This is a genomic window from Caulobacter sp. (genome assembly GCF_039596335.1).
Lineage (GTDB): Bacteria > Pseudomonadota > Alphaproteobacteria > Caulobacterales > Caulobacteraceae > Caulobacter.
The window spans coordinates 446,374-493,932 of sequence record NZ_JBCNJZ010000003.1; the positions used below are offsets into that span (position 1 = coordinate 446,374).

47 protein-coding genes and 1 pseudogene (1 of these 48 only partly in view) are annotated in these 47,559 nt (G+C 67.3%); 29 read left to right on the top strand and 19 right to left on the bottom strand.

Going from position 1 to position 47,559, the window contains the following annotated elements; translation table 11 throughout:
* The 6 genes from ABDW31_RS08765 to ABDW31_RS08790 all read left to right on the top strand — a co-directional run.
* Positions 1 to 68, top strand: the 3' portion of a protein-coding gene (locus ABDW31_RS08765) for an enoyl-CoA hydratase-related protein (RefSeq protein ID WP_184718348.1). 772 nt of this gene lie to the left of the window's left edge; 68 of the gene's 840 nt are visible here — the last part of the coding sequence; the start codon falls outside the window, past its left edge; its stop codon occupies positions 66 to 68.
* Positions 69 to 100: 32 nt separating this feature from the next.
* Entirely contained in the window at positions 101 to 1,426 is a 1,326-nt protein-coding gene (locus ABDW31_RS08770) for a DUF3667 domain-containing protein (protein ID WP_184718350.1), read from the top strand.
* Between the two features lie 9 nt (positions 1,427 to 1,435).
* Positions 1,436 to 3,397: an acetyl/propionyl/methylcrotonyl-CoA carboxylase subunit alpha gene (locus ABDW31_RS08775; RefSeq protein WP_343698474.1), complete on the top strand. Its 1,962-nt coding sequence runs from the start codon at positions 1,436 to 1,438 to the stop codon at positions 3,395 to 3,397.
* 548 nt (positions 3,398 to 3,945) lie between these two features.
* Positions 3,946 to 4,329 (top strand): hypothetical protein, encoded by a 384-nt coding sequence (locus tag ABDW31_RS08780; protein ID WP_184718354.1) that lies wholly within the window; start codon positions 3,946 to 3,948, stop codon positions 4,327 to 4,329.
* 164 nt (positions 4,330 to 4,493) lie between these two features.
* The gene (locus ABDW31_RS08785; RefSeq protein WP_184718356.1) at positions 4,494 to 5,792 is read left to right on the top strand and encodes a hypothetical protein; all 1,299 of its coding nucleotides are present in this window, start codon (positions 4,494 to 4,496) and stop codon (positions 5,790 to 5,792) included.
* A 293-nt stretch (positions 5,793 to 6,085) separates the two neighbouring features.
* Entirely contained in the window at positions 6,086 to 6,487 is a 402-nt protein-coding gene (locus ABDW31_RS08790) for a DUF1489 family protein (RefSeq protein WP_172269583.1), read from the top strand.
* 171 nt (positions 6,488 to 6,658) lie between these two features.
* Here ABDW31_RS08790 and panC read toward each other — a convergent pair whose 3' ends face one another.
* Positions 6,659 to 7,510: a pantoate--beta-alanine ligase gene (gene panC / locus ABDW31_RS08795; protein ID WP_184718358.1), complete on the bottom strand. Its 852-nt coding sequence runs from the start codon at positions 7,508 to 7,510 to the stop codon at positions 6,659 to 6,661.
* A 222-nt stretch (positions 7,511 to 7,732) separates the two neighbouring features.
* Here panC and ABDW31_RS08800 point away from each other — a divergent pair, with 222 nt between their 5' ends.
* The 3 genes from ABDW31_RS08800 (at position 7,733) to ABDW31_RS08810 (ending at position 10,445) form a co-directional block, all read left to right on the top strand.
* The gene (locus tag ABDW31_RS08800) at positions 7,733 to 8,569 is read left to right on the top strand and encodes a division plane positioning ATPase MipZ (RefSeq protein WP_184718360.1); all 837 of its coding nucleotides are present in this window, start codon (positions 7,733 to 7,735) and stop codon (positions 8,567 to 8,569) included.
* A gap of 73 nt (positions 8,570 to 8,642) precedes the next feature.
* Complete coding sequence (locus tag ABDW31_RS08805) at positions 8,643 to 9,077, top strand: molecular chaperone DnaJ (RefSeq protein WP_184718362.1); 435 nt, start codon at positions 8,643 to 8,645, stop codon at positions 9,075 to 9,077.
* Between the two features lie 150 nt (positions 9,078 to 9,227).
* Positions 9,228 to 10,445, top strand: a complete 1,218-nt coding sequence (locus ABDW31_RS08810; RefSeq protein WP_184718364.1) for a PLP-dependent aminotransferase family protein — start codon at positions 9,228 to 9,230, stop codon at positions 10,443 to 10,445.
* A gap of 136 nt (positions 10,446 to 10,581) precedes the next feature.
* Here the strand turns inward: ABDW31_RS08810 and ABDW31_RS08815 are convergent, their stop codons facing one another.
* Positions 10,582 to 11,880, bottom strand: coding sequence for a serine hydrolase (locus ABDW31_RS08815; RefSeq protein WP_184718365.1), 1,299 nt, complete (start codon positions 11,878 to 11,880; stop codon positions 10,582 to 10,584).
* A 303-nt stretch (positions 11,881 to 12,183) separates the two neighbouring features.
* On the opposite strand from ABDW31_RS08815, the gene phaP reads away from it, so the two are divergent.
* The 4 genes from phaP (at position 12,184) to ABDW31_RS08835 (ending at position 15,118) form a co-directional block, all read left to right on the top strand.
* Positions 12,184 to 12,618, top strand: coding sequence for a TIGR01841 family phasin (phaP, locus tag ABDW31_RS08820; RefSeq protein ID WP_184718367.1), 435 nt, complete (start codon positions 12,184 to 12,186; stop codon positions 12,616 to 12,618).
* Between the two features lie 105 nt (positions 12,619 to 12,723).
* The gene (locus ABDW31_RS08825; RefSeq protein ID WP_184718369.1) at positions 12,724 to 13,191 is read left to right on the top strand and encodes a RidA family protein; all 468 of its coding nucleotides are present in this window, start codon (positions 12,724 to 12,726) and stop codon (positions 13,189 to 13,191) included.
* A complete protein-coding gene (locus ABDW31_RS08830; protein WP_184718371.1) occupies positions 13,191 to 13,964 on the top strand; it encodes a glycerophosphodiester phosphodiesterase in 774 nt (257 codons plus the stop codon). Before ABDW31_RS08825 ends, ABDW31_RS08830 begins: the two co-directional genes overlap by 1 nt.
* A complete protein-coding gene (locus ABDW31_RS08835) occupies positions 13,961 to 15,118 on the top strand; it encodes a GNAT family N-acetyltransferase (RefSeq protein WP_184718373.1) in 1,158 nt (385 codons plus the stop codon). The genes ABDW31_RS08830 and ABDW31_RS08835 overlap by 4 nt, the downstream gene beginning before the upstream one ends.
* A gap of 140 nt (positions 15,119 to 15,258) precedes the next feature.
* On the opposite strand, the gene ABDW31_RS08840 is transcribed toward ABDW31_RS08835, so the two are convergent.
* A complete protein-coding gene (locus ABDW31_RS08840; protein ID WP_184718375.1) occupies positions 15,259 to 15,747 on the bottom strand; it encodes a pyridoxamine 5'-phosphate oxidase family protein in 489 nt (162 codons plus the stop codon).
* Positions 15,748 to 15,839: 92 nt separating this feature from the next.
* Here ABDW31_RS08840 and ABDW31_RS08845 point away from each other — a divergent pair, with 92 nt between their 5' ends.
* Positions 15,840 to 16,178 carry a YciI family protein gene (locus ABDW31_RS08845; protein ID WP_184718377.1) on the top strand — a complete coding sequence of 113 codons (339 nt, stop codon included), beginning with the start codon at positions 15,840 to 15,842 and terminating at the stop codon, positions 16,176 to 16,178.
* On the opposite strand, the gene ABDW31_RS08850 is transcribed toward ABDW31_RS08845, so the two are convergent.
* Positions 16,175 to 16,759 (bottom strand): DUF4287 domain-containing protein, encoded by a 585-nt coding sequence (locus ABDW31_RS08850; protein WP_184718379.1) that lies wholly within the window; start codon positions 16,757 to 16,759, stop codon positions 16,175 to 16,177. The genes ABDW31_RS08845 and ABDW31_RS08850 overlap by 4 nt on opposite strands.
* A gap of 54 nt (positions 16,760 to 16,813) precedes the next feature.
* Between ABDW31_RS08850 and ABDW31_RS08855 the strand changes: the two genes are divergently transcribed.
* Together ABDW31_RS08855 and ABDW31_RS08860 are read left to right on the top strand one after the other, a co-directional pair.
* Positions 16,814 to 17,248: an HIT family protein gene (locus ABDW31_RS08855; RefSeq protein ID WP_184718381.1), complete on the top strand. Its 435-nt coding sequence runs from the start codon at positions 16,814 to 16,816 to the stop codon at positions 17,246 to 17,248.
* Between the two features lie 59 nt (positions 17,249 to 17,307).
* A complete protein-coding gene (locus tag ABDW31_RS08860; protein WP_184718383.1) occupies positions 17,308 to 17,751 on the top strand; it encodes a BLUF domain-containing protein in 444 nt (147 codons plus the stop codon).
* Between the two features lie 3 nt (positions 17,752 to 17,754).
* Here ABDW31_RS08860 and ABDW31_RS08865 read toward each other — a convergent pair whose 3' ends face one another.
* From ABDW31_RS08865 to ABDW31_RS08895, 7 genes are all read right to left on the bottom strand, one after another.
* Entirely contained in the window at positions 17,755 to 18,066 is a 312-nt protein-coding gene (locus ABDW31_RS08865; protein ID WP_184718385.1) for a hypothetical protein, read from the bottom strand.
* Between the two features lie 163 nt (positions 18,067 to 18,229).
* Positions 18,230 to 20,563, bottom strand: coding sequence for an ATP-dependent Clp protease ATP-binding subunit ClpA (clpA, locus tag ABDW31_RS08870; protein WP_184718387.1), 2,334 nt, complete (start codon positions 20,561 to 20,563; stop codon positions 18,230 to 18,232).
* A 13-nt stretch (positions 20,564 to 20,576) separates the two neighbouring features.
* Positions 20,577 to 20,906: an ATP-dependent Clp protease adapter ClpS gene (gene clpS / locus ABDW31_RS08875; protein WP_099576690.1), complete on the bottom strand. Its 330-nt coding sequence runs from the start codon at positions 20,904 to 20,906 to the stop codon at positions 20,577 to 20,579.
* A 26-nt stretch (positions 20,907 to 20,932) separates the two neighbouring features.
* Complete coding sequence (locus ABDW31_RS08880) at positions 20,933 to 21,088, bottom strand: hypothetical protein (RefSeq protein ID WP_184718389.1); 156 nt, start codon at positions 21,086 to 21,088, stop codon at positions 20,933 to 20,935.
* A 35-nt stretch (positions 21,089 to 21,123) separates the two neighbouring features.
* Complete coding sequence (locus ABDW31_RS08885) at positions 21,124 to 22,380, bottom strand: DNA polymerase IV (RefSeq protein ID WP_184718391.1); 1,257 nt, start codon at positions 22,378 to 22,380, stop codon at positions 21,124 to 21,126.
* Positions 22,381 to 22,390: 10 nt separating this feature from the next.
* Positions 22,391 to 23,281 carry an ROK family protein gene (locus ABDW31_RS08890; protein ID WP_184718393.1) on the bottom strand — a complete coding sequence of 297 codons (891 nt, stop codon included), beginning with the start codon at positions 23,279 to 23,281 and terminating at the stop codon, positions 22,391 to 22,393.
* A complete protein-coding gene (locus ABDW31_RS08895; RefSeq protein ID WP_184718395.1) occupies positions 23,278 to 23,925 on the bottom strand; it encodes a hypothetical protein in 648 nt (215 codons plus the stop codon). The genes ABDW31_RS08890 and ABDW31_RS08895 overlap by 4 nt, the downstream gene beginning before the upstream one ends.
* Before the next feature lie 122 nt (positions 23,926 to 24,047).
* Between ABDW31_RS08895 and divK the strand changes: the two genes are divergently transcribed.
* Positions 24,048 to 24,425: a cell-cycle response regulator DivK gene (divK, locus tag ABDW31_RS08900; RefSeq protein WP_184718397.1), complete on the top strand. Its 378-nt coding sequence runs from the start codon at positions 24,048 to 24,050 to the stop codon at positions 24,423 to 24,425.
* On the top strand, positions 24,422 to 25,786 hold the full coding sequence (locus ABDW31_RS08905; RefSeq protein ID WP_184718399.1) for a PleD family two-component system response regulator: 1,365 nt from the start codon (positions 24,422 to 24,424) through the stop codon (positions 25,784 to 25,786). The genes divK and ABDW31_RS08905 overlap by 4 nt, the downstream gene beginning before the upstream one ends.
* Here ABDW31_RS08905 and ABDW31_RS08910 read toward each other — a convergent pair.
* A complete protein-coding gene (locus ABDW31_RS08910; RefSeq protein WP_184718401.1) occupies positions 25,783 to 26,673 on the bottom strand; it encodes a LysR substrate-binding domain-containing protein in 891 nt (296 codons plus the stop codon). The two genes, ABDW31_RS08905 and ABDW31_RS08910, sit on opposite strands and share 4 nt — an antisense overlap.
* Before the next feature lie 95 nt (positions 26,674 to 26,768).
* On the opposite strand from ABDW31_RS08910, the gene ABDW31_RS08915 reads away from it, so the two are divergent.
* The 8 genes from ABDW31_RS08915 to ABDW31_RS08950 all read left to right on the top strand — a co-directional run bounded on the left by ABDW31_RS08915 (position 26,769) and on the right by ABDW31_RS08950 (position 36,915).
* Positions 26,769 to 28,130, top strand: coding sequence for an aspartate aminotransferase family protein (locus ABDW31_RS08915; protein WP_221444657.1), 1,362 nt, complete (start codon positions 26,769 to 26,771; stop codon positions 28,128 to 28,130).
* A 42-nt stretch (positions 28,131 to 28,172) separates the two neighbouring features.
* Positions 28,173 to 30,110: a CocE/NonD family hydrolase gene (locus ABDW31_RS08920; protein ID WP_184718403.1), complete on the top strand. Its 1,938-nt coding sequence runs from the start codon at positions 28,173 to 28,175 to the stop codon at positions 30,108 to 30,110.
* A 128-nt stretch (positions 30,111 to 30,238) separates the two neighbouring features.
* The gene (locus tag ABDW31_RS08925) at positions 30,239 to 31,624 is read left to right on the top strand and encodes a glycosyl hydrolase family 28 protein (protein ID WP_184718405.1); all 1,386 of its coding nucleotides are present in this window, start codon (positions 30,239 to 30,241) and stop codon (positions 31,622 to 31,624) included.
* A gap of 144 nt (positions 31,625 to 31,768) precedes the next feature.
* A complete protein-coding gene (locus ABDW31_RS08930) occupies positions 31,769 to 33,415 on the top strand; it encodes an alkaline phosphatase family protein (RefSeq protein WP_184723792.1) in 1,647 nt (548 codons plus the stop codon).
* Between the two features lie 59 nt (positions 33,416 to 33,474).
* The gene (locus tag ABDW31_RS08935) at positions 33,475 to 34,614 is read left to right on the top strand and encodes a sugar-transfer associated ATP-grasp domain-containing protein (RefSeq protein ID WP_184718407.1); all 1,140 of its coding nucleotides are present in this window, start codon (positions 33,475 to 33,477) and stop codon (positions 34,612 to 34,614) included.
* 100 nt (positions 34,615 to 34,714) lie between these two features.
* Positions 34,715 to 35,773: a phosphoribosylglycinamide synthetase gene (locus tag ABDW31_RS08940; protein ID WP_184718409.1), complete on the top strand. Its 1,059-nt coding sequence runs from the start codon at positions 34,715 to 34,717 to the stop codon at positions 35,771 to 35,773.
* Entirely contained in the window at positions 35,757 to 36,563 is an 807-nt protein-coding gene (locus ABDW31_RS08945; RefSeq protein ID WP_184718411.1) for an NTP transferase domain-containing protein, read from the top strand. The genes ABDW31_RS08940 and ABDW31_RS08945 overlap by 17 nt, the downstream gene beginning before the upstream one ends.
* Positions 36,564 to 36,669: 106 nt before the next feature.
* Positions 36,670 to 36,915 (top strand): hypothetical protein, encoded by a 246-nt coding sequence (locus ABDW31_RS08950; RefSeq protein WP_343698475.1) that lies wholly within the window; start codon positions 36,670 to 36,672, stop codon positions 36,913 to 36,915.
* 188 nt (positions 36,916 to 37,103) lie between these two features.
* Here ABDW31_RS08950 and rpmG read toward each other — a convergent pair whose 3' ends face one another.
* From rpmG to ABDW31_RS08965, 3 genes are all read right to left on the bottom strand, one after another.
* Positions 37,104 to 37,271: a 50S ribosomal protein L33 gene (gene rpmG, locus ABDW31_RS08955; RefSeq protein ID WP_010920317.1), complete on the bottom strand. Its 168-nt coding sequence runs from the start codon at positions 37,269 to 37,271 to the stop codon at positions 37,104 to 37,106.
* Between the two features lie 80 nt (positions 37,272 to 37,351).
* Positions 37,352 to 37,813, bottom strand: coding sequence for a DUF6265 family protein (locus ABDW31_RS08960; RefSeq protein ID WP_184718415.1), 462 nt, complete (start codon positions 37,811 to 37,813; stop codon positions 37,352 to 37,354).
* 24 nt (positions 37,814 to 37,837) lie between these two features.
* The gene (locus ABDW31_RS08965) at positions 37,838 to 38,566 is read right to left on the bottom strand and encodes an NUDIX hydrolase (RefSeq protein ID WP_184718417.1); all 729 of its coding nucleotides are present in this window, start codon (positions 38,564 to 38,566) and stop codon (positions 37,838 to 37,840) included.
* 75 nt (positions 38,567 to 38,641) lie between these two features.
* Between ABDW31_RS08965 and ABDW31_RS08970 the strand changes: the two genes are divergently transcribed.
* Positions 38,642 to 39,940 carry an amidohydrolase gene (locus tag ABDW31_RS08970; RefSeq protein WP_184718419.1) on the top strand — a complete coding sequence of 433 codons (1,299 nt, stop codon included), beginning with the start codon at positions 38,642 to 38,644 and terminating at the stop codon, positions 39,938 to 39,940.
* A 107-nt stretch (positions 39,941 to 40,047) separates the two neighbouring features.
* On the opposite strand, the gene ABDW31_RS08975 is transcribed toward ABDW31_RS08970, so the two are convergent.
* Genes ABDW31_RS08975 through topA form a run of 4 tightly spaced genes read right to left on the bottom strand, consistent with a single transcriptional unit; the run spans position 40,048 to position 46,648 of the window.
* Positions 40,048 to 41,196, bottom strand: a complete 1,149-nt coding sequence (locus tag ABDW31_RS08975) for an aminotransferase class I/II-fold pyridoxal phosphate-dependent enzyme (RefSeq protein WP_184718421.1) — start codon at positions 41,194 to 41,196, stop codon at positions 40,048 to 40,050.
* Positions 41,196 to 43,478, bottom strand: coding sequence for a ribonuclease R (gene rnr / locus ABDW31_RS08980; protein ID WP_184718423.1), 2,283 nt, complete (start codon positions 43,476 to 43,478; stop codon positions 41,196 to 41,198). The genes ABDW31_RS08975 and rnr overlap by 1 nt, the downstream gene beginning before the upstream one ends.
* 55 nt (positions 43,479 to 43,533) lie before the next feature.
* Positions 43,534 to 43,905 (bottom strand): hypothetical protein, encoded by a 372-nt coding sequence (locus ABDW31_RS08985; RefSeq protein WP_184718425.1) that lies wholly within the window; start codon positions 43,903 to 43,905, stop codon positions 43,534 to 43,536.
* A gap of 31 nt (positions 43,906 to 43,936) precedes the next feature.
* Complete coding sequence (gene topA / locus ABDW31_RS08990) at positions 43,937 to 46,648, bottom strand: type I DNA topoisomerase (protein ID WP_184718427.1); 2,712 nt, start codon at positions 46,646 to 46,648, stop codon at positions 43,937 to 43,939.
* A gap of 165 nt (positions 46,649 to 46,813) precedes the next feature.
* Here topA and ABDW31_RS08995 point away from each other — a divergent pair, with 165 nt between their 5' ends.
* Together ABDW31_RS08995 and ABDW31_RS09000 are read left to right on the top strand one after the other, a co-directional pair.
* Positions 46,814 to 46,984, top strand: coding sequence for a hypothetical protein (locus ABDW31_RS08995; protein WP_184723796.1), 171 nt, complete (start codon positions 46,814 to 46,816; stop codon positions 46,982 to 46,984).
* A 314-nt stretch (positions 46,985 to 47,298) separates the two neighbouring features.
* Positions 47,299 to 47,559, top strand: a pseudogene (locus ABDW31_RS09000) (hypothetical protein); the annotation flags it as partial.

A 47,559-nucleotide genomic window follows, 5' to 3' on the forward strand; every position in this document is an offset into this window, starting at 1 on the left:
TGTCGGAAGAAGGCCAAGAAGGGGTGCGCGCATTCCTGGCTCGTCGTAAAGCGTCTTGGGCTGAGTGACTCAACTCAGCGGCGTTTTGTCGGGGGACTAGATGACGGGACCGGAACTGGAAGCGGCGACGGCCGACTCGGCGGGGACTTTCCTTGCCCGCAAGAAGAAGCCGTTCACCCATGTGGGCGAGCCCTGCAAGAATTGCGACACGCCCCTCGAGGGCTGGTTCTGCCATTCCTGCGGCCAGAACGCCGACACCCATCATCGGTCCATCCTGCACCTGATCTGGGAAACCATCGAAGGGATGTTCCACTTCGATGGTCGCCTGGCCACGACCCTGCCACTGCTGTTCTTCAAGCCCGGCAAGCTGGCCAAGGACCTGATGGAAGGCCGGATCGCGCGGCACGCGCCGCCGTTCCGCACCTTCCTGGTGGCCCTGCTGCTGTTCATCTTCTCGGCCGAGCACCTGATCCACAACCAGATGCACGAACAGGAAGTGCAGGCCGAAAAGCAGGCCCAGCAGCTGACCACGCCGGCCGGCCGCAAGGCCAGGGCCGACGAGATGCGCCAATCGGCGACCAGCGATCGCGACGAACGCCTGAAAAGCGCGGCCGAGGACCGCGACGAAGCGCTCAAGGCGGCAGACGCCGACAAGGCGAAGATCGCGGTGGACTACGACGCCGACGTCAAGAAGGCCCAGGATCTGTACGCGGCGACAGTGGCCGAGGCCAATGCGCTGCAGAACAACCCCAACGCCGGCGCCGAGGCGCTGGCCAAGCTGCACAACAGTAAATCCGAGGCCGCCGACAAGGTCCGTAGCCTGGAGTTCTCCGATCCGGCCGCCCTGGAGGACAGCGCCAACCGGCTCGCCGAGGTCCAGATCGCCGGCCAGCGCGTCACGGTGGTCAAGCCGGGCGAGGCCGGTCACGGTTCCGCTGACAAGGCCGACCACGCCCCCAAAACGCAAACCCATGCCGCCGACGGCCACAAGGCCAAGGAAGCCGGCTGGAAGGAAGGCCTGGCCAAGGCCGTCGCGAACCCGAACTACTTCATCCTGGTGATGTTCGGCTGGGCCCACCGCCTGGCGGTGCTGCTGCTGCCGATCGTCGGCCTGTCCCTGGCGCTCGTCTATGTGAACAAGCGCCAGTACTTCATCTACGACCATCTGCTCGTGGCCACGAACCTGATGTCGTTCTCGTTCCTGACCTGGGCGGTGCTGTTCGTGCTGCCGCAGGCGGTGATGGGGCCGTTCCTCGTCATCATCATGCTCTGGGGGCCAATCAATCTCTTCCAGACCCTGCGTGGGGGTTACGACTCCAGCATTCCGGGCGCTCTCATCAAGACCCTGATCGTCTGGTTCACCACCGTCATCGCCTTCGCCGTCCTGCTCCTGGGCCTGATGCTCTTCACCCTCTCGCAAATGTAGGTCTTCGGTTTGCTCTCCTCCGTCCTGATCGCCAATCGCGGCGAGATCGCCCGACGCATCATCCGCACCGCCCGCGAGCTGGGTGTGGCGACGATCGCCGTCTACTCGGAAGCCGACGCGAACGCCCCGTTCGTGCTGGAGGCCGATGCGGCGATCCTGATCGGTCCGGCGCCGGCGAAGGAGAGCTACCTCGATCCGAAGAAGATCCTGGCGGCCGCCAAGCAGATGGGGGCGCAGGCCATCCACCCCGGTTACGGCTTCCTGTCCGAGAACGCCGACTTCGCCCAGAGCGTGATCGACGCCGGCCTGGTCTGGATCGGCCCGCCGCCCTCGGCGATCCGCGCCATGGGCCTGAAGGACGCCGCCAAGGCGGTGATGATCAAGGCCGGCGTGCCGACCACGCCGGGCTATCTGGGCGAGGACCAGTCGGTCGAACGCCTGGCCGCCGAGGCCGGCAAGATCGGCTACCCCGTGCTGATCAAGGCCGTGGCCGGCGGCGGCGGCAAGGGCATGCGCAAGGTCGACAAGCCCGAAGACTTCGAGCCCGCCCTGGGCTCGTGCCGCCGCGAGGCCGCCGCCAGCTTCGGTGACGACCGGGTGCTGCTGGAAAAGTACGTCACCCATCCGCGCCATATCGAGGTGCAGGTGTTCGGCGACCAGCACGGCAACGTCGTCCACCTGTTCGAGCGCGACTGCTCGCTGCAGCGCCGCCACCAGAAGGTCATCGAGGAAGCCCCCGCGCCGGGCATGGACGAGGCCACCCGCCAGGCCGTCTGCGCCGCCGCCGTCAAGGCCGCCCAGGCCGTGGGCTATGTCGGGGCTGGCACGGTCGAGTTCATCGCCGACGCTTCGGAAGGCCTGCGCGCGGACCGCATCTGGTTCATGGAGATGAACACCCGCCTGCAGGTCGAACATCCGGTCACCGAGATGGTCACCGGCCAGGACCTGGTCGAGTGGCAGCTCCTGGTCGCCTCGGGCGAGCCCCTGCCGCTGGAGCAGGACGAGATCAAGCTGACCGGCTGGGCCATGGAGGCGCGCCTCTATGCTGAGAACCCGGCCACCGGCTTCCTGCCGTCGACCGGCAAGCTGAAGCACTTCCGTCTGCCGGAAGGCGACGTCCGCGTCGACAGCGCGGTGGAGGAGGGCGGCGAGGTCACGCCCTTCTACGATCCGATGATCGCCAAGCTGATCGCCCACGGCGCGGACCGCGAGGACGCCGCCCAACGGCTGGCCGAGGCCTGCGCCCTGGTCGAGGTCTGGCCGGTCAAGACCAACGCCGCCTTCCTGGCCAAGTGCGCCAGCCATCCGGACTTCATCGACGGCGCCGTCGACACCGGCTTCATCGAGGCCCGGCTGGACGAGCTGGTCGAGCGCAGCTTCAGCGATGAGCCGGCCATGGCCGCGATCGGCTGGCGGCTGGAGACCTTCATGGAGGCCGATTTCAAGTCTGGCCCTTGGGAAAGTGCGCCATCGCGCCTGCTGGGCTTCCGGATGAATGGCCCGAGAGCGGCCATGGATTTGCCAATGACGGTCGATGGCGTGGCGACACCGCTGCGGATCGCCTTGATCGGGGGCGGCGACGACTGGTCCTGGGACATCAAGCACAAGGACGGCCGCGAGTTCTCCGAGGTGGCTCGCCTGCCGACCACTCATGGGAAAACGCCTTTGATCTACGCCTTCGAGGGCGGTGATGTGCAGACCTTCGACTTCGAGCCGCAGGTCGGCGGCGCGGGTGAGGGCGCAGCCTCGGACGGCGCGATCCTGTCGCCGATGCCGGGCAAGATCGTCTCGGTCGCCGTGGCGGCTGGCGAGAGCGTCCGCAAGGGCCAGACCCTTCTGACCCTGGAAGCCATGAAGATGGAACACGCCCTGGTCGCTCCGTTCGATGGCGTGGTGGCTGAGCTTGCGGCTACGGCCGGCGGTCAGGTCAGCGAGGGCGTGATGCTGGCGAAGCTGGACGCCGGCGGCTGAACCGGACACGCGCTCTCCGCTTCACGCGGCGGGCCGCTGAAGGTCGCGAAGGGAAGCGGAGCGCCCGGGCCACGCCCGGAGTGTGAGAGTGCAAGTACCGTTTCGACGAAGCCGGAGCGCCCCGCGCGGCCGTTATCCGGTGAGCCCTCGGCGCGCGGGGTCTTAACCCGCTTCCGAAAGAGGCCCCCGACGGACGGGCCGGGGCGACGACCCCGGTCCCGGAACGTCCAGGCGATTTCAGCCCGGACCTGTCGCGTCGCCGAAGCCTTCGCCGCCCTAAAGCGAGATCAGGGGCTTCGTCCTGTGTTTCAAGGAACCTGCCGCTGGATCCGTCGCAAAGGCGAGCCTCAAAAGAGACCCGGCGAGCGCTACCCGCTCGACCACCCCTGACAGCCGCCACGATCGCCGGCCGGACGTCCCTTCGTGCTGTCAGGTGGGATCAGTATGAGCGCGAGTTTGAGCGCGGATCATTCGAGGTCGCGTAAAATCGACAAGCGATTGATTTTGTTGGCGGCGGCGCGGTGTATGCCAAGGGTGGAGACGCCTCTATGCCCGTCCGCAGCGGCCGAAGGGCGGCCGTCAGGGCTGGCGATAACGTCAGCTCGCGACCCGTTGCGGACTTCGCTGCCGGTTGGCACGTTGTTGAGATGCCCTACACGCTCCTGATCGAAATTTGGGAAGACCCCGACAGCCATTCCTTCGAATGGGGCGCTGTATCGGAGCATAGCGACGAATTGAGGAGCAAAGTCTCCCCCAACTCAGTGCGTCGCCACTCGTATCGCGCCAAATCTGACCTAGAAGCGCGGCAGATGTACCACGACTGGCATGGTTGGGACGCGTATGTTCCCGGTCCTGACTTTCCGGAAGTGTTCGTAACTGCGGAAGATGTCGCCGCCCAAGACCGCTACCTTGCCATCCGGAGCGCCGGCTAACCACCCATCCCAGAATTTAGCGAGGTCTGCTAAACGCCGTATAGGTTGGGCGGCATGACGAAGTTGCGGGCGTGTAAGCCCGCAAAGGGGGGGCTATGCGAGCCAAACGCTCTAGACGCTTCAGCGGGCAGAGAAGTGCGGCCGTTGCACTGGGGATGGCGCTCTTGGCGCCGATCTGGGCACAGGCGGGGTCGAAGGTCCAATCGGCCTACGAGCAGCTCTGCGGTCGCGACAAAACCGCCAGCGCAGCGACCTGTGCCGCCTTGGCGAACGAACTTGCGGTGGAGCGCGCCGGCCCTTCGCAGCCGGGCGGAAACGAGATGTCAGGCGACCTCGCAGCCGGGCTCTTTCATCAACTCAGCAGCCAAGCCTACTTCGTGATTCGGCCAGATGAGGTCGCCAACATCCTGACGTTCGACTGGGACCCCGCCAAGCGCGAGGCGACATTCACCGCAGAAATGCCCGGCCTTTCCGCCCCAGACATTCACAAGGTGCTGGTCGCGCCCTCAGGATCCTTCGCGGGGTTGAGGAAATTCTTGGGATTGACGTTCAAGGTGAATGGCCGCGTTAGCGGGCCAACAGCCTTCGAGATCGAGCCATACAAGATCGGCGGGGGCCAGGGCTCGGTGCGGCAAAGCTATACGCTGTTGCCGACAGGCGAACTGTCGGTTCTCTCCGAGCAACTCAAGGATGGTCAGTGGTGTTGCGCCGACTACGTCGCGCTGCACAAACCAATCGACCGACAGGAACTCGCCAAACTCTATCCACGTCTCGTCGAGTTAGGGCGAACCTACCAGACCGCCTACAATGAGCGGATGGAAGCCGAGAAGAGGCAGCGTCGACAGGAACGCGCGGAACTCTTTGGGAAATTGATGCAAGGCGCGTTGGTCGCCACCCAGGCCTATGCCGCCGGCGTCCAGGAGGCGAACGCTTCCAATGCTCGTGCGCAGGCCCTGATCGCCTCGGCAGCGGCCGTTCGGCCCCAGATTCAGCCGAGTGGAGGGGTTGCAGGCTCCATACGCACCGGAGCCAGCGCGGAGCGATCGGCCTCCATGCCCCAAGCGTCGACATCTCGATCGGAGCCGAGGGCGCGCTCATCGTCCGCGTCCGCGTCCGCTGTAATTAGGGCGGACGCTAGCGGTCCTGCGGCTGAGCCCGCGCTGCAAAACCGTACTGTAAGAGCGTATTTTGTAATGGGTCTTGAGCCAGCCCCTGGCGACACGCAAAACCCCCTTTGCTACAGCAATGTCTTCAGCGTGACCTTTCCCTGGAACCCTGAGGGATGGGGAAATGCTGGACGGGCGGCGGACGCCACGGCGAAGTATGCGCCGATCTTCCAAGAAAAATGCGCCAGGTTGGGAAAGGTCAATGGTCCGATGCCTGCCGCAAACATTGAAGGTGTAACGAGTGGATGGCCCGTGCCGCCCTCGCACCCAACCGATCGCCGCGTCACGCTACCTTGAAAAGCTCGCCCTCAAGGCGCTTGGGAGTCGCTCGCAGCTTCCGTTGACCACCCACCTCGGACCGCGACGGCATCCGCATTTGAGCAGCCAGCGCCCCCAAACGAGAACCGCCGCTGCGGACGGCCCCCACATGGCGTCCGTAACGGCGGCGCGGGGCGCTGCGGCCCGGGTCGCGCTCTGGTGTCGCGCGATGCTCTATCGATAACGCCGTCATGCGAGCCGTCGACGGGTTTCTCCCCGGACGCGAGCGGCGGACGGATTGCCTTGCGCGGCCGGCGCGCTATCTACGCCGGATGGCGTTGCACATCATCAAGCTGGTCGTCGGCTGCGACACGATCGACGATCTCCTGGCCTGGCACAAACAGCCCGATCATCCGTGGATCATGCACACCCGCATGACGCCCAAGCGGATCGACGAGGTGCTGGACGGCGGGTCGCTGTACCGGGTGATCAAGGGGCAGGTCCTGTGCCGTCAGACCATCCTGGCCATCGACACGGTGGGCGAGGGGGCGGCGTCGCGCTGCGAGGTCACGGTGGACCCGACCATCGTCCGGGTCGCGCCCCAGCCGCGCCGGGCGTTCCAGGGCTGGCGCTATCTCACGCCTGAGGACGCGCCGCCGGACCTGACCGAGAGCGAAGCCGCCGACCTGCCGCCCGATCTGGCCCGTCAGTTGCGAGAACTCGGCGCCTGGTGACTTTCGCGTGTGTCGTTAGCGAAGCGGCAACTCTGGCGGGTGTCATCTTGTCGCAGGAGTTGTCGAGGGGAACGACGATGAAGGCCAGTTACGCTGCTTTGGGGGTGAGTATGCTTTTCGTCGGGATGCTGGTGGGGCTGATGATCGCCCTGCATCCTGTGGGCTGACGATCTAGCCGACAGCCATATTGTCGATCAGCCGGGTCTTGCCCAGCCACGCGGCGACCAGGATCCGGCCCTTCGCCGCGCCGATCGGGCCAGGGCCCAGGCGCGACAGGTCGCCGGCCTCGCGCACTTCCACATAGTTCACCGGGCCAAAGCCGGCCGCTTCAAGGGCTGCGACAGCCGCGGCTTCGGCCTCGTCGATGCGGCCGCCGGCCGCCACCGCCGCCGCGGCAGCCTTCATCGCGTCGGGCAAGGCCACGGCCGCCGCGCGTTCTTCCGCCGACAGGTAGGCGTTGCGCGACGAGAGGGCCAGGCCGTCGTCGGCCCGCGCCGTCGGGGCGCCGATGATCTCGATGGGAATGTCCAGGTCGCGGGCCATGCGCTTGACCACCTGCAGCTGCTGGTAGTCCTTCTCGCCGAAGATGGCGACGTCGGCCTGGCTCTGGTTGAACAGCTTGGCCACCACGGTCGCCACGCCGCCGAAGAACTGCGGCCGCGCCGCGCCTTCCAGCGGTTCGGAGACGCCCGACACCGACACGGCGCTGGCGAAGCCGGGGGCGTACATCTCCGCGCCGTTCGGAGCGAACAGCAGGTCGCAGTCGACGCTGGCCAGCTTCTCGACATCGGCGGCCTCGCCGCGCGGATAGGCGTCGAAGTCCTCGTGGGGGGCGAACTGCTTGGGATTGACGAAGATGGTGGCGACCACGCGATCGGCGTGCTGGCGGGCGATGCGGATCAGCGACAGGTGGCCCTCGTGCAGGGCGCCCATGGTCGGGACCAGGGCCACACGCTGGCCGGCGGCCTTCCAGGCGCGGACCTGCTGGCGCAGCTCGGCGACGGTGCGGACGATGAGGGTCATGCTGGGCGCTCCACGCGGACTGGCGTGGGCTTATGGCCTCGACGCGGCTTCAGGTCCATCGGCGATGACGCGGCCCTCTGACGCGAACCGATCTCGAACCCAACTTGAGGGTGCGACAATCAGGTCTGTGGATTGAACCCGTTGACCCCATGAGGTGCTGGTAACATCGTGTTAACCTTCAGTCCAAGGTCGTGCGAGTCGCGGCGAAAAAAGGATCGAACCATGGCCGAAACGCGCGTCATCGTCGTCGGCAACGAAAAAGGCGGGGCCGGCAAGTCCACCATCGCCGTCCACCTGGTCACTGCGCTGCTGTACGGCGGCGCCAAGGTCGCCGTGCTTGACCTCGACCTGCGCCAGCGGACGTCGGGCCGTTTCTTCGAGAACCGCAAGGCCTGGACGGCCAACAAGAAGCTCGATCTGCCGATGCCGCTGTCCCTGACGCTCAGCGACAACGACATCGCTCTGGCTGAACAGGGCGAAGAGGCGCAGATCGCCGGCTTCGAAGCGGCCTTCGCCAAGGGCCTGGAAGAGTGCGACTTCGTGCTGATCGACACCCCCGGCGGCGACAGCGCCATCACCCGCCTGGCCCACGGCCGCGCGGACCTGGTGGTGACGCCGATGAACGACAGCTTCGTCGACTTCGACATGCTGGGCACCGTCGATCCGGTGTCCATGGAGCTGACCAAGCCCAGCCTGTACTCGCTGACGGTCTGGGAAGGCCGCAAGCAGCGCGCCCTGTCGGGCCAGCGCCAGGCCATGGACTGGGTCGTGCTGCGCAACCGCCTGGCCACCACCGAGGCCCGTAACCGCAAGCGTCTGGAGGACCGTCTGACGGCCCTGGCCAAGCGCGTCGGCTTCCGCATTGGTCCGGGGTTGCGCGACCGCGTCATCTATCGCGAGCTGTTCCCGTTCGGCCTGACCATCGCTGACCTGTCGCCGCAGGTGCGCCCAGTGCCGGTGTCGCTGCAGCACCTGGCCGCCCGCCAGGAACTGCGCGCCTTGATGCACAGCCTGGGTCTGTCGGCCTATTCCGGCGAGACCCTGCTGGCGGCGCAGTAGGCGCTGCACTAAGTTCAAACGCGAGCGGGCGGCCGGGGCGACCCTGCCGCCCGTTTTCGTATCCGGAGTTGTGATGCTCTATCTGCTGCTGGGCGCGGCTATCCTGGTGTTCCTGCTGTGGCCGCGCGGTCGGACCCTGCTGAAGGGCGACGGCTGGCGCGTGGGGGCGGGCGCCGCCTCGATCGCCGCCTTCGCCGTCGCCGCCTACGCCACCATCCGCGGGGCTTGGGGCACCGGCATCGTGCTGGGCGTCATCGGCCTGTGGAGCGTCACCGAGGCCCGCCGCCGGCCGTTGGTGCGCCGCGAGATCGTCCATCCGCCCAAGCCGGAGCTCAGCCTGTCCGAGGCCCGCGCGCTGCTGGGCGTGGGGCCGGACGCCACCCTGGCAGAGGTCAAGGCGGCCTATACCCGCCTGATCCAGCTGGCTCACCCCGACAAGGGCGGCACCGAGGGCCTAGCCGCCCAGCTGAACGCCGCGCGCGATCGTTTGATCAAACGGCGCAGCTGAGCTAGGACGGCTCCCATGATCAGTCGCGAACGCTTCTGGCGCCGCCGTTCGGCCGGCCCGACCTGCACCGTATGACGCTCTGAACGCCGTGTTTCAGAGCGAGCCTTCCTGTGGCTCAAGCGTCATTCCAGTTCGGACTTCGATCACCCCATGACTAGCCAACCCATCGCCTGGGCCGAGCGCTTCAGCGAGCGCATGGACCGCGTTCGCGCCAGCGAGATCCGCGAACTTCTCAAGCTGCTGGACCAGCCCGACATCCTGTCGTTCGCCGGCGGCATTCCCGACCCCGGCCTGTTCCCGGCCGAGCGCATCCAGGCCGACTATGCCGCGGTGCTGGCCGATCCGGTGCTGGCCGCCCAGGCCCTGCAGTACTCGGTCAGCGAGGGCTATCTGCCGCTGCGCCAGTGGATCGCCGAGCGCATGACCCGCGACGGCATGCCCTGCGAAGCGCAGAACATCATGCTGACCGCCGGCTCGCAGCAGGCCCTGGACCTGATCGGCAAGCTGTTCATCGGCCCGGGCGACACCGTCGTGGTGGCGCGGCCGACCTATCTGGGCGCGCTGCAGGCCTTCAACGGCTACCAGCCGGCCTATCGTGACCTGCCGGAAGACGCCCTGAGCACGCCGACGGAGACCGATCTGCCACAGGGCGCGCTAGGCTATTTCGTGCCCGACTTCGCCAATCCGACCGGCGTCAGCCTGACCCTGGCCGAGCGCGAGGGTGTGCTGGCCCTGGCCGACGCGCTGGACATGACCCTGATCGAGGACGCCGCCTATCGCGAGCTGCGCTTCGAGGGCGAGTCGACGCCGACCCTGCTGGCCCTGGACATCGCCCGCTCGGGCGGCATCGACAACGCCCGGACGATGTTCCTGGGCACCCTGTCCAAGACCCTGTCGCCGGCCCTTCGCATCGGCTGGGTCTGCGGCCCGGCGGCAGTGATCGAGAAGCTGGTCCTGCTCAAGCAGGGCGCGGACCTGCACGTCTCGACGATCAACCAGATGGTCGCCTGGCGCGCCGTGTCGGAGGGCTATGACCAGCACCTGCACCGCCTGCGCGGCGCCTATGGCCACAAGGGCCGGGTGATGCTGGCGGCCTTGGAGCGGACCATGCCGGCGGGGGTGACCTGGTCGCGGCCGCAGGGCGGCATGTTCGTCTGGATCGATCTGCCGGAGGGCATCGACGGCGCCGAGCTGCTGGCCCGCGCCATCGAGGAGGAGCGGGTGGCCTTCGTGCCCGGCGCGCCGTTCTTCGCCGAGGTGAAGAACGCCAACGCCATCCGCCTCAGCTACTCCCTGCCCACCGACGCCCAGATCGAGGAGGGCGTCCAGCGCCTGGCTCGGTTGATCGGGCGGGTGATGAACCCTTAGCCCGCTTCCCCGGCGAAAGCCGGGGCCCAGCTTCATCCTGAGCGTTAGCCGTGAATGCGAAAGGGCGCCGAACGAAACCGTTCGGCGCCCTTGGTTCGATCTGGGCCCCGGCTTTCGCCGGGGAAACGGATTGGGATCAGCGCGGCGACAGCACCATGCAGGGCTGGCGCTTGGCGGTGATGGCCGAGCACGCGGCGCGGGCGGCGTCGGCGGTCATGCCCTGGAACTGGGCGCGGAAGGCTCCGCCAGCGCTTTCGACAGCGCCTTCGGCGTTGGCGACGGCCGATGAGAAGCGCTTCTGGACGATCTTCAGTTGCTCGTTGGCCAGCGACTTGGACTTGAAGGCGCCGACCTGGACGCTCCACTCGCCCTTGGCTTTCTTCGTCGCGGGCTTCTGAGCGGCCTTCATCGTCGGGGCGACCTTGACCGGCGGGGTGCGCGGGTTCTCGGTCAGGACAATCTTCAGGCCGGCCTGGTCGCCGTCGCCCTGTTCGGTGGCGGGGCGCTGGATCGGGCCCGAAGGATCGTCTTCATAGATGTTGGCGGCGATCGAGGTGCGCTCGCCGCGCGACCGACGCTTCATCACGTCGAAGCCGGTCAGCAGCAGGTCTTCCATATTGTTGTCGCGCCAGGCGGTCGAGGGGCCGCCCAGGACCACGGCGATCAGGCGGCGACCGTCGCGCACGGCCGAGCCGGCGAGGTTGAAACCGCTGGCATTGGTGTAGCCGGTCTTCAGGCCATCGAACCCTTCCATGCTGTCCAGCAGGCGGTTGTGGCCCTTGATGTAATTGCCCCGGAAGTAGAAGCCTTTCGTCGAGAAGTAGCTGTAGTACTGCGGGAAATCGCGCATCGTGGCGCGCGAGAGAATGGCGAGGTCGCGGGCCGAGGAGATCTGGCGGCTGTCGGGCAGGCCCGAGGCGTTCACGAAGCGGGTGGTGCGCATGCCCAGTTCCTGACCGCGCAGGGTCATCAGGGCGGCGAAGCGCGACTCACTGCCGGCGAGTCGCTCGGCCATGGCCACGGCGACGTCGTTGGCCGACTTCACGGTCATGGCCTTGATGGCCTCGTCGACGGACAGGCTGTCGCCGGCCGGAAGACCGATCTTGGTCGGGGCCTGGGCGGCGGCGCGAGGCGACATCGTCACCCGGTCGGTCAGCTTCAGGCGGCCTTCGCTGAGCGCCTCGAAGGTCAGGTACAGGGTCATCACCTTGGTGACCGAGGCGGGGTAGCGGGGGCTGTCAGCCCGTTTGTCGTAAAGGACTTCGCCCGAATTGGCGTCGATCACGATCGCTGCGTACTTCGGCTCCTGAGCGTTCAGCTGCAGATAGGGTATGGCCGCCGAGGCGGTCGACGGCGCAGCGGCGCCGATCACGCACGACAGGGCTAGGCCGGCGACGGCGAGGAAGGAACGGGCGGAGGTAAGCTTGGCGAACATGGTGGGACGTCCGTCATTTGAACTAGAGCGGTTCCGCACCGCCACACGCGTATCCGTAACATGATGGACGCCGCCTTTCGCTAAAGTAAACAACTGGTGAGCGATCTTGCCGAAGTCGCGAAAAAATCGAGCGCGTGGTTCCAATGCTGCAGCTTGTGGGAGCTGACCTAGGGTTATGGTGCGGTGCACAAAAACCATTGACTGCTGCACTGCAACATGGCAAACCAGCGTTGTTCAACACGCAGATGGCCGAGTTGCAGCTCGGTCGTCGGTTCCGCTCTCCGCCCCCACAGGAGCTTCCCCATGGCCGCCGCCGAAACCGTCAAGAACACCGTCGAACAGTTCAGCACCGCCTCGAACCAAGCGTTCAAGGACGGCGTCGAGAAGTCGCTGGCCGCTCTGGCCGAAGCCAATGTCCACTCGAAGAAGAACCTGGAAGCCGTCGTTGCTTCGGTGACCGCCGCCACCAAGGGCGCCGAAGCCCTGGGCGCCCAGACCTTCGCCTACGGCAAGAAGGCCGCCGAAGATCAAGTCGCCGCCGCCAAGTCGCTGGCCGGCGCCAAGAGCGTGCAGGAAGCCGTCGAGCTGCAGACCGCCTGGGCCAAGTCGGCTCTGGAAGCCTACATCGCTCATGTCAGCCGCGCCTCGGAGATCGTTTCGGCCTCGATCAAGGACTCGGTCAAGCCGCTCAACGAGCGCACGACCGCCGCCGTCGAGAAGTTCCAGGCCGCTCGCTAAGAGCCAGGCTTCGAACCAAGAATTGAAAGGCTCGGACCCGTAAAGGTCCGGGCCTTTTTTCTTGCCCCGGCACGCGTTAAGCATGGCCCACGATTTCAGTGGAGCGTGTGCATGTCGAAGGTCGAGGAACGCCTGAAGGCGATGGGCATCGAGCTGCCCCAACCGGTGGCGCCGGTCGCCAACTACGTGCCCTTCGTTCGCTCAGGCAACCAGGTCACGATCTCGGGCCAGATCTCGATCGCGGCCGATGGCGGCATCAAGGGCACGGTCGGCGTCGACGTCGATCTCGAGACCGCGCAAGCCGCCGCCCGCCTGTGCGGCGTCAATCTGCTGGCTCAGATGAAGGCCGCCTGCGACGGCGACCTGGACCGCGTGGTCCGCGTCGTGAAGCTGGGCGGCTTTGTCCAGGCCGGCCCCGACTTCATCGACATCCCCAAGGTCATCAACGGCTGCTCGGACCTGATGGTCGAAGCCCTGGGTGACGCCGGTCGCCACGCCCGCTCAGCGGTGGGCGTCTACAAGCTGCCCCTCGGCTTTGCGGTCGAGGTGGACGCGGTAGTGGAGATCGCCTGATGCGCGCGCGCGAACGCCCCTCGACCGAAGTCTTCGGCGAGGCGTGGGAGCGCCTGTTCGATCCGCCGGTGGCGCACCGGGGTCTGTGGACCCCGGAGGGCGCGCCGGAAAACTCGCTGGCCGCCTTCCAGGCCGCCTGCGCTCACGGTTACGGCGTCGAGCTGGACGTCCAGCTGACCGCCGACGGCGAGGCCGTGGTGTTCCATGACGACCGCCTGGAGCGGATGACCGGCAAGGAAGGTCGCCTACGCGACCACACCGCCGCCGAGCTGGCGACCTTCGGCCTCAAGGGCACAGACGAGACCATCCCGACCCTGGCCGATACGCTGACGATGATCGGCCACCGGGCCATGGTCTTCATCGAGCTGAAGACCCCGTTCGGCGAGGTCGGCCCGCTGGAGAAGCGGGTCACCGACGTCCTCGTGGACCACAACGGCCCGACCGCCGTGATTGGCTTCAATCCCTATTCCCACGCCTGGTTCGCCGACCACCACCCGCAGATCCTGCGCGGCCTGGACAGCTACAGCTGGAACGACGAGGGCGCTCGCAAGCTGGCCCCCGAGGTGCGCAAGTCGCTGGCCGCACTGGAGCAGGTCGAGCTGGCGCGCCCTGATTTCCTGGCGCTGGGTCTGGACATGTTGCCCAGCCCGCGCGCCGACCTATATCGCGCCAAGGGCATGCCGATCATCGCCTGGACGGTGCGCTCGCCCGACCAGTGGGATGGCGTCAGCGACCATTGCGACAACCTGATCTTCGAGGGCTATCACGCGTGACGTCGATTGAATCGGCGGTTCGCGTCCACCGCGCGATCGCCGAGATCGGCAAGGACGCCTGGGACGCCTGCGCGACCCCAACCGGCGACCCGTTCGTCAGCTACGACTTCCTGTCGATCCTGGAGGAGAGCGGCTGCGTCGGCCCGCGCACCGGCTGGGCGCCGCAGCACCTGTCGGTGCTGGACGAGGCCGGCGAAGTGGCCGGGGTCATGCCGCTCTATCTGAAGTCCCACAGCCAGGGCGAATACGTCTTCGACCACGCCTGGGCCGACGCCTATGAGCGGGCAGGGGGGCGCTACTACCCCAAGCTGCAGTGCTCCTCGCCGTTCTCGCCGGTCACCGGCTCGCGGCTGATCGTGCGGCCCGACGTCGACCCCGACGACGGTCGCGCGGCCCTGCTGGGCGGCGCCCTGACCCTGTGCAACCGCATGGGGGCCTCGTCGCTGCACGTGACCTTCCCCGTCGAGGACGAGTGGGCCTGGATGGGCGACCGGGGCATGCTGCTGCGCCAGGACCAGCAGTACCACTGGGAGAACCGCGGCTACGCGACCTTCGACGACTTCCTGGCCGCCCTGTCGGCCAACCGCCGCAAGACCATCCGCCGCGAGCGCCGCGACGCTCAGGACGGCCTCGAGATCGTGGCGCTGTCCGGCGACGAGCTAACCGAAGAGCACTGGGACGCCTTCTTTGGCTTCTACATGGACACTGGTTCGCGCAAGTGGGGCCGGCCCTATCTGAACCGCCGGTTCTTTTCGCTGCTGCATGAACGGATGGCCGACAAGGTGCTGCTGATCATGGCCCGCCGGCCGGGCGGTCCGTGGATCGCAGGCGCGCTGAACTTGATCGGTCGCGACTGCCTGTATGGCCGCCACTGGGGCTGTGTCGAGGACGTGCCGTTCCTGCATTTCGAGCTTTGCTACTATCAGGCCATCGAGCACGCGATCCGGCTGGGCTTGCCGCGCGTTGAGGCGGGGGCGCAGGGCCAGCACAAGATCGCCCGCGGCTATCTGCCCAGCGCCGTCTATTCCGCCCACTGGATCGCCGACCCGGCCCTGCGCGAGCCGGTCGCCCGCTACCTGGCGCAGGAACGCGCGGCGGTGGAGAGCGACATGGAGATGCTGACGGAAGAATATTCGCCGTTTCGCAACTCCTAACCCGTCTTCCCGGCGAAAGCCGGGACCCAGATGGAGGAGCTCTTGGGTTGACGCCATGAGCGCAGCGTAATTCCCGTCAGCCCCAGCGTATGGGATCTGGGCCCCGGCTTTCGCCGGGGAAATCGGATGTTGGGGATCGGCTAGTGCAGCCGCACTTCGCCAACCTTGTCCTTGTAGTCGGTCTTGGGATCGACCCCGAGCATCATCTTCACGCCGGCGAACAGGCTGTTCTCGTTCAGCCAGATCTGGGCGTCGCCGGGCTCGAAGCGCAGCAGGCGCAGCTTGGGATCGTCCTTCCCGGTGTACCAGGCGGCGATGAAGGGGTTCCACAACCGCTCGATCGCCTCGCGGTCATTGTCGACCCGCAGGTTACCCTCGACCGTGGCGAACAGGTCGTGGCCCTTGGAGGCGAAATGCAGCAGCGCCTCGCGCGCACCGCCCTCGACCGCCTGCACCAGGTCGACATCGACCGCGCTGAAGATCCAGATCGGCCCGGCGTGGACGTTCTCGACCAGGGCGGTCATCGGTTGGGCGCGGCCGCCCTCGTGATCGGGCAGGCCCAGCATCACGGTGCGGTCTGACTTCAGGGCCTTCCAGAACTTGTCGGCCAGATCAGCGTCTTTGGACATCGGGGATCTCCGTGGTTTTGGAGACCAACGGCGGCGGAGGAGGGGCGTTCCTAGGGTGGCGCTTGGCGCGGATATGGGCGCACACTGCACCCATGACCAAATATCTGATCTCGTTCCCTAGCGAAGCCATGGTGGTGTCTCCGGAGGACCTGCCGGCCGTCGGCGACGCCGCCCGCGCCGTGATCGAAGAGGCCAAGGCGGCAGGCGTCTATGTGTTCGGCGGCGGTATCCACGAGGGTGTCGCTCCCGTGCTGGTCTCGGGCGACGGAGCCGTCTCGCCAGAGATCTATCCCGGCAGCCACCTGAAGGGCGGGTTCACCGTGCTGGAGGTTCCGACGCGCGACGAGGCCGTGGAATGGGCGCGCAAGATCGCCGTCGCCTGCCGCTGCGCGCAGGAGCTTCGCGAGTTCATGTACGATCCGGCCAGCTAGGATCGTTCCCAGGCCGCCCTCAGCCAGGCCCTGACCTCGCCATCGACCTCGGCGGGGGAGGCGAGGGGCAGCTTGGTTTTCAGGCGATCGGACCAGCCTTCGTTCTTCGGCTCGGCCAGGCGCGGGGAGGCGTCGGGCGTCACCGCCAGGCCCAGGACCGCGCCGCCCTTCTTCACCGGCTTCAGCGCCGCGAACTGGGCCTTGTTCGACCAGGCGGTAAAGGCCTTGCGCTGGCCGGTGACCAAGCCTGGGAAATCGGCGACGGCGGCCTCGACGGCCTCCAGGATTGCCAGCTGCACCGGATCGCTCCACAGCGCCCCGCGCAGGCCCTCGGCGTCGTCCCAGCCCATCTCGGACGGGAAGGCGACCCCGAAGATGGCGGCGGCGCGGTTCTGGCCGATGCCGTAGGTCGCCTTCAGCCAGTCGGTGCGGGCGCGGGGCTTGGTCTCCGGGCAGTCGCGGCGGACGATCTCGACCCATTCGTCCAGGGTCTTGCCGGTCTCGCGCGCCAGATTGGCCTGCACCGAGGCGAACCACTTCTGCTGCTGCTCGGTCAGGCCCTGGGGTTTGGTCTCAGCCATGGTTTGCGCACCGCTTCGCGTTTGCTACGACCGACTATCGATAGGGAGACGGTCATGAGCCTGGACGGACGCTACGACGCCGACAACATCTTCGCCAAGATCATCCGCGGCGAGATCCCCAGCGTGAAGCTGTTCGAGGACGACAAGGTCCTGGCCTTTATGGACGTCTTCCCCCAGTCGCGCGGCCACGCCTTGGTGATCTCCAAGACCAGCCAGGCCCGCAACATCCTGGAGATGGAGCCGGAAGTCCTGGCGGATGTCGTCGCCGCCACCCAGAAGCTGGCCAAGGCCGTCAACGCGGCGCTGAAGCCCGATGGCCTGGTCGTCACCCAGTTCAACGGCGCGCCGGCCGGGCAGACTGTGTTCCACCTGCACTTCCACGTCATCCCCCGCTACGAGGGCGAGGCCCTGGGCCGGCACGGCGAGGGCGGCATGGCCGACGTCGAGGATCTGAGGGCGCTGGCGGCGAAGATCGCTGCGGCGCTTTGACCCGCCCGAACGTCGGGTAGCGCGCCAACAGCGGCGGAAAAATCCTCTAGGGCTGGCGGATGACCGATATCCAAGCCGCGCCGCGCAACCTGTTCCGCCTCGTCTACTCCAGCCGGTTCACAGGGCCTGAACGGGCGATGGACGAAACCTTGCGGTCGGTCATCGCCCAGTCGATCCAGAAGAACCGCATGGTCGACGTCACCGGCTTCCTGCTGGCGGGGGAGGGGCGCTTCCTGCAACTGTTGGAGGGACGCGAGGACGCTGTGCGCGAGACCTATGACCGGATCGGCAAGGATTCTCGCCACACGGACCTGGTCCTGATCCACGAGGGCGCTGCCGAGCGCCGTCTGTTCCGGGATTGGAACATGGGCCAACACCGCCTGGGCTTGGCCGATCGGGCGCTACTGACAGAAGCCGGGCTGAGCGTGTTTGAACCCGCCGAGCTCGACGCGGAGGCAGCTGTGAACCTGCTGACGGTCGCCGGCGGGCGCTACCTGCGCTGAGGTCTAAGGCACCAGCTTGATCAAGGCGGTGGAGATGGTCACCAGCACCGCCATGCCGCCGAGGATCGCCCAGCCTTGCAGGCGGATCTTCTCGCTGAGGTCGGCCCGCAGGCGGCTTTCCATCAGGGCCATGTCGGCGCGGACAAGGGCGATCTCGCTTTTCAGGTCGGACCGAACGGAAGCGATCTCAGTCTTCAGTTCGGCCTTCGTGGCGAGTTCACTGATCTCGGCCTTTGTGGCCACCTGGCTCAAATCCGTAAGCATGGTTGTCTGCTGCACCAGTTCGACGACCGCCTCGGCCACGCGCTCGTCCATCCCAGCTTCGCGAAGCCGTTTGGAAGCGCCGAGCGTGTCGAAGCGAGCGTGGCCATGAACACACGCTAACCAAATGTTCCCGTTTCGTCCACAATTTTCGCGCGACCCAAACGAAAAGGGCCCGGATCGCTCCGGGCCCTTCGCTAGTCTGTAGAGCCGAGGCCTATTCGGCCATTTCCGGCTCGGCCTCGTCGGTCTTGCCGGCCTTCGGTTCGCCGCCGTTGCTGGCGATGTCGAAACCGATCTTGCCGTTCTCCAGCAGGATCTTGACGTGACCGCCGCGCACCAGGCGACCGAACAGGATGTCGTCGGCCAGGGGCTTCTTGATGTGCTCCTGGATGACCCGGGCCAGCGGACGGGCGCCATAGAGCTCGTCGAAGCCGTTCTTGGCCAGCCAGTCGGCCGCGTCGTCGGACAGCTCGATCGTGATGTTGCGGTCGGCCAGTTGGGCCTCCAGCTGCATCACGAACTTCTGCACGACCTGGCGGATGATGTCCGAGGTCAGCGGCTTGAAGGCCACGACCGCGTCCAGGCGGTTGCGGAACTCCGGCGTGAACAGGCGCTTGAGGGCGGCCTCTTCCTCGCCTTCGACCTTGCTGCGGCCGAAGCCGATCGAGTTGCGTTGGGCGTCGGACGCGCCCGCATTGGTGGTCATGATCAGGACCACGTTGCGGAAGTCGACCTTCTTGCCGTTGCTGTCGGTCAGGGTGCCGTTGTCCATCACCTGCAGCAGGATGTTGTAGACATCCCCGTGCGCCTTCTCGATTTCGTCGAGCAGGACGACGGCGTGCGGGTGCTGGTCGACCGCGTCGGTCAGCTGACCGCCCTGGTCGAAGCCGACATAGCCGGGAGGGGCGCCGATCAGGCGGCTCACGGTATGGCGCTCCATGTACTCCGACATGTCGAAGCGCAGCATCTCGATGCCCAGCGTCTGGGCCAGCTGCTTGGCGGCTTCGGTCTTGCCGACGCCGGTCGGGCCGCTGAACAGATACGAGCCGATCGGCTTGTTCGGTTCACGCAAGCCCGCGCGGGCCAGCTTCATGGCGGCCGACAGCTGGGTCAGGGCCTCGTCCTGGCCAAACACCGCGCGCTTCAGGTCGGTCTCGAGTTCCTTGAGGGCCTCGGTGTCGGACTTGCTGACCGACTTGGGCGGGATGCGGGCGATCTTGGCCACGACGGCCTCGATCTCCTTGACGCCCAAGGTCTTCTTGCGGCGGCCTTCCGGCAGCAGCATCTGCGACGCGCCGGCTTCGTCGATCACGTCGATCGCCTTATCCGGCAGCTTGCGGTCGGTGATGTACTTGGCCGACAGCTCCACCGCGACCTTGATGGCCTCGTTGGTGTACTTCAGCTTGTGGAAGTCCTCGTAGTAGGACTTCAGGCCCTTGAGGATCTTGATCGTGTCCTCGACCGTCGGCTCGTTCACGTCGATTTTCTGGAAGCGACGGACCAGGGCCCGATCCTTCTCGAAGTGCTGGCGGAACTCCTTGTAGGTCGTCGAGCCCATGCAGCGCAGCGAGCCCGAGGCCAGGGCCGGCTTCAGCAGGTTCGAAGCGTCCATCGCCCCGCCGCTGGTCGCGCCGGCGCCGATCACGGTGTGGATCTCGTCGATGAAGAGCACCGCGTTGGGGTGGTTCTCAAGTTCCTTGACCACCTGCTTGACGCGTTCCTCGAAGTCGCCGCGATAGCGGGTGCCGGCCAGCAGCGCGCCCATGTCGAGCGAGAAGATGGTGGCTTCCGCCAGGACCTCGGGGACCTGGTTGGTGATGATCTTGCGGGCCAGGCCCTCGGCGATGGCGGTCTTGCCGACGCCCGGGTCACCCACCAGCAGCGGGTTGTTCTTGGTGCGACGGCACAGGATCTGGATCGCGCGTTCCACTTCGTTCGCGCGGCCGATCAGCGGGTCGACCTTGCCCTGGCGGGCCTTTTCATTGAGGTCGACGCAATAGGCTTCCAGAGCCTCGCCGCCCGTCTTGGTGTTGGGCTTCTCGCCGTCGTCCTCGACCGAGTTCGAGCCGGCGCTGGCGCCCTTGACGCTCTTGGCTTCGGACGCGCCGGCCTTCTTGGCGATGCCGTGGGCGATGAAGTTCACCGCGTCGTACCGCGTCATGTCCTGCTCCTGCAGGAAGTAGGCGGCGTGGCTTTCGCGTTCGGAGAAGATGGCGACCAGCACGTTGGCGCCGGTCACTTCCTCGCGACCCGACGACTGGACGTGGATCACCGCGCGCTGGATCACGCGCTGGAAGCCGGCGGTCGGCTTGGCGTCCTCGTCGTCGTCGACGACCAGCGAGGCCAGTTCGACGTCGAGATAGTTGGAGAGGCTCTTCTTCAGCGCGGTGAGATCGACGTCACACGCGCGCATAACTCCGGCGGCGTCCTCGTCGTCGGTCAGGGAGAGCAGGAGATGTTCGAGCGTGGCGTACTCGTGCTTACGCTGGTTCGCGTAGGCGACGGCGCGATGCAGGGACTCTTCCAGGGGGCGCGAAAAAGAGGGCAATGGGGGAGGCTCCTCAGTCCTTTTCCATGGTGCACTGCAGGGGGTGCTGATGGCGCCGCGCGGAGTCTATGACTTGCGCGACCTTGGTTTCTGCGACTTCGTAAGTGTAGACGCCGCATACGCCGACACCGTTCTGGTGAACGTGCAGCATGATGCGCGTGGCGTCTTCACGCGACTTGTTGAAGAACCGCTCGAGAACGTAGACCACGAACTCCATCGGAGTGTAGTCGTCGTTGAGAATCAGAACTCGATAAAGCGAAGGCTTCTGTGTCTTCGGCTTCACTTCCGTGACGACCGACGACCCAGCGCCGTTGCCTTGTCCGCCTTGCTTCCGCTCGGCCATCGACTTGTTCTCTCCCGGCGAGCAAATCACCCGCCTGCCTGAATTAGATATGGAAACGCGACGGCTTTGGAAGAGGCCGAAACACGCCTGCGCCGCTTTAGCACAGGGGCGCCTCGGAAATCGGCTTCACGTTTGGGAGAGCGAAGACCGAGCGCGAACGGTTCCTTTGGGGAGAAGCCCAAATGGTAACCAAGGCCGTGTGGCGCAAGAGGGAGCTCTAGCGCCCCTTCAGCGCTCGCCCGCTGACCACGGCCGCCGCGCCGAACTTGCCGCGCAGGGCGTCGATGGCGGTCTCGCTCTTGAGGTTGCGGCGCTCCTCGTCGGCGAACATGTCGGCGCCGGCGCTTTCGGCGTCCATGAAGTCGGTCAGGCCCGCGCCGATCAGGCGATAGGACAGGCCGCCCGGCTCGGCGGCCAGCAGCTCGCGGGCCACCTGGAACAGGGTGCGGGCGGTCTGGGTCGGCACGGCCAGGGTGCGGCGGCGGGTGTGGATCTTGAAGTCGGGCGTGCGCAGCTTCAGCGTCGCCACGCGGCCGGCCACGCCTTCCTTGCGGGCCTGCTTGGCGACCTTCTCGCAGAGCGGCCACAGCTCGTCCTCCAGCGCCTCGCGCTTATGGAGGTCGTCGTTGAAGGTGGTCTCGGCGCTGATCGTCTTGCGCGACTGTTCGGGATCGACGATCCGGCTGTCCTGGCCGTGAGCCAGGCGATGCAGGCGCAAGCCGCCCGAACCCAGGCGGTTGGCCAGGAACTTCAGGTCCGCTGCGGCGATGTCGCCGACCGTGCGCAGGCCCACCTCGGCCAGCGACGAGACGGTGGCCGGGCCCACGCCTGGCAGGATGTTCACAGGCTTGTTGGCGAGAAAGCTCTGGGCCTCCGCCGCGCCGATGGCCGAGAAGCCGCGCGGCTTGTCCAGTTCAGAGGCGATCTTGGCCAGGAACTTGTTGGGGGCCAGGCCGATCGAGACGGTCAGTCCGATGTCGCGCTCGATCTCGGCCTGTACGCGGGCCAGCATCGCCGCCGGCGTGGCGCCGTGCAGCCGCTCGGTGCCTGTCAGGTCGATCCAGGCCTCGTCCAGCGACAGCGGCTGGATCAGCGGCGTCAGACGGTCCAGCTTCTCGTGGATGCGCCGGCTGGCTTCCTTGTACTTGGCGAAGTCGGGCTTGATGACCACGGCGTCGGGGCACAGCTTCAGCGCCTTGAACATCGGCATGGCCGAGCGCGCGCCGCTCATGCGGGCGATGTAGCAGGCGGTGGTCACCACCCCGCGCTTGCCTCCCCCCACGATCACCGGCTTGTCGCGCAGACTGGGATCGTCGCGCTTCTCCACCGAGGCGTAGAAGGCGTCGCAGTCCAGGTGGGCGATGGAGAGCGTCCCCAGCTCCTCGTGAAAGACCGTGCGTGGCGAGGCGCAGGACGGACAGCGCGCGGCCTTGGCCTCGCCGGTCCATCCGCAATCGCGGCACAGGGCCTTCATGGCGCTGCTCTTACCCCTCCGCCGGCCACAGCCACACCGCGCCGCGGACGCCGGAGCTGTCGCCGTGCACGGCCTTCCTCACCGGGGTCTCGAAGATGTCGGAGAACACGTGTGGGGCGATGGCGGCAGGCAGGCGGTCGTAGAGGGCATCGACATTGGACATGCCGCCGCCCAGCACGATGACGTCGGGGTCGATCAGGTCGCAGACCCCGGCGAAGGCGCGGGCCAGGCGGTCGACATAGCGGTCCAGGGCCGCCATGGCCGAGGCGTCGCCGCTGTTGACGGCGTCCATGGTCGCCTGGCCGGTGGGAAAGCCCGCGTCGCGCGAGAAGGCCGGGCCGGCGATCCAGGTTTCAAGGCAGCCGCTGCGGCCGCACCAGCAGGCGGGCCCGGGATATTCCTCCGGCCGAGGCCAGGGCAGGGGCGTGTGGCCCCACTCGCCGGCGATCCCGTTGCGGCCCTCGACGATCCTGCCATCGACGACCACCCCGCCGCCGCAGCCGGTGCCCAGGATCGCGGCGAATACGACGCGCTCTCCCGCGCCCGCGCCGTCGGCGGCTTCCGACAGGGCCAGGCAGTTGGCGTCGTTAGCCAAGCGCACGGGGCGGGCCAGGCGCCTTTCCAGATCCTCGCCGAAAGGGCGGCCGTTCAGATAGACGCTGTTGGCGTTGCGGATCAGGCCGGTGCGCGGCGAGATCGAGCCGGGGATGCCCAGGCCCAGCCGTGCGCAGGTCGCGCCGGCCATGGTCTCGGCGTCGGCCAGCAGGCCGGCCACCACTTCCAGGGCGTCTTCGTAGTTGCCGGGATTGGGCTTGCGCACCCGCGCGACGAACTCACCGGCCGGGCTGAGGGCGGCGGCCTCGATCTTGGTGCCGCCGAAGTCGATGCCGAACCGGATCATGAAAACAGACGCTCCTCGATGGCCGCCTTCAGCAGGGGCCACTCGTCGATACGGACGTGACGGTCGGGCGCCGACGGGGCGAACGGGCGCAGGCGCTCGTCGCTGACCATCTGGAATCGCCCGACGCTGGGAGCCTTATCGGCCACGGACTCCAATTGTGGCAGCAGGTCATCGACGAACACCGAGCGGCCAGACGTCCGGCCCGCCAGTTCGGCCGCGGCGGGGCCCTTGGGGCCGCTGTTGATGATCAGTGGATAGTCGAAGCCGTGGGTCTTGAGCCACTTGGCCCGCGCCAGCCGGCCGTGCTCGGGCGCGTTGGTCAGAATCACCACTTCGGCGCGGGTCGAGAGATCCGCCAGGGCGTCGGCCGCGCCGATCGCCGGCGGCAGGTCGTCGGCCCCATCGCGGAAGAAATCGTCGAACAAGGCCTTGCCCGCGATCAGATCGAGGTGTTCCGTCTCTCCGGGGCGATAGATGTTCTGGAAGAGCGCGAACCGGTCCACCCGCAGCTCGAAGCCGTGGCGCTCGATAAAGGCGCCAAAGCCGAGCATGAACTGGGCCAGCACCTCGTCGACGTCGACGATGACCAGCGGCGCGGTCGGCGTGACGGCGCAGGCCTGGAGGTCTGAGTAGCGCGGTTCCATGAGCGTCGATCGGTCTCGTATTAACGCGATTAGCGCGGGCTTAAGGATATCCGTGCGATCCAGTTCTGGAAGACGGCGCGAATCCGTAGGCGTCGCCACGTGACCGTATGGTCGGGGTAAGGATGACGAAGAAGGTCCTCATCGTGGAGGATAACGAGCTGAACATGAAGCTCTTTCATGATCTGCTCGAAGCCCAGGGTTACGAGACCCTGCAGACCCGTGAGGGTCTGTCGGCGCTTTCCATTGCGCGTGACAACAAGCCCGACCTGATTCTGATGGACATCCAGCTGCCGGAGATTTCTGGCCTGGAAGTCACGAAATGGCTCAAGGAAGACGACGATCTGGCCCACATTCCGGTGGTGGCGGTGACCGCCTTCGCCATGAAGGGCGATGAGGAGCGGATCCGGGAGGGCGGCTGCGAGGCCTACATCTCGAAGCCGATCTCGGTGGTCAATTTCCTGGACACCATCAAGCGTCTGCTCGACAGGCAGCCTGCATGAGCGCGCGTATCCTCGTCGTCGACGACATCGAGGCCAATGTCCGCCTGCTGGAAGCCAAGCTGACGGCCGAATATTACGAGGTCGCGACCGCCATGGACGGGCCGACGGCCCTGGAAATGGCCGCGCGCGACCTGCCCGACATCATTCTGCTCGACGTCATGATGCCCGGCATGGACGGCTTTACCGTCTGCCGGAAGCTGAAGGACGATCCCAACACCCGTCACATCCCGGTGGTGCTGATCACGGCCCTGGACGGCCGCGCCGATCGCATCCAGGGCCTGGAATCGGGCGCTTCAGACTTTCTGACCAAGCCGATCGACGACGTCATGCTGTTTGCCCGCGTGCGCAGCCTGACCCGCTTCAAGCTGGTCATCGACGAACTGCGCCAGCGCGAAGCCTCGGGCCGCCGCATGGGCGTGATCGCCGGCGCCGCCGCCCGCCTGGACGGCCTGGGCGGCCGGGTGCTGGTCGTCGACGACAACGAACGCCAGGGCCAGCGCGTCGCCGCCGAGCTGGCGGGCGAGCATCGTCCGGTGGTCGAGAGCGATCCTGAAAAGGCCAAGATCAGCGCTGGCGGTCCGGTCGATCTGGTCATCGTCAACGCCGCGGCCAAGGGCTTTGACGGTCTGCGCTTCACCGCCGCCCTGCGGTCGGAAGAGCGCACGCGTCAGCTGCCGGTCCTGGCCATGGTCGATCCCGATGATCGCAACCGGATGGTCAAGGCGCTGGAAATCGGCGTCAACGATATCCTGCCGCGTCCCGTGGACCCCCAGGAGCTGTCGGCTCGGGTCAAGACCCAGATCCAGCGCAAGCGCTATACCGACTATCTGCGCAACAACCTGGATCACAGCCTGGAGCTGGCGGTCACCGACCAGCTGACGGGTCTGCACAACCGCCGCTACATGACCGGCCAGCTCGACTCGCTGGTCAAGCGCGCGACCATGGGCGGCGAGCCGGTCTCGGCCCTGCTGATCGACATCGACCACTTCAAGAAGATCAACGACACCTTCGGCCACGACGTCGGCGACGAGGTGCTGCGCGAGTTCGCCCTGCGCCTGGCTTCCAACGTCCGCGCCATCGACCTGCCTTGCCGCTACGGCGGCGAGGAGTTCACGGTGATCATGCCCGACACCCAGCTGGCCGACGCCCTGCGCATCGCCGAGCGGATCCGCAATCACGTCTCGGGCTCGCCGTTCAAGGTGGCCCACGGTCAGGAGATGCTGACGGTGACCATCTCGGTCGGCGTCTCGGCCACGACCGGGCAGGGCGACACCCCCGAGGCCCTGCTCAAGCGGGCCGACGAAGGCGTCTACCAGGCCAAGGCCTCGGGCCGGAACGCGGTGGTCGGCAAGGCCGCCTAGGTCTGGCTTTCGGCCTGAGCGGTCAGCCAGGCCACGAAGGTCTCGGCGGCTTCCGAAAGCGTCGCCCCGGCCTTGGTCAGCAGGTGAAACTGGTTGCGGGCCGGAACCCGCTCCTCCGACAGCACGCGTAGGTCGCCCCGCCGCAGATGGTCATCCAGCAGGGCGGTGTGGCCGATCATGAAGCCTCGCCCCTGCAGGGTGGCGTCCACGACCATCGAATAGAGCGAGAAGGTCTGGATGATCGGATCGGCCGCGCGGGCGCGGCCCGTTTGTCCCAGCCAGTCGCCGAAATCGTGCTCCCAATAGGTATCCATCATCAGCGGCGCGCCTGTCGGCAGGCCGCGCGCATCCGGCGTTGAGGCCGCGATCAACGACGGCGCGGCCACCGGGACGAGTTCGTCGAACAACAAGGGGTGGTGTTCGCAGCCGGGAAACGGCGGCCGGCCGTAGCGGATGGCCAGGTCGAAGTTTGAGACTCGCAGGTCGATCACCGCCGCGTCGGCCCAGATCTCGACCGAGGTGTTGGTGTGCTGAGCGTGGAAATGGTCGAGACGCGGCCCCAGCCACAGCTGGGCGAAGGCTGGCAGGACCGTCACCCGCACAGTCCGGGCGCTGCTGCTGGCGGTCAGTTCACGCGTGGCGGCCGACAGTTGCTGCAGCGACGGCGACACTCGCTGAGCGTAGCGCCGTCCGGCGTCGGTCAGCTTCACACCCTGCGGATAACGCTGGAAGAGACCAATACCCAGGAAGGTCTCCAGCGCCTTGATCCGCTGGCTGACCGCGCCGGGGGTTACGCCAAGACGCGCGGCGGCCAAGGCGAAGCTTTCGGTCTCGGCGGTCGCGGCGAAGACGCGCAGCCAGTCCAGGTTCGGCAAGTCGCGAAGCATGAGAAGTTCTAAGCCTAAGCCCTCGGATTAGTCATTTGCGCGGACCGGGTTCGCGCGTGTCTCCTGTGTTCAACACCTGGGAGATCCGTAGAGCAATGCAGATCATCGATAAGCCGCGTCCATCGACGAGCAATAGTTTGCCTGCCGCTGCGGCGATGACCCCCGATGATCTGGCCAAGAACCTGATCCGCTATGGCGGCAGCTTCCTGCCATGCCTGATCGAGCGGGCCTCGGGGGCTTATGTCTATGATCAGGACGGCCGCGCGCTTCTGGATTTCACCTCAGGCCAGATGAGCGCCATCCTGGGCCACGACCATCCTGAGATTGTCGCGACCATGAAGGCGGCGGCCGACCAGCCCGTCCACCTGTTCTCGGGCTTCCTCTCGCCGCCGGTCGTCAAGCTGTCTGAGGTGCTGGCCGACCTGCTGGGGCCGCAACTGACCAAGTCGCTGCTGCTAAGCACGGGCGCGGAGTCGAACGAAGCGGCCATGCGGATGGCCAAGCTCTATACCGGCAAGCACGAGATCGTCGCCTTCGACCTAGCCTGGCACGGCATGACTGGGGGGACGTTCCCCACCACCTATTCGGCCAGCCGCCGCGGCTACGGCCCGCAGATGCCCGGCGTGATGGCGCTGCCGACCCCGTACGTCTATCGCCGGCCGGCCTGGGCGGGCGAGGGGTTCGAGCTGGACATGCTGGACTACGCCTTCGGTCTGATCGACCGCCAGAGTGTCGGCTCGCTGGCCGCGGTGATCGTCGAGCCGATCCTCAGCTCGGGCGGGCTGATCGAGCCGCCCCCTGGCTATCTGGCGCGCCTGCACGAGAAGTGCCGCGAGCGTGGCATGCTGCTGATTGTCGACGAGGCCCAGACGGGCCTGGGCCGCACCGGCAAGATGTTCGCCAGCGAGCACCACGGGATCACGCCCGACATCATCACCCTGTCCAAGACCCTGGGGGCGGGCCTGCCGCTGGCGGCGACCATCACCTCGGCCGAGATCGAGCAGCGCTGCCACGAGCGCGGTTTCCTGTTCTACACCACCCACGTCTCCGACCCGTTCCCGGCCCGCATCGGTCTGAAGGCGATCGAGATCATCCTGCGCGACCAGCTGACCGAGCACGCCGCGGCGATGGGACAGCGCCTGAATGCGGCCCTGCGCGACCTGCAGGATCGCTACGAAGTCGTTGGCGACGTGCGTGGCCGAGGCCTGCTAGCGGGCGTCGAGTTCGTGCGTGACCGCGAGAGCAAGGTTCCGGCCCCCAGCTTCGGCGCGGCGGTTTCGCGGCGCTGCTTCGAGCTGGGGCTGTGCGTCAACATCGTCCAACTGCCCGGCATGGGCGGGGTGATGCGCATGGCGCCGCCGCTGGCCATCCCGATGGAAGACCTGATGCGCGGCGTCGAGATCATCGACGAGGCGATCGGCGACTGCCTGGCCGCCGGCCTACTCGACCGCGATTGAACCTAGCTCAAGCCCTGCCCAAGCCCTGACGGAAGGCCCGCCATGCTCAAGACCTCGCTCGTCGCGCTGTCGCTCCTGCTGGTGTCGTCGCCGGCGCTCTCCCAGGTGGACCCCGTGGTCAAGCCGGGCGGGGACGTCATCAAGGCGTTCGTGCTGCCGACCGAAAGCGCCGACTTCGAGCGGCGCGAGGTCATGATCCCGATGCGCGACGGGGTGAAGCTGTTCACGGTGATCATGATCCCGAAGGGCGCCACCAACGCCCCGATCGTGCTGACGCGAACGCCCTACAACGCTGCCGCCCGCTCGATGCGCACGCCCAGCCGGACGATGCTCCACGCCATGGCCGTCGAGGACGAGGAGTTCATCAAGGGCGGCTATATCCGCGTCTGGCAGGATGTACGCGGCAAGTACGGCTCGGAGGGCGACTATGTCGTCACCCGACCGATGATCGGCCCGTTGAACAAGACCAAGGTCGATCACGGCACCGACGCCTACGACACCATCGCCTGGTTGACGGACAAGAAGAACCTGACCCAGTCCAACGGCCGGGTCGGCATGATCGGGTCGTCCTACGAGGGCACGACCACAATCATGGCCCTGCTCAACCCGCACCCGGCCCTGAAGGTCGCCGCGCCCGAGAGTCCACTGGTCGACGGCTGGATGGGGGACGACTGGTTCCACCACGGCGCCTTCCGTCAGGTGATGATGGACTACATCACCCAGCAGACTGGCTCGAAGACCATCGCCGGCAACCCGCCGCACGGCGGCTACGACGACTACGACAACTTCCGCAACGCCGGCTCGGCCGGCGACTGGGCCAAGAAGACCGGTATCGACCAACTGCCGTTCTGGAAGCGCCTGGTCGAGCATCCGACCTATGACGCCGTCTGGCAGGGCATGGCGCTGGACCGGCTGGTGGCGGCCAACCCCTCGAACGTGCCCACCCTGTGGGAGCAAGGGCTTTGGGACCAGGAGGACATCTACGGCGCGGTGGTCAGCTGGGAGCGGCTGAAGGCGGCAGGCAAGATGGGCAACAACTATCTGGTGCTCGGCCCCTGGCGACACAGCCAGGTGAACCGCTTCGGACGCGAGACAGGGGCTTTCAAGTGGGCCACCGACACGGTCGTCGATTATCGCCGCGACATGGTCATGCCGCTGTTCAACGAGCACTTGAAGGGCGGCCCGCCGGCCAATCTGGCCGCCGCCATCGTCTACAACACCGGCGAGGACCGTTGGGACAAGCTCACCGACTGGCCGCTGGCCTGCGAGAGCGGCTGCCGCGCGCCGCTGACGCCGCTCTATCTGGGCGCTGAAGGGGCTTTAAGCTTCAAGGCCGTGGCCCAGGGGGGCGACAGCTATGTCTCCGACCCGGCCAAGCCCGTGCCCTATCTGCCACGCCCGATCGAGATGGACGAGTTCAAGGCTCCTTGGGGCAACTGGTTGCTCAGCGACCAGCGCCACGCTGACGGTCGCCCCGACGTCATGACCTACCAGACTGAGGTGTTGAAGGAGCCGGTGCGGATCAGTGGCGCGCCGATCGCCGACCTCTTCGCCCGCACCACCGGCACGGACGGCGACTTCGTGGTCAAGGTGATCGACGTCTTCCCGCCGGAGAACGCCACCGAGCCGGCCATGGGCGGCTATCAATTGGCCGTTAGCCTGGACATCTTCCGCGGCCGCTATCGAGACAGCTTCGAGACGCCGTCGCCGATCCCGGCCGGTCAGGTCCAGCGCTACAAGTTCCGGCTGCCCACGGCCAACCACGTCTTCCAGCCTGGCCACCGGATCATGATCCAGGTGCAGTCCAGCCTGTTCCCGGTCTACGACCGCAACCCCCAGACCTATGTGCCCAACATCTTCTTCGCCAAGAAGGCCGACTACAAGGCCGCGACCGTGACCCTGGAGCGGGGCGGGGAGACGGCCAGCCGGGTGTGGCTGCCGGTGGTGTCGGTTGACCAGACGGCGCTGAAGGCCCGCTAGCCCGCCCTTTGACCGCGACGCAATCCTTACCTTTTTTGGATTGGCGTCGCGGCGCGGGGCGTCGCATGCTCGCGGTTGAAGAAACCGGTGTCATCCAACCGGTCGAGTCCTGTGGGAGCGTAACGTCCATGACCAATACCAACCGCCGCGCCGTCCTGGCGGTCGCCGGCCTCAGCGCCCTTGTAACCGCCGCCCCCGCGGGCGCTGCTCAGAGCAAGCAAGCCGCCAAGCCCAGTAAACCCGCCTTACGTTTCTACCCGCGCGACTTCGGTGCGATCGGCGATGGCGTGGCCAAGGACACTCACGCCGTGCAGCTGGCCCTGGACCGCTGCGCCGTGTTCGGCGGTGGCGAGGTGGTGCTGACGGCGGGGACCTATCTGGTCGGCGCGATCCGCATCGGCTCGGACACCATCCTGCGGATCGAGGAGGGGGCGACCCTGCAGGGCTCGCCGGATCTGGCGGACTACCCGGTCGTCCAGGTGCGCTGGGAGGGACGCTGGGTGCCCGGCTATATCGGCCTGGTCTGGGCTCAGGGCGCACGCAACATCGTCATCACCGGCAAGGGCAAGATCGTCGCCAGCGACGCCATCAAGGGCCGCCTGCAGAAGGAGACGGGTCTGCGCCATCCGGCGCTGCTGGAGTTCGTCGACGTCCAGCGCCTGGTGGTCTCCGACGTCCACACCCAGCAGAACGACATGTGGTCCATCCACCCGGTCTACTGCGACGACATCGTCTTCCAGAACATGGTGGTCAACGGCCGCGCCGACGGCATCGACGTCGACTCGTGCCGCCGGGTGGTCATCGACCGCTGCGACTTCGACACCGTCGACGACTGCATCTCGCTGAAGTCGGGCCGAGGCCTGGAGGGCAATCTGATCGCCCGGCCGACCGAGGATGTGGTTATCACCGACTGCACCTTCCGAGACCATCGCTGGGCCTGCGTGGGCATCGGCAGCGAAACTTCGGCCGGGATCCGACGTGTACGGATCGAGCGCTGCAAGTGCCTGTCGTCCTACACCTTCGCCATCTACATCAAGAGCCGGCCGGGCCGGGGCGCGTTCATCGAGGACATCGTCATGCGCGACCTGGAGGTCTCGGGCGCGGGCGGCGGCTTCCTGCGGCTGAACTTCCTGGATAGCGGCAAGCAGGACCAGTTCCCGGTCCCCGGCCACGACGGCATCCCCACCGTGCGCAACCTGACCTTCGAGCGGATCAAGGTCACCGACGTTCCGGTGCTGGTCGAGGCGGTCAACATCCATCCCGACAAGCCGGTGGACGGCTTCACCCTGAAGGACGTCACGGGCACGGCCAAGAAGGGCATGACCTTCGCCAACCTGCGCAATGTCACGCTGAAGAACATCGACGTCCAGGTCGCCGAGGGCCCGAAATTGGCGATCAACAACGTCACCGGCAAGGGTCTGGACGGCGCCGTGGCCGGGCCGCCGACGGTGCGTCCGGCGGACGTGGTCGGGGTCGACTACAAGCTCGGCATGACCAGCGGGAAGCCGAACTAGATCGCGCCCATCTCTACGCATCATCCCGGGCAAGGCTGGGGATGATGCGGAGATTGGGTTGAGGGCCGATTACATTTCAAACCCGAAATGCTTCCGTTCTTGCGCCTGTCATGCTTCCGCGCCAAACCGCTGAGCATGAAAACGATGCTCCTCAGCGGCGTTCTCGCCGCGGCTCTCGCCACCGGCTTTGCCGCTGACGCCGAGACCAAACCCGACCCCAAACTGGTCGTCGTGATCTCGATCGACCAGTTCAGCGCCAATCTCTACGCCCAGCACCGGGGCGAGTTCACCGGGGGGCTGAAGACGCTGAGCCAGGGCGTGGTCTATCCCAACGGCTATCAGTCGCACGCCTTCACCGAGACGTGCCCGGGCCACTCGACCCTGCTGACGGGCAAGCATCCCAACAAGACCGGCATCAGCGCCAACGACTGGTACGACCGCGAGAGCGGCAAGGCCGTCTACTGCCTGGCCGACCCGACCGCGACCCTGGCCGACGGCAGCCGTCCGGTCAGTCCGGCCAACATGGTCGCCACAGCCTATGGGGACTGGCTGAAGGACGTCTCGCCGACCAGCCGCGTCTATGGCGTGTCGGGCAAGGACCGCGGCGCGATCACCATGTCGGGCCACAAGGCCGACGGCCAGTTCTGGTACATGCCGGGCTTTGGCTTCACGACCTGGATTCCGCAGGGCCAGACGGCCGAGGCGCGGATGAAGCCGGTCGCCGCCTTCAACGCCAAGCTGGCGGCCGATCAGAAGAAGAAGCCGTTCGTCTGGACCTACGCCGCCGGCACGGCCAAGCGCTGCAAGGCGCTGGAGGCCGACTACGTCACCGGCGGCCGTTCGTGGCGCGCGGCCCTACCGATCCCGGCGGCGACGACCGAGGCCGACAAGGCGCGCGACCTCTATGCCAGTCCCTACACGGACGAAAAGACCCTGGAGCTGGCCCAGGCGCTGCGCGAGGCCAACGGCCTGGGCGACGGTCCGCAGGTCGATGTCCTGACCATCAGCCTGTCGGCCACCGACTTCATCGGCCACCGCTACGGCGCGCGCGGTCCGGAAATGTGCGATCAGATGGCGCGCCTGGACGACAAGCTGGGCGTGTTCCTCAAGAGCCTGGACAAGGTCAAGGGCGGGGTCCTGGTGACCCTGGCCGCCGACCACGGCGGCTCCGACTTCGCCGAGCGCCTGCACGGCGAGGGCTACGGGACCGAGCGCGTGATCGGCAAGACCTGGATCGCGACGCTGAACACCCAGCTGCGCACCGACCTTGGCCTGTCGTGGGATCCGCTGCGCGCCGATGGCGGCATCGACCAGATCTATGTCGTCGGTCCTGACGGCAAGGCGCCCTCGCTGGCCGACCGCATGCGCGTCACGACGGCCGCCCTGGGGCTGATGAACAAGGATCCTGTCGTGGCCGGGGCCTTCGACTCCAACGCCATCCTGACCGCCCAACCCGAGCCGGCCGACACCTCGCCCGAGGAGATCTCGCTGGTCGAGCGTCTGCGCCGCAGCGCCTATCCGGGCCGGGTGGGCGACATCCTGGTGGCCTTCAAGCCCGACCGCATCCCCGCCACCGCCGGCGGGACCTATGTGGCCGGCCACGGCAGCCCCTGGGACTATGACCGCCGCATCCCGATCCTGTTCTGGTGGAAGGGCGCGACCCCGCACGAGCGTGTGCTGCCGCTGGACACGGTGGACATCGCCCCGACGATTGCCGCCCTCACGGGCGTCAAGCCGCCGGCGGATGTCGACGGCGTGTGCAGGCCGCTGGTTTATGGTCAAGCTTGCTAGGACGGACTTCTAGAAACGTCACAAGCGGTCGCTAGTCCTTCCCCTCTCGGGGGAAACGCATGGGCTACGACCGCTTCTACTTCCTGAAGAAGGCCTACGGGATCTATCCGGGGATCGGCGCGGCCGTATCGGCGCGCTGCCTGCAGGCCCACTATGCCGAGCGCCGCCAGCGGCGCGGACCCCTGCGGGCTGGGCTGGACGCAGTGGTTGGCCTGGCCTTCAAGACCTGGATCCCCTGGCGCGCGACCAAGGTGCAGAAGAAGTTCGGCCTGGACGCGGCCTGGCGCGCCCGCGCCGTCGCCATCGCCCGCGAGCGGTTTGTCGATCCCAACGACCTGGCCCTGTTCCGCATCGAAACGCCCGAGCAGCTGGATGTCTATGTCCGCCGCTTCGAGGACGCGGCGCTGAACAAGCAGATCAATCCCCGCGGCTGGACCCGCGCCTGCGTACTGGCCGACAAGGTCCGCTTTCAGGCTCGCTGCATCGAGGCGGGCCTGCCGCATCCGCGCACGGTGGCGCTGGTCAAGGACGGCCGTCTGACGGTGAAGGCCGATCCGGACGGCCGCGACCTCGTGCTCAAGCCGGCGGACGGGGAGGGCGGCGACGGTGTCGTCATTCTCGAACGCGTGGTCGACGCCGCCGACCTGGCCGCGCGCCTGCCGAAAGCGCGCGGCGCCTTCGTGGTCCAGGACCGCGTCCAGACCCATCCGGCCCTGCTGGGCCTGGCGCTGGACGCCCTGCCGACCGTGCGGATCGTGACCATGGTCGATGAGGTCGGCGCGCCGGAGGTGGTCAGCGCCACCTTCCGTTTCGCCTCGGTGGCCCGGGCGAGGGTCGACAACATGAAGGCCGGCGGTCTGATCTCGGCCGTCGACCTGCCGGTCGGAACCCTGGGCCTGGCCTGCAAGGGCTATGGCGGCGGCGACCACGCTACGCACCCGGTGACCGGAGCGGTGATCATCGGCCGCCGGTTGCCCGACTGGGCCGCCGCCAAGGGCCTGGTCCGCCGCGCCCACGCCGAGAGCTTCGCCGACTACGCCCTGATCGGCTGGGACGTGGCCCTGACGCCCGATGGCCCGGTGCTGATCGAGGCCAACGGCAAGCCCGGCGTCCTGATGCCGCAAAGGGCCGCGCGTCAGGGGCTGGCGACAGGCCGTTACGGCCAACTGCTGGCTTATCATCTTGCCATTAAACCTTAGCGCGACCGTCACAGGCCGCGCCTAGGTTTTGAAACTCGTCATCGACAAGGCGGATCAGCGAGAGGGGGCTCTCGCCGGACGCCAGCCTGGGGAGGCCCAGATGACTCGTTTCGCTCAAGCCTACGTCGCCCAAACCTCCGTGCCAGGCCCGCGCAGTCTGCCGCTCGAGGCCAAGCGCGCCCTGCGCATCATGCTGATCGCCAAACACGCCAAGGGGACCGGCGCGCCGCATCCCGAGGACGGCACCCACGCGGTCTATCACCGGGAGATGCGCCAGACCCTGGAGGACATCGGCGTCAACCTGACGGTCGCCGACGACTACAGCGTGCTGTTCGAGCGTCCGGACGTCGACTTCCTGTTCCCGCTGCTGAACCGCGCGGGCTTCATGAATTCCGAGATGCTGGCCCCGCTGCTGTGCAACCGCCTGAGCCTGCCGTACCTGGGCGCCAGCCCGATCCTGCGCGGCCTGTCGGACGACAAGCACCTGACCAAGCGCGCCGCCGTCGCGCGCGGCATTCCGACCGCGCCGTGGGCGGTCTATCGCCGCGGCGCGCCGATCGACGAGGCCCAGTGCCCGCAAGGCCAGCACTTCGTGATCAAGCCCAACGCCTCGTCGGCCAGCTGGGGCGTCAGCGACGCTCATGACTGGGCCGGGGTGCGGGCGGCGGTGATCCGCCTGCACGCCGAGGGCCACGACGCCATCGTCGAGCGCTTCATCCACGGCCACGACATCGAGATCTCGGCCATCACCCTGGACGGCGAGCCCTTCATCCTGCCGACCCAGATCGTCGAGCAGGCCGACCCGTCGCTGCTGCGCACCTATGCCGAGAAGCGCAACCTCACCGACGGCCAGGCCTACGAGATCCGTCCCCTGGAGGACGGCCCGATGCTGCGCCTGGCCGAGGAGCGCGCCCGGGTGATGATGCGCGAGTTCATGCCGTTCGACTACGGCCGCTTCGAGTTTCGCCTCGACGTTTCGACGGGCGAGGTGCAGTTCCTGGAGGTGAACCTGAACTGCAATCTGTGGTCCCGGAAGACCATCTCGATCGCCGCCCGCCAGATCGGCTGGAGCCACGAGGAGCTGATCGAGACCATCCTGACCGAGAGCCTGGAGCGCCAGGGCCTGATCCAGCGAGCGTTCGATGTCGTCGCAGCCTGAGTCGTTTGTCGGCGTGATCCTGGCCGGGCAGCGTCCCGGCCGCGTGGACGCCCTGGCCGAGGCCGCCGGGGTCGTGAACAAAAACCTCGTGCCGATCCAGGGCGCGCCGCTGGTGCGCCACGTGGTCGACGCCCTGGCCGCGACGCCGGGCCTCTCGCGCCTGCGCATCGTGGTCGAACCGGGGACCGCGCCGCTGATCGATGCGGTGCTGCCGCATAGCCGGCTGCAGATCGACTACGTCCCGGCCGCCAATAACCTGGCCGACAGCGTCTACGCCGCCGTCGAGGGCGTGGGCGACCTACCGATCCTGGTCACCACCGGCGACAACGTGCTGCTGACGCCGGGAGCGGTTCTGGACGTGCTGGCCGTGCTGCAGGGCGGGGCCGACGTCTCCCTGGCCATGGCCAGCCAGGCCTCGGTGATGGCCGCCCACCCGGAGGGGCAGCGCCGATTCTACCGCTTTTCGGACGACGCCTATTCCAACTGCAACCTCTACGCCTTCGCCGGCCCGGCCGCGACCTCGGCGGCCGAGAGCTTCCGCAGCGGCGGACAGTTCGCCAAGAAGCCGATGCGGATGATCATGGCCCTGGGGCCCATCAACCTGGCCCTGATGCTGATGGGGCGGCTGTCGCTGCGGGGCGCGCTGAAGCGCCTGGGCCGCCGCTTCCGCCTGAAGGTCGAGCCGGTGGTCCTGGCCGACGGCGCCCACGCCATCGACGTCGACAACGCCCGCACCTTCGCGGTGGCGGAGGAGCTGCTGGCGCGACGGGCGATGGCCGACGCGGCCTGAACACGAAAGAGGCGCAGACAGCCTTAACCCCGATTAGGGTTCGTTTTTAGTGTCTCGAACACAGCTGTCACGCATCTTCGCCAAGACATCCCTGCGGGAGGGCGTGGTGATGAAGTCTAGAGTGCGTGCAAAGAAGCATCCGTTTCCGGGCGGATGGCTGGTTCTGGGGATCTTGACCTGTGCGGCCCTGTTCTGGGCGGGTGTCCAGGGGGGCGACCACCTGTCTGGCGGGCTGTCCACCGCGGCCATGTTCGGCGCGTTCGCCGCGCTGTGGATCGGGCCGTTGCTGGCCGCGATCACGGTGCTGTGGGGCAGCTTCGCGTTCTTCAAGTGGCTGGTGGTGGGGCGGTAGCCTTTAGATCCTCCCTCGCTGTGCGGGGGAGGTGGCCCGGAGGGCCGGAGGGGGCTAATGCGGCCGGCATCCAGCTTGCCCCTCAGTCGCTTCGCGACAGCTCCCCCGTGACACGGGGGAGCATCTGAAACGAAAAACGCCCGGCTATCGCTAGCCGGGCGTTTTCGTGTCTTTTCGCGGAAGCGATCTTACTTGATCTTGCCTTCGCGGAATTCGACGTGCTTGCGGATGACCGGGTCGTACTTCTTCAGCACCATCTTTTCGGTCTTGGTGCGGGCGTTCTTCTTGGTGACGTAGAAGAAGCCGGTGTCCGCCGTCGAGTTCAGGCGGATCTTAATGGAAGCCGGTTTGGCCATGGTCGAATCCCTGCGATGGTCGCGCAGGTTCCCGCGCGTTGAAATGAGAGGCGCGGAACATACTCATCGGTGACTCAAAGTCAATTGGCCGGTGTGCAGCGCCTGTAGGGAAAGTCCGCTGACCGCGCCTGACCGTTCACCGAGCCCTCGATCCGGGCCACCAGCGTGTCCTTGTCGACGAGACGATAGAGAATTCGCTGCGGAAAATCATGCTCGGGCGCCTCGAAGGTCACGGCGTTCTCGGCAATCTCCTTCACCGGGAAGGCCGACTCGGTCTGGCCCGAGGGAATCGCGATGAAGCGCGGCTTGCCGTCGTCGCCGGGGACGATGCGCATATATTCGAACTCGCGCAGCTTGCCGTCGCGGACCGTTCGACTCATGCCCAGCATCGTTCCGCCGGCCGGCGGCAGCCACTGCTCGTCGATCTTGGCGCCGCTGGGTCGGGTCAGGGTCCAGCAGCCGGTCAGGAAGGCCAGCTTGTCGACCTCGGTCGGCGCCGCCGGCGTGGCGGCCAGGGTCAGAGCCAGTAGAGAACCGATCATGCGAGCCTCCCTGCGGCTCGGCCCTTAGAGGTGGGTCAGATGCCGCTTGCCGTTCAGGAAACGCATGAAGGGGGCCGGTCGTCCAGTCTGAGCCAGGCGCTCGCCCACCTCGTGCAGCACGAAGCGGGTGATGTTGGGCAGGTCCAGCGCCATGGCCTCCTGGAAGTCGACCCAGGCGATCTCGTCCAGCTCGCCGCAGTCGGGGCGGCGGTCGAGGCTGAGCAAGGCTTCGGCCGGGGCCATGAAGAAGCGGGCGTCGAAGCGGCGCGGGCGATAGGGCGGGGTGATGGCCCGGGCCACGAAGCTGAGCGGCGCCAGGTCGGGCAGGGCGCCCTGGGCCAGGAACGGCCGCCAGGCGCCGGCCCCGGGCCGCTCAGGGGCCCGCTTGGCCAGCAGCAGGCCCGTCTCCTCGAAGGTCTCGCGCACGGCCGCCAGGGCCAGGGCGCGCGACAGGCGGGCGGGCTTGGCGTGGCGGGGTTCCAGTTCCAGGCGCGTGGCGACCTCGGGCGTCAGTTCGCTGGCGCTGGGCGCGTCGTAGTCGCCCTTGTCGACCCGGCCGCCGGGAAACACCCACTTGTCCGGCATGAAGGCGTGGCCGTGGTTGCGGCGACCCATCAACAGGCGCGGCTGCGGGCCATCGGTGCGCACGATGATGACGGTGGCGGCGTGCTTGGGCTTCAGCGCCGCGCCGGTCTCGCGCACGGCGCCGTCGTTGATGGTGTCGAACTTGGCGTCGATCGGCGGCAGGGTCATGCGGACAAGGTTAGACCGATTGCGCGGCCTGGAAAGACCGACGTAACGTCAGGCGTATCTCAGAGGGGCTCACGCATGATCGGACGGATTTTCACCCTGGCGCTGGTCGCCGGCTTGTCGATGGGCGCACCGGCGCTGGCGGCCCCCTCGCAAGCCCAGGTGGTCGCGGCAGCCAAGGCCGTCCAGCCCAAGGTCGTGGCCTGGCGGCGCGACATCCACGAGCATCCGGAACTGGGCAACCAGGAGGTCCGCACCGCCGCCCTGATCGCCAAGGAGCTGAAGGCCCTGGGGCTGGAGGTCCGCGAGGGCGTCGGCAAGACTGGTGTCGTGGGCGTCCTCAAGGGCGGCAAGCCCGGCAAGGTCGTGGCCCTACGCGCCGACATGGACGGCCTGCCCGTCGAGGAAAAGACCGGCCTGCCGTTCGCCTCCAAGGTTATGGCGACCTGGGAAGGCCGCACAGTGCCGGTCATGCACGCCTGCGGTCACGACAACCACGTCGCCATGCTGCTGGGCGCGGCCACGGTGCTGGCCGGCATGAAGAAGGACATCGCTGGCACGGTCGTCTTCGTCTTCCAACCGGCCGAGGAAGGCCCGCAGGCGGGCGAGGAGGGCGGCGCCAAGCTGATGATCCAGGACGGCGTTCTGGACCAGCCCAAGGTCGACGCGATCTTCGGCCTGCACATCGGTCCCGGCGACGGCCACCAGCTGAACTATCGCCCCGAAGGCTTCTACGCCTCGTCCGACCGGCTGACGATCACGGTCAAGGGCAAGCAGACCCACGGCGCGCGGCCTTGGGCCGGCGTCGACATGGCCAGCGTCGCGGCCGACATCGTCCAGGCCGTCAACCAGATCGCCGCCCGCCAGGTCGACGTCGGCGCCTCGCCCTCGGTGGTGACCATCGCGGTCATCAACATGGGCATGCGCCAGAACATCATCCCCGAGGACCTGAAGATGGAGGGGACCATGCGGACCTTCTCCAAGGCCCGCCACGACGACCTGATCGCCAAGGTGACGAAGGCCGTGGCCAGCATCGGCGATCGCTATGGCGCCAAGGCCGAGGCGGTGTTCAGCCAGCCCTATCCGGTGACCTACAACGACCCGGCGCTCAGCAAGTGGGTCAAGACGAGTTTAGAGAAGGCCTCGCCCGGCAAGGTCGACGACAACGCCGCTCTGGTGACCGGGGCCGAGGACTTCTCGATGTACGCCGAGAAGGTGCCAGCGGTGTTCGTGCAGCTGGGCGGCCGCAAGGCGGATGTGCCGGCCGCGGGGGCTCCGGCCAATCACTCGCCTTACTTCGACATCGACGAGGCGACGCTCGAGACCGGGGTGAAGGCCGAGGTGTTCATGGCGCTGGATTATCTAGGGCGGCGCTGACCCCTCCACCGGCTTCGCCGGTCCCCCTCCCCCAAAGGGGGAGGATAGATATCCCGCGCATTACCTCTCCGCCCCCGGCTGGGGGCGGACAGACCTGCGTCAGCAGGTCAGGTGGGGGCCTGTGCTGACTTGGCGGCAAACCACGGCGTCACCCGCCGCAGGGCCTCCTGCACCTCCGCCGTCGACACCGCGAAGCTGAAGCGGATGAAGCGGTGGCCCTCCACGGGATCGAAGTCCACGCCCGGCGCCGTCGCCACGCCCGTATCCCGCAGCAGCTGCTGGCAGAAGCCCAGCGAGTCGTCGGTCAGGTGGCCGATGTCGGCCCAGATGTAGAAGGCGCCGTCCGGCGGGGCGATCTGCTGCAGGCCCAGGGCCGGCAGGGCGTCCAGCATCAGCTGGCGGTTGGCGCGATAGACGTCGATGTGGGCTTCCAGCTCGTCCAGGCAGTCCATGGCCGCCAGGCCCGCGTGCTGGCTCAGCGACGGGGCGGTCAGGAACAGGTTGCCGACATAGGCGCGGGCGCGGTCCAGGTCCTCGCCCCTGGGCGTCAGCAGCCAGCCCAGCCGCCAGCCGGCCATGCTGAAGTACTTGCTGAAGCTGTTCACGATCAGCGCGTCGGGCGCGTACTCCAGCATCGACGGCGTGCGGCCCGTGTAGCTGAGGCCGTGATAGATCTCGTCGCTGATGATGCGGATGCCGCGCTCGCGGCAGACCCGGGCGATGGCTTCCAGCTCCTCGGGCGCGATGATCGTGCCGGTCGGGTTGGCGGGGCTGGCGACGATGACGCCGGCGGGCGCCGGGTCCAGCTCCGCCAGGTGTTTCGCCGTCAGCTGGAAGCGATCCTCGGGCCCGCAGGCGATCTCGACCGGCTCCAGGTGCAGGGCTTTCAGGCTGTTGCGATAGGCGACATAGCCGGGGCGGGCCAGGGCCACGCGGTCGCCGGGCTTGAACAGGCTGGACAGCGCCAGCACCAGCGCCGGCGAGGCCCCGCAGGTCAGGACGATGCGCTCGGGCTCGACCGTCACGCCGTAGAGCGCCTGGTAGCGCTGGGCGATCCGCTCACGCAGCAGCGGGCTCTCCCAATAGCCCATGGCCTCGACGTCGAGGATCTCATGGGCTTTCGCCAGGGCCTTGCTAGGCGCGCCGGTCGAGGGTTGGCCGAACTCCATATGGATGATCGACCGACCCTGGCTCTTCAGCTCGTGAGCCAGGCGGCTGATGGCGATGGCGTGGAAGGGTTCGAGTTCGGCGCGCATCAGCGCCGCTTCCCGCGCCGTACGCCTTTCGGCAAACCTCCGCGCGGCTTGACCGCTGCCTGACGGCGCGCGCCCAGGCGGGGGCGAGGCATGTTCGGATCGGGCGCGACCGGCTCGCTCAGCATCTCGAACAGCAGACCGCCGGTCACCGGGGTGGCCTCGACCAGCTTGACCTCGACATTCATGCCCAGCGGCCAGCGCTTGCCGGTCCGCTCGCCGACCAGGGCGTGCATCTTGTCGTCGTGGACGAAGAACTCCGCGCCCAGGGTCGAGACCGGCACCAGGCCATCGGCCCCGGTGTCGGACAGCTTGATGAACAGGCCAAAGCGGGTGACGCCGGTGATCCGACCCTCGAAGGTCGCGCCGACGCGATCGGCCAGGAAGGCGGCGATGTAGCGGTCGGTGGCGTCGCGCTCGGCGGCCATGGCCCGGCGCTCGGCGTGGGTGATGACCTCGGCCGTGTCCTTGATCTGGGCGATGTCCTGGTCGGTCAGGCCGTCGTCGCCCAGACCCAGGGCCCGGATCAGGCCGCGGTGTACGATCAGGTCGGCGTAGCGGCGGATCGGGCTGGTGAAGTGGGCGTACTTGGCCAGGTTCAGGCCGAAGTGGCCGATGTTGTCGGCGCTGTAGTGGGCCTGCATCTGGGTGCGCAGGACCACCTCGTTGATGATCGCTGCATTGGGGCTCTCGCGGGTCTCGTCCAGCAGCTTGTTGAACCGCGACGTCTGCGGGGCCTCGCCCTTGTTCCAGCGGATCTCCAGCGTCTGCAGGAAGTCGGCGAGGTTCTGCACCTTCTCCAGGCTGGGCGTGTCGTGCACCCGGTAGATCAGGGGCGAGCGCTTGGCTTCCAGGCTTTCGGCGGCGCAGACATTGGCCTGCACCATCATCTCCTCGATCAGCTTGTGGGCTTCCAGGCTGGCGCGCTTGGTGATCGAGGCGATCTCGCCGTCGCGGATGATGATCCGGCGCTCGTCGCTTTCGATGGCCAGGGGCGAGCGGGCGTCGCGGCCGATCTTCATCGTCCGATAGGCTTCCCACAGGGGTTGCAGGATCGGCTCCAGCAGCGGGCCGGCCTTGTCGTCGGGCTGGCCGTCGATGGCGTTCTGGGCCTGCTCGTAGCTGAGCTTGGCGGCCGAGCGCATCAGGCCACGCACGAACTTGTGGCCCTTCTTGCGGCCCGACTTGTCGAAGACCATCCGCACGGCCAGGGTCGCGCGGTTCTCGCTCTCACGGAGAGAGCACAGGCCGTTCGACAGGGTCTCGGGCAGCATCGGCTCGACGCGGTCGGGGAAGTAGACGCTGTTGCCCTTCTCGCGGGCGTCGCGGTCCAGGGCCGAGCCGGGGCGCACATAGGCGGCGACGTCGGCGATGGCTACCCAGACCACCCAGCCGCCGACATTGGTCGCGTCCTCGTCGAGGTGAGCGAAGACGGCGTCGTCGTGGTCGCGGGCGTCCACGGGGTCGATGGTCACGAACGGCAGATGCCGCAGGTCCTCCCGGCCGGCCAGGGTCGGCTCGACGGCGGCCTTGGCCTCGCGTTCGGCCTCTTCGGAGAAGCCGGTCGGGATGCCGTGGCTGTGGATGGCGATCAGCGAGGCGGCGCGCGGGTCGTTCTCGGTCCCCACGACTTCCAGCACCTTGCCGGGCTTGGGTCCGTAGCGGCCGCCGTGCGTGCCGACCTGGGCGACGACCAGGTCGCCATCCTTCAGGTCGTGGGCGACGCTGGGGTCCAGGACCAGCACGTCCTTGGACTTGCGGTCGACCGGCTCGACGCGGATCTCCTTGCGGTGCTTGCGGATGACGCCCAGCACCTTGTGGGCGCTCTGGCCCAGCTTCTTGATCAGCTTGGCCTCGAACTCGCCGGTCTCCAGCCGCTCGAAACGGACCAGCAGGCGATCGCCCAGGCCGGGCGCGCCGGCGACGGCCTCGCCCTTGGTCGGGGCTAGGCGGACATTGGGCACGTCGTCGTCGGACTTGGTCAGCTTGACGTACAGCTCGCCGTCATTGTCGCGTTCGACCACGTCGGCCACGCCGACCGGGGGCAGGGAGCCGGCTTCGGCGAAGCCCTTGCGACCGCGCTTGGCCAGGGCGCCTTGCGCCTCCAGCTCACGGATCATCTCGCGCAGGGCGCGGCGGTCGGCGCCCTTGAGGCCGAAGTGACGGGCGATGTCGGCCTTCCCGCTCTCGCCGGCGTCACGCAGAAACGCGATCAGCGTGTCCTTGTCGGGCAGGCCGGCGGGGGGCTTGGGCTTGAAGGTCTTGGTCGGGCGGAGTTTGGCCATGTCCTGCCTTACCCCGTTCGCGTGGCTTAGGGAAACGCGAGGAGCGTCCCGAAGGTCAGTACAGGTCCTCGATCGAGCGCGGCGGCGGCGGATCGGCCGGTTTCGGCGCAGGCGTGGCGGCCGGCGCGGGCGTCGGTGCGGCCACGGGCGGGGCCTCAATGACCGGCGGGGCTTCCTGCTCGACGACCTCGACCTCGACCGCCTTGGGCTTGGGCTTCTCGGCCGGCGGGGGCTCGTAGGCGAGGGCGGGGGCGGCGTCCTTGACCGGCACGCCCGAGACCTCGGCCAGCGGCGCGGTCGAGGTTTCGGTCCCGCCGCGATCCAGCTCCATGGCCTTGGTCAGGCCCATGGCGAAGCCGCCGGCGCAGCAGGCCAGCAGGGCGACGACGACGACGCCAAGAGGAATGGGCCGTTCCAACGAGGTCATGACCCGACCCTAATCCTCTCGGCGGCTGACGTCACGCCTCGTCGTCCCACGGGGCGGCGCCGTCGTCCGAGGTTTCGGCCGCAGCGGCCTTGGCCTTGGGCGCGGCCTTCTTGGCGGCCGGTTTCTTGGCGGCGGGCTTCTTGGTCGCCGTCTTCTTGGCCGGAGCCTCACCCTCGGCAGCCTTGGCCTTGGCCGGCGCCTTCTTCGCGGCAGCAGCCTTCTTCACCGGCTTCTTGCCGCCGCCCTTGGCGGCGCGCTCGGCGATCAGGGCCACGGCCTCTTCCATGGTGATGGCGGCCGGGTCCTTGCCCTTGGGCACGTTGGCGTTGGTGTCGCCGTGCTTGATGTAGGGCCCAAAGCGGCCCGACAGCACGCGCACCGGCTTGCCATCCTCGGGGTGGTTGCCGAGTTCAGCCAGGGCCGCGGCGGCCGCGCGTTGCGGACGTCCGCCGCCGGCCCGCTTGTCGGCCAGGATGGCGACGGCGCGGTTCAGGCCGACGTCGAACACTTCGTCGGCGTTCTCCAGATTGGCGTAGGTGCCGTCGTGCAGCACGAACGGTCCGAAGCGCCCCAGGCCCGCGGTGATGACCTTGCCGTCGTCCGGGTGTTTCCCGACCTCGCGGGGCAGGGACAGCAGGCGCAGGGCCTTTTCCAGGTCCATGGCCGAAGCGATCCAGCCCTTGGGCAGGGACGAGCGCTTGGGCTTCTCGCCGCTTTCGGCGGCGGCCAGCTCTTCGACATAGGGACCAAAGCGGCCGTTCTTCAGCCACACGGCCAGGCCGGTGGCCGGGTTCAGGCCCAGTTCCTTGTCGGCGCTCTCGGCGTCGCCGTCGCCTTCCGACACGCCCAGTTGGCGCGTGTAGCGGCACTCCGGATAGTTCGAGCAGCCGATGAAGGCCCCGAACTTGCCGGTCTTCAGCGACAGTTGCCCACTGTTGCAGGTGGGGCAGAGGCGCGGATCCGAACCATCGCCCTTGTCGGGGAAGATGTGCGGGCCCAGAGCCTCGTTCAGCGCGTCCAGCACATTGGTGGTGCGCAGCTCGGAGATCTCGCCGACGGCGGCGTGGAAATCCTTCCAGAAGTCGCGCAGGAACTGCTTCCAGTCCAGCTTGCCGTCCGACACCAGGTCCAGCTGCTCTTCCAGAGCGGCGGTGAAGTCGTACTCGACGTAGCGCTTGAAGAACTGCTCGAGGAACGCGGTGACCAGGCGGCCCTTGTCCTCGGGGACGAAGCGCTGCTTGTCCATCTTCACGTATTCGCGGTCGCGCAGCACGGTCAGGACCGAGGCGTAGGTCGACGGACGGCCGATGCCCAGCTCTTCCATCTTCTTGACCAGGCTGGCTTCCGAGTAGCGCGGCGGTGGTTCGGTGAAGTGCTGGTCGGCGCGGGCCTCGATGACCTTGGCGGCGGCGCCTTCCTCGATCATCGGCAGGCGGGCGCTGTCTTCACCTTCCTCGTCGTCGCGGCCTTCCTCATAGACGGCCAGATAGCCGGGGAAGAGCACGACTTGACCCGTGGCGCGCAGGCCGGTCTGGCCGTCGGCGCTCTCCAGGTCGACCGTCGTGCGCTCGATGCGAGCGCTTTCCATCTGCGAGGCGATCATCCGCTTCCAGATCAGCTCGTACAGACGGCCGAGGTCGCCCTCCAGGCGCAGCGAGCCGGGGTTGCGGTTCAGGCTGGTCGGGCGGATGGCTTCGTGAGCCTCCTGGGCGTTCTTGGCCTTGGCCTTGTAGTAGCGCGGCGTCTCGGGGACGTAGGGCGCGCCGTAGACGTTGCCGATCACGCTGCGGGCTTCGGCGATGCCTTCCGGCTCGACCGACACGCCGTCGGTCCGCATGTAGGTGATCAGACCGACGGTCTCGCCGCCGATGTCGATGCCTTCATACAGCTTCTGGGCGGCCTGCATGGTGCGCTGAGCGCTGAAGCCGAGCTTGCGGGCGGCTTCCTGTTGCAGGGTCGAGGTGGTGAAGGGCGGGGCGGGCGAGCGCTTGCCGGGCTTCTTCTCGACGGCGGCGACCTTGAACACGGCGTTGGTCACCGCGGCCTTGGCGGCCAGGGCCGAGGTCTCGTTGCCCAGGTCGAACTTGGTGAGCTTCTTGCCCTCGTGCTTGACCAGGCGGGCCGTGAACGGATCGGCGCCGGCCGACACGTCGGCGTCGACGCTCCAATATTCCTGGGTCTTGAAGCGCTCGATCTCGAGTTCGCGGTCGACGATCAGGCGCAGGCAGACCGACTGCACGCGGCCGGCCGAGCGCGAACCGGGAAGCTTGCGCCAAAGGACGGGCGATAGCGTGAAGCCGACGAGATAGTCGAGGGCGCGGCGGGCGAGGTACGCCTCGACCAACTCCATGTCGACGTCTCGCGGATTGGCCATGGCGTCCAGCACGGACGTCTTGGTGATGGCGTTGAAGGTGACGCGCTGGACGGCCTTGTCCTTCAGCGCCTTCTTCTTGTTCAGCACTTCCAGAACGTGCCAGCTGATCGCTTCCCCTTCGCGATCCGGGTCAGTCGCCAGGATGAGGCGGTCGGCCTTCTTCAGGGCGTCGACGATGTCGCTCACCCGCTTGGAGGCCTTGGCGTCGACTTCCCAGCTCATGGCGAAGTCGTTGTCCGGCTCGACCGAGCCATCCTTGGACGGCAGGTCGCGGATATGGCCGTACGAGGCGAGAACCGTGTAGTCGGACCCGAGGTACTTGTTGATGGTCTTGGCCTTGGCCGGGCTCTCGACGACGACGACGTTCATTCTGACTCTATGCTTTAGGGAAAGCGGATCGCCCTGGAGGCGAGCGCCGGGAAAGTGGGGCTACACTCAAGGCCTGTCAACGCGGCCTCGTTCAAACGGCGACGCTTAGCCGGTTGTTAAGGCCGTTCTGCCAGGATCATGGCGTCGTTTTATGACTGCGTGCCGATGGACCTGACCGTCAACCGGATCGCCACCGAGGCCTATGTCTCGCCGATCCGCCCGATCAAGGCTGTGACCTCCAATGCCGAGCGCGCGGAAATCGCCGACCGGCTGAAGGAAGCCGTGCGCGCGACGCCGGCCGCCGGCACGGGCCTGCTGGTGGATTTGAGCGTCTAAGGCTCAGTTCCGCCAATCTCCAAACATATACAACCGTCATTCCCGCCCTTGTGGCGGGAACCCCTCTGTCCGCGGCAGGTGCGAGTGGGCGGAGGCCGCTGTCGATCCGATTTCTTCTCACATGCGGGCTGACCAAGGGGTTCCCGCCACAAGGGCGGGAATGACGGGATATGGGATCAAGCTAGACCAATCGCCACGTTCCTGACGCGGGATCGTGATCTGCCAAGGTTCTGGACCGGCGCTTCGGTCCGTAGCATGGCGGACCCATGGCGCACTGGAGACGAGGCCGACGCGGTGGTCTGGCGGCTTTTGTTGTGAGCGTCGGCGCACACGTTGCGGCCCTGGTGGTGCTGTTCCATGCTCAGGTCATCCCGCCGCAGCCCGAGCCGCCGTCGGTGATGGTGTCGCTGGTCGATCCTCCACCCCCGCCACCGCCGCCTCCGCCACCCCCTCCGCCGCCGCCCGCGCCCCACGACGCGCCCAAGTCGCCGGTGAAGGCCCCGACCAAGCCGCCGTCGCCCGAGAAGACCAAGGAGACGGCCCGCTCCGCGCCGCGCTCGCCCCTGCGGGTGACC

Bases quoted from the DNA above. Each gene is read 5' to 3' on its own strand.
- ABDW31_RS08840 (WP_184718375.1), bottom strand. From the start codon at position 15,747: ATGTCCAAAGACGCTGATCTGGCCGACAAGTTCTGGAAGGCCCTGAAG.
- ABDW31_RS08905 (WP_184718399.1), top strand. From the start codon at position 24,422: ATGAGCGCGCGTATCCTCGTCGTCGACGACATCGAGGCCAATGTCCGC.
- ABDW31_RS08830 (WP_184718371.1), top strand. From the start codon at position 13,191: ATGCGCGCGCGCGAACGCCCCTCGACCGAAGTCTTCGGCGAGGCGTGG.
- ABDW31_RS08960 (WP_184718415.1), bottom strand. From the start codon at position 37,813: ATGATCGGTTCTCTACTGGCTCTGACCCTGGCCGCCACGCCGGCGGCG.
- ABDW31_RS08985 (WP_184718425.1), bottom strand. From the start codon at position 43,905: ATGACCTCGTTGGAACGGCCCATTCCTCTTGGCGTCGTCGTCGTCGCC.
- ABDW31_RS08790 (WP_172269583.1), top strand. From the start codon at position 6,086: ATGGCGTTGCACATCATCAAGCTGGTCGTCGGCTGCGACACGATCGAC.
- ABDW31_RS08965 (WP_184718417.1), bottom strand. From the start codon at position 38,566: ATGACCCTGCCGCCGATCGACGCCAAGTTCGACACCATCAACGACGGC.
- ABDW31_RS08890 (WP_184718393.1), bottom strand. From the start codon at position 23,281: ATGATCCGGTTCGGCATCGACTTCGGCGGCACCAAGATCGAGGCCGCC.
- ABDW31_RS08970 (WP_184718419.1), top strand. From the start codon at position 38,642: ATGATCGGACGGATTTTCACCCTGGCGCTGGTCGCCGGCTTGTCGATG.
- rpmG (WP_010920317.1), bottom strand. From the start codon at position 37,271: ATGGCCAAACCGGCTTCCATTAAGATCCGCCTGAACTCGACGGCGGAC.
- ABDW31_RS08895 (WP_184718395.1), bottom strand. From the start codon at position 23,925: ATGGAACCGCGCTACTCAGACCTCCAGGCCTGCGCCGTCACGCCGACC.
- ABDW31_RS08860 (WP_184718383.1), top strand. From the start codon at position 17,308: ATGACCGATATCCAAGCCGCGCCGCGCAACCTGTTCCGCCTCGTCTAC.
- ABDW31_RS08845 (WP_184718377.1), top strand. From the start codon at position 15,840: ATGACCAAATATCTGATCTCGTTCCCTAGCGAAGCCATGGTGGTGTCT.
- ABDW31_RS08800 (WP_184718360.1), top strand. From the start codon at position 7,733: ATGGCCGAAACGCGCGTCATCGTCGTCGGCAACGAAAAAGGCGGGGCC.
- divK (WP_184718397.1), top strand. From the start codon at position 24,048: ATGACGAAGAAGGTCCTCATCGTGGAGGATAACGAGCTGAACATGAAG.
- ABDW31_RS08815 (WP_184718365.1), bottom strand. From the start codon at position 11,880: ATGTTCGCCAAGCTTACCTCCGCCCGTTCCTTCCTCGCCGTCGCCGGC.
- clpS (WP_099576690.1), bottom strand. From the start codon at position 20,906: ATGGCCGAGCGGAAGCAAGGCGGACAAGGCAACGGCGCTGGGTCGTCG.
- ABDW31_RS08915 (WP_221444657.1), top strand. From the start codon at position 26,769: ATGCAGATCATCGATAAGCCGCGTCCATCGACGAGCAATAGTTTGCCT.
- topA (WP_184718427.1), bottom strand. From the start codon at position 46,648: ATGAACGTCGTCGTCGTCGAGAGCCCGGCCAAGGCCAAGACCATCAAC.
- ABDW31_RS08770 (WP_184718350.1), top strand. From the start codon at position 101: ATGACGGGACCGGAACTGGAAGCGGCGACGGCCGACTCGGCGGGGACT.
- ABDW31_RS08850 (WP_184718379.1), bottom strand. From the start codon at position 16,759: ATGGCTGAGACCAAACCCCAGGGCCTGACCGAGCAGCAGCAGAAGTGG.
- ABDW31_RS08935 (WP_184718407.1), top strand. From the start codon at position 33,475: ATGGGCTACGACCGCTTCTACTTCCTGAAGAAGGCCTACGGGATCTAT.
- phaP (WP_184718367.1), top strand. From the start codon at position 12,184: ATGGCCGCCGCCGAAACCGTCAAGAACACCGTCGAACAGTTCAGCACC.
- ABDW31_RS08920 (WP_184718403.1), top strand. From the start codon at position 28,173: ATGCTCAAGACCTCGCTCGTCGCGCTGTCGCTCCTGCTGGTGTCGTCG.
- ABDW31_RS08805 (WP_184718362.1), top strand. From the start codon at position 8,643: ATGCTCTATCTGCTGCTGGGCGCGGCTATCCTGGTGTTCCTGCTGTGG.
- panC (WP_184718358.1), bottom strand. From the start codon at position 7,510: ATGACCCTCATCGTCCGCACCGTCGCCGAGCTGCGCCAGCAGGTCCGC.
- ABDW31_RS08925 (WP_184718405.1), top strand. From the start codon at position 30,239: ATGACCAATACCAACCGCCGCGCCGTCCTGGCGGTCGCCGGCCTCAGC.
- ABDW31_RS08930 (WP_184723792.1), top strand. From the start codon at position 31,769: ATGCTCCTCAGCGGCGTTCTCGCCGCGGCTCTCGCCACCGGCTTTGCC.
- ABDW31_RS08885 (WP_184718391.1), bottom strand. From the start codon at position 22,380: ATGAAGGCCCTGTGCCGCGATTGCGGATGGACCGGCGAGGCCAAGGCC.
- ABDW31_RS08940 (WP_184718409.1), top strand. From the start codon at position 34,715: ATGACTCGTTTCGCTCAAGCCTACGTCGCCCAAACCTCCGTGCCAGGC.
- ABDW31_RS08810 (WP_184718364.1), top strand. From the start codon at position 9,228: ATGACTAGCCAACCCATCGCCTGGGCCGAGCGCTTCAGCGAGCGCATG.
- rnr (WP_184718423.1), bottom strand. From the start codon at position 43,478: ATGGCCAAACTCCGCCCGACCAAGACCTTCAAGCCCAAGCCCCCCGCC.
- ABDW31_RS08910 (WP_184718401.1), bottom strand. From the start codon at position 26,673: ATGCTTCGCGACTTGCCGAACCTGGACTGGCTGCGCGTCTTCGCCGCG.
- ABDW31_RS08855 (WP_184718381.1), top strand. From the start codon at position 16,814: ATGAGCCTGGACGGACGCTACGACGCCGACAACATCTTCGCCAAGATC.
- ABDW31_RS08780 (WP_184718354.1), top strand. From the start codon at position 3,946: ATGCCCGTCCGCAGCGGCCGAAGGGCGGCCGTCAGGGCTGGCGATAAC.
- ABDW31_RS08865 (WP_184718385.1), bottom strand. From the start codon at position 18,066: ATGGACGAGCGCGTGGCCGAGGCGGTCGTCGAACTGGTGCAGCAGACA.
- ABDW31_RS08945 (WP_184718411.1), top strand. From the start codon at position 35,757: ATGTCGTCGCAGCCTGAGTCGTTTGTCGGCGTGATCCTGGCCGGGCAG.
- ABDW31_RS08975 (WP_184718421.1), bottom strand. From the start codon at position 41,196: ATGCGCGCCGAACTCGAACCCTTCCACGCCATCGCCATCAGCCGCCTG.
- ABDW31_RS08995 (WP_184723796.1), top strand. From the start codon at position 46,814: ATGGACCTGACCGTCAACCGGATCGCCACCGAGGCCTATGTCTCGCCG.